At 71.7% G+C, this 43,596-nt stretch carries 39 protein-coding genes, 1 tRNA gene and 1 other RNA gene; 27 read left to right on the top strand and 14 right to left on the bottom strand.

Going from position 1 to position 43,596, the window contains the following annotated elements:
- The first annotated feature begins 104 nt into the window (after positions 1-104).
- Both BI06_RS08525 and BI06_RS08520 read left to right on the top strand, forming a co-directional pair.
- The gene (locus tag BI06_RS08525) at positions 105-908 is read left to right on the top strand and encodes a VOC family protein (RefSeq protein ID WP_043466815.1); all 804 of its coding nucleotides are present in this window, start codon (positions 105-107) and stop codon (positions 906-908) included.
- Positions 905-1,426 (top strand): DinB family protein, encoded by a 522-nt coding sequence (locus BI06_RS08520; RefSeq protein ID WP_030392585.1) that lies wholly within the window; start codon positions 905-907, stop codon positions 1,424-1,426. The genes BI06_RS08525 and BI06_RS08520 overlap by 4 nt, the downstream gene beginning before the upstream one ends.
- A gap of 46 nt (positions 1,427-1,472) precedes the next feature.
- On the opposite strand, the gene BI06_RS08515 is transcribed toward BI06_RS08520, so the two are convergent.
- The gene (locus BI06_RS08515; protein WP_043466812.1) at positions 1,473-2,243 is read right to left on the bottom strand and encodes a helix-turn-helix transcriptional regulator; all 771 of its coding nucleotides are present in this window, start codon (positions 2,241-2,243) and stop codon (positions 1,473-1,475) included.
- Between the two features lie 161 nt (positions 2,244-2,404).
- Here BI06_RS08515 and BI06_RS08510 point away from each other — a divergent pair, with 161 nt between their 5' ends.
- Positions 2,405-3,211, top strand: coding sequence for an isocitrate lyase/phosphoenolpyruvate mutase family protein (locus tag BI06_RS08510; RefSeq protein WP_043466809.1), 807 nt, complete (start codon positions 2,405-2,407; stop codon positions 3,209-3,211).
- Between the two features lie 41 nt (positions 3,212-3,252).
- Here the strand turns inward: BI06_RS08510 and BI06_RS08505 are convergent, their stop codons facing one another.
- The gene (locus BI06_RS08505; RefSeq protein WP_030392588.1) at positions 3,253-3,744 is read right to left on the bottom strand and encodes an Lrp/AsnC family transcriptional regulator; all 492 of its coding nucleotides are present in this window, start codon (positions 3,742-3,744) and stop codon (positions 3,253-3,255) included.
- 158 nt (positions 3,745-3,902) lie between these two features.
- On the opposite strand from BI06_RS08505, the gene BI06_RS08500 reads away from it, so the two are divergent.
- Both BI06_RS08500 and BI06_RS08495 read left to right on the top strand, forming a co-directional pair.
- Positions 3,903-5,486, top strand: coding sequence for a pyridoxal-dependent decarboxylase (locus BI06_RS08500; protein WP_051740509.1), 1,584 nt, complete (start codon positions 3,903-3,905; stop codon positions 5,484-5,486).
- Between the two features lie 355 nt (positions 5,487-5,841).
- Positions 5,842-6,867: a hypothetical protein gene (locus BI06_RS08495; RefSeq protein WP_043466806.1), complete on the top strand. Its 1,026-nt coding sequence runs from the start codon at positions 5,842-5,844 to the stop codon at positions 6,865-6,867.
- Positions 6,868-6,896: 29 nt separating this feature from the next.
- Here the strand turns inward: BI06_RS08495 and BI06_RS08490 are convergent, their stop codons facing one another.
- Positions 6,897-8,216 carry a hypothetical protein gene (locus tag BI06_RS08490; protein WP_233290069.1) on the bottom strand — a complete coding sequence of 440 codons (1,320 nt, stop codon included), beginning with the start codon at positions 8,214-8,216 and terminating at the stop codon, positions 6,897-6,899.
- On the bottom strand, positions 8,213-9,457 hold the full coding sequence (locus BI06_RS08485; RefSeq protein WP_233290068.1) for a hypothetical protein: 1,245 nt from the start codon (positions 9,455-9,457) through the stop codon (positions 8,213-8,215). The genes BI06_RS08490 and BI06_RS08485 overlap by 4 nt, the downstream gene beginning before the upstream one ends.
- 441 nt (positions 9,458-9,898) lie before the next feature.
- Between BI06_RS08485 and BI06_RS08480 the strand changes: the two genes are divergently transcribed.
- Positions 9,899-10,660 carry a hypothetical protein gene (locus BI06_RS08480; RefSeq protein ID WP_043467474.1) on the top strand — a complete coding sequence of 254 codons (762 nt, stop codon included), beginning with the start codon at positions 9,899-9,901 and terminating at the stop codon, positions 10,658-10,660.
- A gap of 93 nt (positions 10,661-10,753) precedes the next feature.
- Entirely contained in the window at positions 10,754-11,440 is a 687-nt protein-coding gene (locus tag BI06_RS08475; RefSeq protein ID WP_043466800.1) for a bifunctional 2-polyprenyl-6-hydroxyphenol methylase/3-demethylubiquinol 3-O-methyltransferase UbiG, read from the top strand.
- A 103-nt stretch (positions 11,441-11,543) separates the two neighbouring features.
- Here the strand turns inward: BI06_RS08475 and BI06_RS08470 are convergent, their stop codons facing one another.
- The 3 genes from BI06_RS08470 to BI06_RS08460 form a co-directional block, all read right to left on the bottom strand.
- Entirely contained in the window at positions 11,544-12,500 is a 957-nt protein-coding gene (locus BI06_RS08470) for a hypothetical protein (RefSeq protein ID WP_043466798.1), read from the bottom strand.
- A 288-nt stretch (positions 12,501-12,788) separates the two neighbouring features.
- Positions 12,789-13,499 (bottom strand): response regulator transcription factor, encoded by a 711-nt coding sequence (locus tag BI06_RS08465; protein ID WP_043466795.1) that lies wholly within the window; start codon positions 13,497-13,499, stop codon positions 12,789-12,791.
- Positions 13,496-14,767, bottom strand: a complete 1,272-nt coding sequence (locus BI06_RS08460) for a sensor histidine kinase (RefSeq protein ID WP_199523260.1) — start codon at positions 14,765-14,767, stop codon at positions 13,496-13,498. The genes BI06_RS08465 and BI06_RS08460 overlap by 4 nt, the downstream gene beginning before the upstream one ends.
- 234 nt (positions 14,768-15,001) lie before the next feature.
- Between BI06_RS08460 and BI06_RS08455 the strand changes: the two genes are divergently transcribed.
- Positions 15,002-17,233, top strand: coding sequence for an MMPL family transporter (locus BI06_RS08455; RefSeq protein WP_082558375.1), 2,232 nt, complete (start codon positions 15,002-15,004; stop codon positions 17,231-17,233).
- 104 nt (positions 17,234-17,337) lie between these two features.
- Here BI06_RS08455 and BI06_RS08450 read toward each other — a convergent pair whose 3' ends face one another.
- The gene (locus BI06_RS08450; protein ID WP_051740505.1) at positions 17,338-18,789 is read right to left on the bottom strand and encodes a PLP-dependent aminotransferase family protein; all 1,452 of its coding nucleotides are present in this window, start codon (positions 18,787-18,789) and stop codon (positions 17,338-17,340) included.
- A 269-nt stretch (positions 18,790-19,058) separates the two neighbouring features.
- Between BI06_RS08450 and BI06_RS08445 the strand changes: the two genes are divergently transcribed.
- The 8 genes from BI06_RS08445 (at position 19,059) to BI06_RS08410 (ending at position 27,072) form a co-directional block, all read left to right on the top strand.
- The gene (locus BI06_RS08445) at positions 19,059-19,889 is read left to right on the top strand and encodes a B3/4 domain-containing protein (protein WP_063794937.1); all 831 of its coding nucleotides are present in this window, start codon (positions 19,059-19,061) and stop codon (positions 19,887-19,889) included.
- Between the two features lie 55 nt (positions 19,890-19,944).
- A complete protein-coding gene (locus tag BI06_RS08440; protein WP_043466792.1) occupies positions 19,945-21,165 on the top strand; it encodes an ATP-grasp domain-containing protein in 1,221 nt (406 codons plus the stop codon).
- Positions 21,166-21,170: 5 nt separating this feature from the next.
- Positions 21,171-22,520 carry an MFS transporter gene (locus BI06_RS08435; RefSeq protein ID WP_082558374.1) on the top strand — a complete coding sequence of 450 codons (1,350 nt, stop codon included), beginning with the start codon at positions 21,171-21,173 and terminating at the stop codon, positions 22,518-22,520.
- A gap of 52 nt (positions 22,521-22,572) precedes the next feature.
- Positions 22,573-23,874, top strand: coding sequence for a TrpB-like pyridoxal phosphate-dependent enzyme (locus BI06_RS08430; protein ID WP_030392689.1), 1,302 nt, complete (start codon positions 22,573-22,575; stop codon positions 23,872-23,874).
- Between the two features lie 238 nt (positions 23,875-24,112).
- Positions 24,113-24,793 carry a flavodoxin family protein gene (locus tag BI06_RS08425; protein WP_233290067.1) on the top strand — a complete coding sequence of 227 codons (681 nt, stop codon included), beginning with the start codon at positions 24,113-24,115 and terminating at the stop codon, positions 24,791-24,793.
- Between the two features lie 49 nt (positions 24,794-24,842).
- Complete coding sequence (locus BI06_RS08420) at positions 24,843-25,226, top strand: AraC family ligand binding domain-containing protein (protein ID WP_051740503.1); 384 nt, start codon at positions 24,843-24,845, stop codon at positions 25,224-25,226.
- Entirely contained in the window at positions 25,223-25,603 is a 381-nt protein-coding gene (locus tag BI06_RS08415; RefSeq protein ID WP_051740502.1) for a chorismate mutase, read from the top strand. The genes BI06_RS08420 and BI06_RS08415 overlap by 4 nt, the downstream gene beginning before the upstream one ends.
- Entirely contained in the window at positions 25,600-27,072 is a 1,473-nt protein-coding gene (locus BI06_RS08410; RefSeq protein ID WP_043466789.1) for a UbiD family decarboxylase, read from the top strand. Before BI06_RS08415 ends, BI06_RS08410 begins: the two co-directional genes overlap by 4 nt.
- Here the strand turns inward: BI06_RS08410 and BI06_RS08405 are convergent.
- Positions 27,047-28,603, bottom strand: coding sequence for a PLP-dependent aminotransferase family protein (locus BI06_RS08405; protein WP_051740500.1), 1,557 nt, complete (start codon positions 28,601-28,603; stop codon positions 27,047-27,049). The two genes, BI06_RS08410 and BI06_RS08405, sit on opposite strands and share 26 nt — an antisense overlap.
- A 287-nt stretch (positions 28,604-28,890) precedes the next feature.
- On the opposite strand from BI06_RS08405, the gene BI06_RS08400 reads away from it, so the two are divergent.
- The 3 genes from BI06_RS08400 to BI06_RS08390 all read left to right on the top strand — a co-directional run bounded on the left by BI06_RS08400 (position 28,891) and on the right by BI06_RS08390 (position 30,940).
- Complete coding sequence (locus BI06_RS08400; RefSeq protein ID WP_030392601.1) at positions 28,891-30,099, top strand: PP2C family protein-serine/threonine phosphatase; 1,209 nt, start codon at positions 28,891-28,893, stop codon at positions 30,097-30,099.
- 229 nt (positions 30,100-30,328) lie between these two features.
- Positions 30,329-30,574 carry a hypothetical protein gene (locus BI06_RS08395; RefSeq protein WP_030392602.1) on the top strand — a complete coding sequence of 82 codons (246 nt, stop codon included), beginning with the start codon at positions 30,329-30,331 and terminating at the stop codon, positions 30,572-30,574.
- A 114-nt stretch (positions 30,575-30,688) separates the two neighbouring features.
- Positions 30,689-30,940 (top strand): hypothetical protein, encoded by a 252-nt coding sequence (locus tag BI06_RS08390; protein ID WP_043466786.1) that lies wholly within the window; start codon positions 30,689-30,691, stop codon positions 30,938-30,940.
- A gap of 81 nt (positions 30,941-31,021) precedes the next feature.
- Here the strand turns inward: BI06_RS08390 and BI06_RS08385 are convergent, their stop codons facing one another.
- On the bottom strand, positions 31,022-31,615 hold the full coding sequence (locus BI06_RS08385) for a DUF5994 family protein (RefSeq protein ID WP_051740498.1): 594 nt from the start codon (positions 31,613-31,615) through the stop codon (positions 31,022-31,024).
- Between the two features lie 206 nt (positions 31,616-31,821).
- Entirely contained in the window at positions 31,822-32,265 is a 444-nt protein-coding gene (locus BI06_RS08380) for a DUF5994 family protein (RefSeq protein ID WP_051740496.1), read from the bottom strand.
- A 291-nt stretch (positions 32,266-32,556) separates the two neighbouring features.
- On the opposite strand from BI06_RS08380, the gene BI06_RS08375 reads away from it, so the two are divergent.
- On the top strand, positions 32,557-33,000 hold the full coding sequence (locus BI06_RS08375) for a CBS domain-containing protein (RefSeq protein ID WP_149030313.1): 444 nt from the start codon (positions 32,557-32,559) through the stop codon (positions 32,998-33,000).
- A gap of 130 nt (positions 33,001-33,130) precedes the next feature.
- On the opposite strand, the gene BI06_RS08370 is transcribed toward BI06_RS08375, so the two are convergent.
- Both BI06_RS08370 and BI06_RS08365 read right to left on the bottom strand, forming a co-directional pair.
- Positions 33,131-35,461 (bottom strand): FtsX-like permease family protein, encoded by a 2,331-nt coding sequence (locus tag BI06_RS08370; protein WP_043466782.1) that lies wholly within the window; start codon positions 35,459-35,461, stop codon positions 33,131-33,133.
- Positions 35,458-36,207 carry an ABC transporter ATP-binding protein gene (locus BI06_RS08365; protein ID WP_051740489.1) on the bottom strand — a complete coding sequence of 250 codons (750 nt, stop codon included), beginning with the start codon at positions 36,205-36,207 and terminating at the stop codon, positions 35,458-35,460. Before BI06_RS08365 ends, BI06_RS08370 begins: the two co-directional genes overlap by 4 nt.
- A gap of 133 nt (positions 36,208-36,340) precedes the next feature.
- Here BI06_RS08365 and BI06_RS08360 point away from each other — a divergent pair, with 133 nt between their 5' ends.
- From BI06_RS08360 to BI06_RS08340, 5 genes are all read left to right on the top strand, one after another.
- Positions 36,341-37,546 (top strand): sensor histidine kinase, encoded by a 1,206-nt coding sequence (locus BI06_RS08360; protein ID WP_043466778.1) that lies wholly within the window; start codon positions 36,341-36,343, stop codon positions 37,544-37,546.
- Complete coding sequence (locus tag BI06_RS08355) at positions 37,546-38,208, top strand: response regulator transcription factor (RefSeq protein ID WP_030392611.1); 663 nt, start codon at positions 37,546-37,548, stop codon at positions 38,206-38,208. Before BI06_RS08360 ends, BI06_RS08355 begins: the two co-directional genes overlap by 1 nt.
- 479 nt (positions 38,209-38,687) lie before the next feature.
- Complete coding sequence (locus BI06_RS08350; protein ID WP_043466775.1) at positions 38,688-39,383, top strand: response regulator transcription factor; 696 nt, start codon at positions 38,688-38,690, stop codon at positions 39,381-39,383.
- The gene (locus tag BI06_RS08345) at positions 39,376-40,479 is read left to right on the top strand and encodes a HAMP domain-containing sensor histidine kinase (RefSeq protein WP_051740486.1); all 1,104 of its coding nucleotides are present in this window, start codon (positions 39,376-39,378) and stop codon (positions 40,477-40,479) included. The genes BI06_RS08350 and BI06_RS08345 overlap by 8 nt, the downstream gene beginning before the upstream one ends.
- Positions 40,480-40,774: 295 nt before the next feature.
- On the top strand, positions 40,775-42,010 hold the full coding sequence (locus BI06_RS08340; RefSeq protein ID WP_043467452.1) for a serine hydrolase: 1,236 nt from the start codon (positions 40,775-40,777) through the stop codon (positions 42,008-42,010).
- A 150-nt stretch (positions 42,011-42,160) separates the two neighbouring features.
- Here the strand turns inward: BI06_RS08340 and BI06_RS08335 are convergent.
- Positions 42,161-42,245 (bottom strand) — tRNA-Ser (locus BI06_RS08335).
- A 134-nt stretch (positions 42,246-42,379) separates the two neighbouring features.
- On the opposite strand from BI06_RS08335, the gene ffs reads away from it, so the two are divergent.
- Both ffs and BI06_RS08330 read left to right on the top strand, forming a co-directional pair.
- Positions 42,380-42,470: signal recognition particle sRNA small type (ffs, locus tag BI06_RS45425), an RNA gene on the top strand.
- A 77-nt stretch (positions 42,471-42,547) separates the two neighbouring features.
- Positions 42,548-43,596 (top strand): DNA polymerase III subunit gamma and tau (locus tag BI06_RS08330; RefSeq protein ID WP_149030334.1); only part of this gene is annotated, 1,049 nt, incomplete at its 3' end.

Here is a 43,596-nt window from a genome sequence, read left to right as displayed (position 1 = left end):
GGGACTGGTCCTCCCGGCGGGCCGCCGGCCTTTTGGCGCGCGCGGGGGCAGGGTACTGGCTAGGGTGGCGAACCGGGACAAAACGCCACACGAGAGGCTTTGCCATGCCCGTGCTACCCGAAGGAACGCCCTGCTGGGCCGACGCGATGTTCACCGACGTGGAGGGCGCCAAGGCCTTCTACGGCGACGTACTCGGCTGGACCTTCGGTGAGTCCTCCTCCGAGTACGGCAACTACACCCAGGCCTACTCCGACGGCAAGGCGGTCGCGGCGATCGTCCCGCCGATGCCCGGCCAGGACGGGACCGCGGTGTCCGCCTGGTGCCTCTACCTCGCCTCGCCCGACGCCGCCACCAGCGCCGAGAAGATCCGCGCCGCCGGGGGCGAGGTCCTGATGGGCCCGATGGCCGTCGGCGAGTTCGGCTCGATGGTGATCGCCAAGGACCCGGCCGGGGTCGTCTTCGGCGTCTGGCAGGCCGGGACCCACGAGGGCTTCGAGAAGCAGGGCGCGTCGGGCGCGTACACCTGGGCCGAGGTCATCACCCGCGACGAGGCCGCCGCCGACCGCTTCTTCCCCGCCGTCTTCCCCTACGCCGTGAAGCGGATGGACTCGGAGCAGGTGGACTACAAGATCTTCCACGTCCGGGAGCAGCCGGTGCTCGGCCGGATGCTGGCGGGACCGACCGATCTGCCGGCCGAGGCGCCGAACTACCTCAGCGTGTACTTCGCCGTGGACGACTGCGACGCCACCGTCGCCAAGGTCACCGACCGGGGCGGAAAGCTGTACTTCGGCCCGATGGACAGCCCGTTCGGCCGGTTCGCGGCGGTCGGCGACCCGCAGGGCGCGGCGTTCGGCGTGATCGACCTCGGCCGGACGGCCGGGGACATGCCGGTCATGGTCGCCGAGTGAGCGCGCCGCAGCCGGCGGGGGCTGCCGGGCTCGGCGGCGAGCGGGCGGACCTGCTGCAGACCCTCGACAAGCACCGGGGGTTCCTGCGCTACACGGTCCGCGACCTCACCGACGAGCAGGCCGCCCGGCGCACCACCGCCAGCGCGCTGTGCCTGGGCGGGCTGATCAAGCACGTGGCCGGGACGGAGGCGGGCTGGATGCGGTTCGTGGTCGGCGGCGCGGACGCGATGGTGTCCGACCCCGGCGACTGGGAGGCGCAGTTCAGCATGGCCGAGGGGGAGACCCTGGCCGGGCTGCTCGCCGGGTACGAGCAGGTGGCCGCCGCGACGGACGCGCTGGTGGCGAGTCTGCCGGACCTGGACCTGGGGCATCCGCTGCCCGCGGCGCCGTGGTTCGAGCCCGGCGCCGTCTGGTCGGCGCGGCGGGTGCTGCTGCACATCATCGCGGAGACGGCGCAGCACGCCGGGCACGCCGACATCATCCGGGAGTCGCTGGACGGGGCGAGGACGATGGGCTGAGGGGCGGCGGCGGGCGGCGACCGGGTGAGGGCGGAGCGGGGCCGGGTCAGGCGGGCAGGGGCTCCACGCCGAGCAGTTCGCGCAGGGCCCGCTCGCCGTCCGGGGTGACCCGCAGCGCGCGGCCGGAGCCGATCCGCTCCACCCAGTTCCGGTCCAGCGCCGTCCGGCAGAGCAGCGCGCCGAAGGCTCCGCCCAGGTGGTTGCGCCGTTCCGTCCAGTCCAGGCAGGTGCGGACCACCGGGCGGGCGCCGGGGCGTCCGGCCCGGGACGGCAGTTCGGCGCCCAGGTCGGTCAGCCAGGCCCGGCCGAGGGCGGTCAGGGCCGGGCCGTCCTCCTCCGTCACCAGGCCGCGGGCCAGCACGGCGTCGCCGACCGTCACGCCCAGCCGGCCGGCGAGGTGGTCGTAGCAGGTCCGGGCGCGGGCCTCGGCGCTCAGCCGGGTGCTCTCGCGCAGGGAGCGCGGGGCGGGGGAACCGGCGGCCGGCGTCCGGCCCGGAGTTCGGCCCGGAGTTCGGCCCGGAGTTCCGTCCGGCGTTTCACCCGGCGTTCCGCTCAGGGGTGTGAAGGCGGACAGGTCCTCGATCAGCGTGGCGACCTCCGGTCCGGCCAGCCGGACGTAGCGGTGCCGGCCCTGCCGCTCCTCGGCCAGCAGACCGCCGTCGATCAGCCGGGAGAGGTGCTCGCTGGCGGTGGACGGTGCCACGCCCGCGTGCCGGGCGAGTTCACCGGCGGTCCAGGCGCGGCCGTCGAGCAGGGCCGTGCAGAACGCGGCTCGGGTGGGATCGGCGAGCAGGGCGGCCAGTCGGGCGAGGGACATGGCTCCATGGTGCCCCCGGGACGGTTCGGCGGGCGCCGAAACGTCGCGGTCCTACCGTGGGGGCGGCGCCCGGGGCACCGCTTCCGACGCCCGAGCCGCCGGGGACCCGACCCGACCCGACCCGACCGACCCGATCCCCGTCCGTACGAGAGGACCGTCCGATGAGCACCGCCCCGCTGGACACCCCGTTCGCCGCCCTCCACCGCCGCCCGGGCGAGCCGCTGCTGCTCCCCAACGCCTGGGACCACGCCTCCGCCGCCGTCCTCGCCGAGCAGGGCTTCGCCGCGATCGGCACCACCAGCCTCGGCGTCGCGGCGGCGGCCGGGCTGCCCGACGGTGCCGCTGCCACCCGGGACGAGACGCTCCGGCTGGCCCGGCGCCTCGGCCGGTCCGGGCGCTACCTGCTCTCCGTCGACGTGGAGAACGGGTTCAGCGACGACCCGGCCGAAGTCGCCGACCTGGCCGTCGAGTTGGCGGAGTACGGGGTGGTCGGCGTCAATCTGGAGGACGGCCGCCCGGACGGCACACTCACCCCCGCGACCGTGCACACCGCCAAGATCTCCGCGATCAAGGCCGCGGTGCCGGCGCTGTTCGTCAACGCCCGCACCGACACCCACTGGCTCGCGGTGCCGGATCCCGCCGAGGAGACCGGCCGCCGACTCGCCGCCTACGAACAGGCGGGCGCGGACGGCCTGTTCGTGCCCGGGCTGACCGACCCGGCCGCCGTCGCGCGGATCCGCGGCACCGTCACCGCCCCGCTGAACATCCTCTGGTCCCCGACCGGCCCCACCCTGGCCGAACTCGCGGCGCTCGGGGTCGCCCGGGTCAGTCTCGGCTCGCTGCTCTACCGGACCGCCCTCGGGGCCGCCGTCTCGACCGCCCTCGCCGTCCGCGACGGCGCCCCGGCGGCCGCAGCCGGCACTCCCGGGTACGCCGCGGTGCAGTCCCTGTACGCCGACGGGCGGTGAGGGCGGGGCCCGGCCGGTGACGAGACGGCGGGGGCCGGACGTCAGCCGTCGTTCGTGAGGTACCGGCGGCCGGGGATCTGCTCGAAGATCAGGTTGGTCCGGGTCTGCGCCACCGCCGGGTGGGTGGTGAGGTGGTCCACCACGAAGTCGCGCAGCTCCTCCGGTCCGGCCACGCCCACATGCAGCAGGTAGTCGTCGGACCCGGCCATGTGGAACACCGCCAGGACGCCGGGCAGGTCGGGCGCGCTGCTGCGGAAGCTCTCGTTCTGCTCACGGGTGTGCGCCCGCAACCGGACCGAGATCATCGCCTGCAGCGGCAGTCCGATCGCCGCCGGGTCGATCTCGGTCCGGAAGGCGCGGATGATGCCGCGTTCGCGCAGGGTGCGCACCCGCGCCAGGCAGGTCGAGGGGGCGATGCCCACGGCCTCGGCGAGCGCGTTGTTCGGCGTGCGGGCGTTCTCGGCGAGGACGCGCAGAATCGCGCGGTCGATGTCGTCGACGGGCGCCCGGTGGGCCTGCGGAAAATTCGGCACGTCGCCCAGAGTCGCCGACCCGGCCGCACATTGGCAAGGCAAACATGATCGATTTCGAATCTTGTTCGGAAGGCTGTCGCCGGGGTGCGGAGAAGTTCCATTCTGGCGGGTGAGCGGCCCCGGCCGACCCCGCCCAGCGAACCCGGAGTGCCGCGCCCATGAGCCCCACCACCGTCCCCGCCCCACTGCTCCCGGCACAGGCCCCGGCCCCCGCTGCTCTCGACCTCGCCGGCACCGCCGACCTCGACGCGGAGCCGGAGCGCGGTGACTTCGCGATACCCGCCGAGGGCCTCACCGACGGCGAGCGGCTGCGCGCGCTCGACCGGATGGACGGCTACCTCACCCGCAAGCGCCGGCACCTGGTCGGCTACCAGGCCACCCAGGAGCTCGCGGGCAGCGCGCTCGACCTCGCCCGCTTCATGCTCAGTAACATCAACAACCTCGGCGACCCGTTCCAGAGCGGTGGCTACAAGCCCAACACCAAGGTCGTCGAGCGCGCGGTGCTCGACTACTACGCGCGGCTCTGGCACGCCGGGCCGTCGTACGACCCGGCCGACCCGGAGTCGTACTGGGGCTACATGCTGTCCATGGGCTCGACCGAGGGCAACATGTACGCGCTCTGGAACGCGCGCGACTACCTGACCCGGCCCGGCGCGCCCCGGCCGGTGGCCTTCTACTCCGAGGACACCCACTACTCCTTCGCCAAGGCCGTCCGGGTGCTCGGCGTCGACACCTTCGCCGCCGTGGGCGCGGCGGACTACCCCGGCGAGTGCCCGCTCGGCGGCGACTGGCCCGCCGAGGTGCCCTCGATGCCCGGCCCGTCCGGCCGCTCCTGGGACGGATCCGGGGCGGTGGACGCCGAAGCGCTCGCCGTCCTGGTGGAGTTCTTCGCGGCGAAGGGGCACCCGATCTTCGTCAACTTCAACCTCGGCAGCACCTTCAAGGGCGCCCACGACGACGTCCGGGGCGCGTGCGAGCTGCTGCTGCCGGTCTTCGAGCGGCACGGGCTGCTGCCCGGCGCCGGGGACGACGCCCGCCGGGGCTTCTGGATCCACGTGGACGGCGCGCTCGGCGCCGGCTACGCGCCGTTCCTGCGGATGGCCGCGGCGGACCCGGCGTTCGGCTGGACGCCGGAGGCCGAGCTGTCGGAGTTCGACTTCGGCCTCACCCTGCCGACCCGGGAGTCCGGGGAGGTCAGGGAGGTCGACATGGTCGCGTCGATCGCGATGAGCGGGCACAAGTGGGCCGGTGTGCCGTGGCCCTGCGGCGTCTTCATGACCAAGACCAAGTACCAGCTCGAACCGCCGACCCAGCCCGAGTACATCGGCGCCCCGGACAGCACCTTCGCCGGCTCCCGCAACGGGTTCTCGCCGCTGGTGCTGTGGGACCACCTGTCCCGGCTCTCCTACCGCGACCAGGTCGACCGGATCCGCCGCTCCCAGGAGCTGGCCGAGTACCTGGAAAGCGGGCTGCGCGAACTGGAGCGGGAGACCGGCGCCGAGCTCTGGCCCGCCCGCACCCCGGGCGCGATCACCGTGCGCTTCCGCAAGCCCAGCCCCGCGCTGGTGGCCAAGTGGTCGCTCTCCTCCGAGAACGTCCTGACCACCCCCGGCGACCCGGCCGGCCTGCGCGGCTACGTGCACGTCTTCCTGATGCCCTCGGTCGACCGCGCCAAGCTGGACGCCCTCCTCGCCGACCTCGCCCACGACCCGGTGATCCTCGGCACCCTCGGTACCGACTGAGTCGCTGCGGCGTGCTGGCGGACCCCGGGCACCGGATGCGTCGATCGGAGTCCCTCGGCAGGGTGCAGCCATCTCCGGGGAAGAGACCAGAGCTGCCCAGGACCTGGCGAGACCGGAGCCGATGAAGCAGGTGGGAGCCTTTGGGAGCTCGCTGCGACCCGGTTCGCGCGTCCTGATCACGTCGCCGTAGTTGTCCCGCAGGACGGGGGAGCCGGTTCATTGTGCGGTCATCTGTCCGAGCGTCACGCTTTGGCTCTGGCCGCGTTGAGTAGGTGTGACACAGATCCGTCCCGTCGTTCCGACGGCTTCCGGAGGCCCTGGTGTGCTGCTACGGCCTTTGCACGCAGCTCGATTGATGCGGTCTCTCGCAACTGACGTTGCGGCGCTGGAGCTGGCTCACCTCGCGGTCGGCACGGATTCTCCGAGACGCTTCAACAGCGTTCGCGGCTTTCTTCACGACGAGGCTCCTGCGCTCGCCCTGGTGGACCTCCTGCGGGAGCGGCCGGAAGACTTCGGTGCGATCGGGGCCGTCACCCTCGGAGCCGACACCGTCCGCCTCACCGGGGACCGCGGAAGGTTCGCGGAGTTCTTGTGGCTCGACGGGGTTGAGATCATCGACGGGTACCAGCGCCTCCGAACCATCGCTCTGGTTCTCGATGAACTCGGGCCGGACCACGTGAGCCGGGCGCTGCTCCGGGTCGAGGTGGTGTGCGGTGCGGAGCGAGAACGTGCGCGCCGGCTCCATGACCGGGCAGACGTATACCTGAGCATCCGTACCGCACAGGATCGCTTGGTACGTAGCCCCAACGTCGACCGATTGGTGAAGGCCGACTGGGAGCGGGGGGCGTTCGAGCCGCGCCGAGGGGTCGCGACAGGGCCTCGTGGGGAGCAGTGGTCGATGGCGGAGGTGACCCGGGCGCTCGCCTGCGTGTCCGGCCCGAGCCCGGAGATCGCCCATCTGGCCTCTACCGCCGAAGGACTGGCGCAACTCTGGGGGGAAATCGAGTCACCTGCGCATCGGCGGCTCTTTCACGCGCGCATGACGCCGGTTGGAGTCATGCGCGCAGTCGAGGTTTGGCGTGCGGCGAGGACAGCGCTGCACGCTGTCCCGAAGAACCGACAGCGCGGGCATGGTTTGCTCATCAAGTACGCACCGGACATTATCTGTTGGGCATCCTGCCGGTTCCTTCCGCGGGAGGAGTTGCATGATCCGAAGCTCCGGTTCGATTGGGAGGTCGTGGAGCGAGAGATCAACGACAGCGTCGGTGTGACAGCGCAACGATTGGTGGAGCGCTACGAGGAACTGGCCCCGGAGGAAAGGCAGTACCACCGTGGGGCGGTTGAACTCGCTCTCTGGGAAGACCTGGCCATGCGGGGTTGAGAACGGGGTTGCTGGTTCAGTGAGTTCGCTCAGCCCCGACTCCAATCGGGCATTCCGGTCGACTCAGTGAGCTCGATCTGACCCGGACCACGCTGGACCGGGACGTCCAGTGCCGCCTCCACGTCCTGCCCCGTGATTCGCGAAAGGTTCCGTTTGGCGGCGGCATCCAGTACGACGTGAGCTTTCCGGAGGACATCACGAGGCTTCCGCGCAGAACGCTCGAAAAGGCAGACAACCGCGTCGGCGGTGAACGGGAAGAGCTCGTCCTCGCGTTGGGCGTCCTCCTTGGTGGCCGCGGCGAGATAGGGCTTGAGGAGCTGAGCGGCCTGAATCGCATCGCGCAGGGGCGGAAGCTCCACCGTGCGAAGCCGGTTGGCCGGTGTGAGGTCGAAGCTGGGCAGGTCGGCGAGCGACCATGCGCTCCTCATCGTCATCGAAGCCCTTGGGTGCATGGTGGCGACCAGAGTCACCATGTCCGCCATAGGAAGGGTCTCCACGATGATGTCCCGGAATCGTTCGATCTCCAGATCCCGCTTGGCCTTTGTCGTGGTGGTGCTGGCCAGGTCCTCCAGCTGGTCGCAGCAGAGCAGAACGTGCTTGATCCCAGCGGCGGCCGCGAACAGCAGGAACGAGGCCATATGAAGGGCACCGTTTCGGGAGCGGGACACTGATGAGATCTTGGTCAGGTAGTCGGCGGCCGCGTTCGGGGCCTCGTCGCACAGCGCCACGATCAACTTGTCGTCCGGCGGGCCGAGCGTCCGTCCTCGCAGCGTGCGGTGGGTGTCCGCCACGGCCTTCGTGAGTTCCTTGACGTCGCTGTCTCCGACTCGTTCGGCCAGTCTCCGGCGCAGCTGACCAACCAGGGAGGGGCCGTCCCCGGTCCGGAACTTCACCGCGTACTCGACTGCGGCGAAGAGAGCCGCGCCGAGCGTCCTGACGTGTGCGGTGTCGAAGCCGGTGAACAGGCTGCAGATCGGGATCTCCCGCGCGTCGGCTTCGTCGAGGCCGGCCTGCTGGTAGACCGTACTGCCGAAGTCGGCATTGATCGCTCCGGCCAGATGCTGCATGAGCACGGACTTGCCGAAGCCGCGGGCGTCGGACTCTCCGGGAATGACGCCGGCAGACCACAGGTAGCCGAACTTGAGTCCGGAGAAGGACATCCCGAGTACGAACTTCTCGATGGATTCCTTGAGTTGATCGGCATGGACGTCGGGCTCGTACAACAGGCCGTTCTCTCTGGCGTCTGTACCACCGATCCTGGCCACCCCGGTGGCAGGGAAGGGGTTGTTACGCAGATGCCATTCCCGTCTGATCCAGACGACGCTGGGCACCGACTCGTTGGCGCTCATCCGGAAGCCACCTCCTCTGCGCGGCGTGCGCTGTACAGGCTCATGACGTGGAAGACCCGGTCCTGCCCGGTGCTGCTGGGCAGAACGAGCGGTCGGACCGAGCCGGGAGTACGAAGCTGGGAGGCCTCGTCGAGATGGATCCGGAACCCCGGATCGGGCAGTTCACCGTGGTAGGCCGCGGCAATAGCGGCATCGAACTCCTCGTCGGAGATCCGCAGTTCCCAGCAGACTGCGGCCCGAACGCGCCAGACCGGATGGTAGGTGGCGTCGTCCAGCAGGCCCTCCTCCGTGCTCCAGATCCGTGGCAGCGCAGCGAGTACGGATTGCCGGACCTGCGGTCCAACCGTGCGGCGGAAGGCCACCTGGTCCCCTGTGCCGGACACGGTGCCAGTGGCCCAGAGGCGCAGCGCATGCGGTCCGGGGGCGTAGTAGCTGAAGTTGGCGAGCCCCAGTGACCTGGTCCAGCGACGAAGCAGTTCATGGCTGATGTAGTCCATGGGGCAGCCGGCAGCGGTGAACGCAAGCCGGACGGTGGCTTCCTCGCACAGCATGACGAGTCGCTTTCGAGTGGTCGGCCGCTCCGGAGTCCGGTCCTCCTTGGCCGCACGCTGCTTGGCCCGGGCGGCCCACCGTTCCAGAGCCCGGTCCACGTAGGTGCGAAGCCTGTGCTCGATGATCTCCGGCTCTTCCGACCAACCCAGATCGCCTGTCCGTGCGGCTTCTACGACATGTCCGACGAAGGCCGTGAGGTATGCGCTGTCACCGAGTTCGGAGGATCCGTCGGTGCGCAGCAGGGGGACGGTGAGGTGGTCGGCCGTGCTGTCAGGCCTTGACCCGACCAGGCGGAGGAATCCCTCGAACTGCGGGTGGGCTTTCAGCAGGGCGCCGACCAGGGCGTTGTAGCCGGCGACCTGATCCTGCTTGACCAGATCGGTCCAGGCCAGTCCTGCCGGAGTCGTCTCGTAGGTCACGTGGGCGTGGGCGTAGGCGGATCGCGGAGTCGAGGGGAGTACGTGGCGCTCCACCCAGCCCAGACGCATCAGCTCCTTGAGGACATCGACGGTGTTGTGCACATAGCTCATCGGGTCCTGGCGTCGTTTCTCCCACTTCGACGAGTCGAACGTTCCGTCGTGGTCGCTGTTCCGTGCGATCCTCTCCGCCCGGTCGAGGACGGAGAGGCGGATTCGTTCGAAAGGTTCCCCGTTCGCCACTGCCACTGCCGCGGACTCGATATAGGTCAACTCCTGAAGGCGAGGGATCCCCATCCCGCCGACGCTCACCTGGTTGTCGCCAAGGAGGTGTCACTGAAAGGATCAATAGTATTTTCTGATGTCATTTTATTTTCGCTCTTTTGTAAGTCATAGGCCATGAGAGCCCAGTATGCGCCTTTTGCCGAGCCGGGGCGAATGGGTAGTGCCGGAATCAGTCGCCACGAGAGGAGCTGGGCTCTCATGGGGCATGTTCAAAAAGATTCATCGGAAGCCCGTAATGGCGAGACGGGAAACGTTGGACAACGTACAGTTCGTGCCGATCGCCGGGCGAGGCGATATGGCGAACTGACGTCCGGTGATCGAACGGAACCTCGACCATGGATTTCATGTATCGCTGGTTCTCATTTTCCACGAAAGGAAGAAATGATGATTAAATTTTCGACCTGTGAGGCCTGCGGCGAAGGGGACTCCATGGACCGGTCGGCGGTCGATTCCCGAGGTGATGTCATCTCCGTGACCTTCCCCACGGCGTTCCACCCCGGGTGGAGCCGACTGCCGGGTATCACGGTCGAAGGCAGGGTGGTCACGGTCGATCCGGCCGCGTACTTCTTCCGCTTCGAGTCGTGCAGCTGGTTCGTGGCGGACTGGGAGAAGGTGGTCTCCGAGCTGCTTCCCGTCCAGGAGACGACGTCGAGTTCGGTGGAGCAGCTGACCCTGGAGTTCATCAGGGCCCACGGTGAGTCCACCACTGACGCCGCGAGGGTGCTCAGGACGGCGTACGAGGTGTACGGCTACCTCTTCCGGGAGGAGCAGCTGGTTGGAGCAGCCACCCCGCAGGTCGGCGCCGAGCACCTGCGGATGTTGCACGAGGCGGCCACGCTCATGGCGCTGAACAAGGTGGAACTCGACGGGCACATTTCCAATGTTGGGCCGTGCTGGTTCTTCCCGGCCGCCACCGGTGTTGTGTTCGGTCTCGACGACGAGCAGGGCATGATGCTCGACGAGCTCTACCACGGTGGATGGTTCAACGAGCACCGTCGAGTGGAGTCGATCAAGGCCCACGCGGCCCTGGGGGGCCGATTGGTGCACGGCTGCCAGGCGGCTGCCGACATGACCGGTGGTGTGGTGGCACCCTACGGGGCCTCGCTGTCCGCCTTCCGTGAGGACCTGCAGGAGTTCAAGGCGGAATGGATCGCGCGGGTCCGCGCGTACCGGCCCTCGTTCGCCGGCTGAGGATGCGCGGAGGTCGGGGCAGCCGTGAGTTGCCCCGGCCCTCTCCGCGCATCTCCAGTGGTTCCCGCCCGACCCCGCTCTCGGGAGACCAGCATGATCGAGAAGAGCTCTCCATGGCATTCCTATGCTTTGCAGGACCGACCAAGCCGCAGCGGTTCGCTGCCACCGCCCGAGCGGTTCGAATGGGGCACGGCTCCAGGGATGGGGCCGGGCACCCCGGTACTCGGCCAGGAGCTCCGGCGGCGGCGGATCCTGGAGCTGGGATGCGGATACGGGCGGAATGCGGCGCACCTGGCGGGTCTTCACGGCGCCGAGGTCACCGCCGTCGATCTCGTCGACCTGCAGATCAAGCAGGCCAATGAGAGCTACGGCAGATTGGCCGGCCTGACGTTCGTGACCTTCGACGCCCTGGATTTTCTCAATCTGGGCCGGAGCGAGTTCGATGTTGTCTACTCGGTGTTCGGAGCTGTCGGTCTCGTGAGTCCGTCGCTCCTGCTCGCGGCAGTCGCCCGCCGACTGCGGAGGCAGGGAATCCTCGCATTCTCGGTACCCCATCCGAGCCGGGGCGGCATTCCGAGAGCGCGAGGGGCGCAACCCCGGCCGGACCTTCTCCCGCTGCCCGGAGGGCCGGGGCGACCGGTCGCTCGATGGGAACTCGACGAGCAGGGTTGGCGCAGTGCCTTGGGTACTGCGGGCATGCGGATCGTCCGGACCTTCGAGCTGGGTACCTCTCCTCGCGCGCAGCCGAACACGCTGATGATCGTCGCTCGGCGGAACTGAGGTCGTGCGGGCTGCGACCGGGGCTCCGGGGAATCGATCGACGACGCGCGGGCGCCCCGGTCGTGGTGCGACCGGGGCCGGTGGCGAGCGGCGCACGGGTGGGTCAGCTGAGGCCCGTGCTGTCGGTCCCGAGCCACTTGGCGCTCAGGTCGAGCGCAGGTGGGATGACATCCGGGTAGCGGTCGGCCAGGTACTCCTGTTGCACCTCCTCGCCGGTCCGCTTGTCCATCACGATCTTGACGCCGCTCATCTTCATCTTCTTGAGGGTGCCGATGGTCTCGCCCGAGACGAGCGCGTTGAAGGCTTTGATGGCCTGCGCGGACTGCTGCACGCTGTCCCGGCTGATGGCCCCGCGATTCACATTGATCAAGGTGTTGGTGTAGACGGCCCGCGGGTCGCGGCCGACGAACTCCCTACTGGCTTCGCCGATACCGTCGAAGAAGAGGTCTGCCACGTGGCTTGGCCAGCTCTCTGTGATGATCTTGTAGGCCACGACGAGCCCGGTCGCGCTGGCGTGGCACTGCTTGCCCTTGGCCACCATTCGGACGATTCGCTCCTCCTCGACCGGCCACCTGGATACCAAGTCCTGGAGTTGTTCGGCGGTGAGCCGGCCGCTGGTCCAGCGGGTCCAGTGATGGCAGGCGTCACGGTTGGCCAGGACTTTCAGTGCGGCTGCGTAGACGTTGGAGTTGCTCTGCTTCATCTCGGTGATCTGGGCGACGAAGTCACCGGCGGTCCGCACGCGTCCGCCGTCGATGGCGGCGAAGGTCTCGGGATCGAGGTTGTAGGTGACCTGGGCGGTCACAGTCATCCCGGTGTCGATGATCGCCGCGGCGCGGTGTTGCCCGTCAATGAGGCAGCCGTGCCAGTCGAGGGCGAATCCCTGATGGGTGGTGCGGAACTGGCCACTGCGAAGGATGGTCCTGAATTTGTCGATGTTCGACCGTTTCAGGGGGACGCGGTTGCATGTCCGCTTCTCCATCCAGTCCGAGCATTTTTCTGGCGTAACTTCTGTGACCTCGGTGTATACCGGCGGGGTATTGGAGATCTGCTCGGTCATGGTGCCGTCTCCTTCCAGTCGGATGCGGGCGCCTCGATACAACGAGGGTGAGGCCGCACCTGCATGGGCGCATAGGGCGACAGGCTAGGGGAGAAGTCTCGCGACCGTGTAATTCTGTCGTATCTTGGCGATGATTCAATAAATAATTGATCATTTTCGAAACATTAAAATCACAACTGGTCAATGACGCTCTGTGGCCTTGACTCGAGCATTGCGCGATCCCGGGGTGACCGACGACGGCAGTCCCGCCATCCTCGCCGCGTGCGCCGAGTGACGTCCGGACGGGCTCTAGGCCTGGGCCCCGGTCTGGTCGCCGCCGCCCGTGCGGGCGGTGATCAGGCCGGACTCGTAGGCGGCGATGACCGCCTGGGCGCGGTCGCGGACGTCCAGCTTGCCGAAGATGCTGGTGATGTGGTTCTTCACCGTGGAGTGACTGATGTCCATGGAGCGGGCGATCCCGGTGTTGTCGAGGCCGGTGGCCATCAGCCGCCAGACCTCCACCTCGCGCGGTGTGAGCTCGCCCGTCACGGCGGCGGCGGGCGGCGGCGGGGTGTCGAGGGGCGCCCGGACGTAGGTGGAGATCAGCCGGGAGAGCAGCCGCGGCGCGACCACCGCCTCTCCGGCGTGGACGGTGCGGATCGCCGCGCCGAGGTCCTCCGGCGAGACGTCCTTGGGGAGGAAGCCGTGGGCCCCGGCCCGCAGCGCGGCCACCACGTACTCGTCCATGTCGAAGGTGCTGAGCGCCAGGACCTTGCAGTCGGGCAGGGTGCGGGACAGCTCCTCGGTGGCGCCGACGCCGTCCAGGACGGGCATCCGGATGTCCATCACCACGACGTCGGGGCGCAGCCGGTGGGCCAGGGCGACGGCCTGTTCGCCGTCCTCGGCCTCGCCCACCACCTCGACGGTCGGGTCCGGCGAGAGGATCAGCGACAGCCCGCGCCGCACCAGCGGCTGGTCGTCCACGAGGAGGACCCGGATCGGGGGCGTCGTGGTGGTCATCGGGTCACCTTCCCGTGCTGGACGGCCGCCTCTGCGGTCTCGTCGGGGGCCAGCGGCAGTTCGGCCAGGACGGCGAAGCCGCCCTCCGGCCGTGGACCGGTTGTCAGTGCGCCGCCGTGCAGGGCGACCCGTTCGCGCATGCCGATCAGGCCGTAGCCGCCCCGCTCCCCGGCGGCCGGCCCGGTGTCCGGCGGGGCGAAGCCCGCGCCGTCGTCCAGCACCTCGACGGTGATCCCGTCCGACCGGTAGCCGATCCGGACGGACGCGCGGGCCGGTCCGGCGTACTTGCGGGCGTTGGTGAGGCCCTCCTGGACGATCCGGAACACCGTCAGGCCGACGGTCGGCGGCAGCGGCTGCGGGGCGCCGAGGACGCTGAGCTCGGTGGGCAGTCCGGCCCGGCGGGACTCCTCGACCAGCCGGTCGAGGTCCTCCACCCCGGGCTGGGGCGAGGGCGGGGCGGCGTCCGGTTCGTCGCCGGCCCGCAGGACGTTCAGCAGCTGGCGCATCTCGCGCAGGGCCAGCCGGCCGGAGGACTCCAGGGTGACCAGGGCGTCCCGGACCACCTCCGGGTTGGCGAGGTTGGCCCGGGCGCCGCCCGCCATCAGCTGCATGGTGGTGATGTGGTGGGCCACGATGTCGTGCAGCTCCCGTGCGATGCGGCGGCGTTCCTCGGCCACCGCGCGGTCGGCCAGCAACTGGCGGTTGGCCGCGACCTCGCGCTGCCAGCGCGAGATCGCGAGGCCGCCGGCGGCCACTAGCGCGGTGGAGGCGGTGGCGGCGATGGCTTCCGCCGAGCCCGGGACGCCGAAGCCGCTCTGGCTGATCATGGTCGCCAATGCCGTCGCCGCGCTCGCGGCGGCGGTGGCACGACCGCTGCAGTGCCGGGCGACCGAGTACACGGCCACCGTGAGGACGGCGCCGAAGTGAGCCCCCATCGGCGCGAGCACGTTGGCCAGGCTCCCCAGCACCAGGACGGCGGCGAGCGTCCCCAGCGGGCGGTGGCGCCGGGCGACCAGCGGCAGGCCCGACAGCAGCAGGACGAGGAAGCCCGGGACGCTGATGCTGCGGTCGCCCTCGACCTGGTCGAAGAGCAGGTAGGCCACCAGGTCGAGCAGGCCGGCGCCGACGGCCACCAGCCCGTCGGTGTGGCTCCACGGGGTGCCGTCCGCTGTGCCGGGCGGGCTTCCGGGCGGACCCCCGGCATCGGCCGTGCCCGCTGCGGGGCGCTGACGCCCGTCCATCTCGGTCCTCCCGGGCTGATCAGCCATGACGCCCCCATTCTGGCACCGGCCCGCCGGGCCGGGCGTGGTCCCCGCGGCCGAGAGCCGGAGGCCGGGCCCAGGACCACGGTCCCGGGTCCGGGCGGGCCGGGGGAGCAGGACCCCCGGTCCGGATCGTCCGTCGCCCCGACGCCGGACCCCCCTTCCACCTGATGGTCTTGGAACAGGCCGGGAACCCCCGGTTCCCAAGCCGACGTTCGCGTCCAGCCACCGGAGGGCAGCGTGATCCGCGCACTGACCCGTTTCTCGACCAGGAACGCGTGGAAGGTCATCGCCCTCTGGGCGGTCCTCGGCGTCGGGCTCACCCTGCTGAGCCCGATGCTGATGTCCCGCGTCACCCAGTCGCAGAGCGGCGACTTCCTGCCCGCGAGCTACGACTCGGCGGCGGCCCTGCGGATCGCCGAGGAGAACTTCGGGATCGACCCGGACGCCACCACGGTGACGGTGCTGGTGGCCAGGACCGACGGCAAGGCCCTCACCCCCGCCGACGAGAAGCGGATCGGGGCCGAGGCGGCGAAGCTCGGCCAGCGCCGGGTGGAGATGCCCCGGATGAAGGACGAGCCGAGCTTCCTGCTGCCGGACCGCTCCCAGACCCCCAAGGTCGCCCCCGCGATGGTCGCCCCCGACCGGAGCTTCGAGTTGCTGAGCGCCGAACTGACCGGCAACGCCGGGGACGACGGGGTCCAGAAGGTCTACCGCGCCTTCCGGGACGCCACCCGCGCTCAGTTCGCCGAGGCCGGGATGCGCACCGGGTTCACCGGTGGCCTGGCGGAGGCCGCCGACTCGGCCGACGACAACCGGACCGCCACCAAGGTCGGCGGAGCCCTGGTGATGGGCCTGATCGTGCTGCTCAACGTGCTGGTGTTCCGCAGCGTGCTGGCCGCCGTGCTGCCGCTGCTCGCCGTCGCCTTCATCGGTGGTGTGGCCGGCGGGGCCGTGGCCGGCGCGGCCTCCCTGACCGGGCTCAAGCTGGACGCCTCCACCCCGGGCCTGATCTCCGTGGTGCTGCTGGGCATCGGGATCGACTACCTGCTGTTCCTGCTCTTCCGGTTCCGCGAGCACCTGCGGTCCCGGCCCGAGCAGCCCGCCCGGGAGGCCGCCGCCGAGGTGGCCGGCCGGGTCGGTACGGCGATCACCTCCGCCGCGCTGACCATCGTGGCCGCCTTCGCGACCCTGGGTGTCGCCAGCTTCGGCCAGTTCCGCTCGCTCGGCCCGGCCATCGCGGTCGCCGTCCTGGTGATGCTGCTGGGCAGCCTCACCCTGATGCCCGCCCTGCTCGCCGCCTGCGGCCGCAAGATCTTCTGGCCGTCCAAGAGCCTGCGGCGGCAGCCGCGCGAGGGTGCCGCCGCCCGCTTCGGCGCGCTGGTCGCCCGTCGGCCCGCCGCGATGCTGCTGGCCTCCGTCGCGCTGCTCGGCGCCCTGGCCGCCGGGACGGTCGGCATCACGATGGACTACGGCCAGGGCGGCGGCTCCAAGACCGCTGCGGCGGCCACCGCCACCGAGATCTCCCGGGCGCTGCCGGCCGGCGTGTCCGACCCGACCAGCGTCTACGTCACCGCCGCCGGCGGCGGCCCCGTGGACCCGGGCAAGCTGGACGGCCTCTCCCGCGCCCTCGGCAAGGTCGAGGGGGTCGGCCAGGTCGGTGGCACGGTGCTGAGCCCGGACGCCCGCGCCGCCCGGATCGACCTCTACCTGACCGCCGACACCCAGAGCGCGAAGGCCCGCGAGCTGGCCTCCGGCCCGGTCCGCGCCGCCGTCGCGGCGAACACCCCGGCCGGTACCAGCGCCCATGTGGGCGGCACGGCGGCGATCTTCGCGGACATCTCGGTCGCCGTCGACCACGACCTGACCGTGGTCTTCCCGGTCGCGGCCGCCCTGATCGCCCTGATCCTTCTGCTGCTCCTGCGCAGCCTGCTGGCCCCGCTGGTGCTGATGCTCGCGGTCGGGCTCGGCTTCGCCGCCACCCTCGGCGCCTCGACCCTGGTGTTCCAGCACCTGCTGGACAAGCCCGGCGTCAGCTTCACCCTGCCGCTGGTGCTGTTCCTGTTCGTGGTGGCGCTGGGCACGGACTACAACATCCTCATCACCGACCGGATCCGGGAGGAGATGGAGCAGCCCGGCCCGGTCCGCGGCGCCGTGGCCCGCGCCGTCCGCCACACCACGCCCGCCATCGCCACCGCGGGCCTGGTCCTGGCCGGCTCCTTCGCCACCCTGGCCACCACCCCGGGCAGCGAGCAGGTCGCCTTCGCGCTGACGCTCGGCATCCTGCTCTCGGCGCTCGTGCTCTCCCTGGTCCTGGTGCCGGCCATGGCCGCGCTGCTCGGCCGCGGCCTCTGGTGGCCGCTGCGGACCGCTCCGCGCCACGCGTCCGCCGGGGCGCAGGCGGGGGCGCAGGCGGGGGCGCAGGCGGGGGCGCCGGACCGGGAGCCCGTCCCCGAGCGGCTGAACGCCTGAGCACCTGAGCACCTGGACGCCTGAGCACCTGAGCGTCCGACTGCTCGGAACCTCGTACCCCCCTCGGTACCCGGCCTGCCCCCGCAGGCCGGGTACCGAGGGGTTCACGTCGTTTCCCCGTCCTCCGCCCCCGGCAGCAACCGCCGGTAGGCGACGCCGAGTTCGGCGATCGCGCGGGCCAGCCCCTCGCACCCGACGGTGGCGTAGCTGAGGACCAGGGCCGGCGGCCGGCCGGTGTCGGTGAGGGTGTGGAAGCGCCCGCCGCGGATCAGCACCGAGCGGGCGCGGGCGGCACGGATCAGGGCGTCCTCGCCCACGGCGGGCGGCAGTTCGAGGTACGCCTGCAGGCCGCCGTCGCCGCCGAGCACCCGGGTGCCGGGCAACTGCCGGGCCACCTCCCGCCGGACGACCTCCCGGCGGCCGGCGAACTCCGCGCGCAGGCGCCGCTGGTGGCGGTCGAGTCCGCCGGTGTCGATGAAGCGGGCGAAGGCGAGCTGTTCCAGGCCCGAGCAGCCGATGTCCCAGCCCGCGCGGACGTGCTCCAGCGAGGCCATCAGCTCGGACGGCGCGGCGAGCCAGCCCAGCCGCAGCGCGGGGGCGAGGACCTTGCTGGCGCTGCCCGCGTAGACGACCCGGTCCGGTGCCAGGCTCTGCAGGGCCGACGGCTGGCCGGAGCGGCTCCGGTAGGCGTTGTCGTAGTCGTCCTCGATGACGTAGCCGTCGACCGCGCGCGCCCAGGCGATCAACTGCTCCCGGCGCTCCCGGCTCAGGCACGCGCCGGTGGGGAACTGGTGGCCGGGGGTGGTCAGGACGGCTCGGGCGCCGGACTGTTCGAGCAGGTCGACGCGGATGCCCTCGGCGTCGACCGGGATGCCGACCGGCCGGATCCGGGCGCTCGCGATGAACTCCCGTTCGCCGGGGTGCCCCGGGTCCTCCACGGCCAGGGTCCGGTGGCCCCGGTCGCCGAGGACGCGGCAGAGCAGGGCGAGTCCCTGGGCGAAGCCCGAGGTGATCATGAGGTCCTCGGAGCGGGTGCGCACCCCGCGGACCCGGCCGAGGTAGCCCGCCAGGATGTGACGGGTCAACGGAACTCCGGCGGGCGGGGAGTAGCTGAGCTCGCGGTGGCCGGCGGCGCCCAGTGCGACGGTGACGCAGCGGATCCACTCCTGGCGCGGGAAGGCGAGCAGGTTGGAGGTGCCGGTCCGCAGGTCCCAGGCGGCCTCTCCGCCGTCGCCGTCCGCCGGGGCGGAGACGGAGGTGGCGGCCGCGGCGGTGAGGGCGGAGGACACCGGGGCCAGGCCGCCGCCGTCCTCGGCGACCGAGGTGCCCGAGCCGCGCCGGGTCACCAGGTAGCCCTCGGCGGTGAGTTGTTCGTACGCCTCCACCACCACACTGCGCGAGACGCCCAGGTCGGTGGCGAGCTGGCGGCTGGAGGGTAATCGGGTTCCGGCGCGGAGGGTCCCGTCCTCGACCAGGCGACGTACCGCGTCCCGCACTTGTAGTGCCAGTGGGACGCGGGAGCCGCGATCGACGTCGAGAGCCAGATGCCAGGCCAAGTGGCCTCCTGTGCAGAGGGTGAAGTGGTATGGACCGAGCATTGTCACATTTGATGGACTCGTTCCGCACAGGCAACCGCCGCGCGGGAACGCGCGAGGGGCCCGGGGCCCGTCGCGGGGGCGGCAGGGCCGTCGCCGGGCGTCACCGGGTGGCCGAGTGGACGGAAGTGGCACCAACAGATGTCCGGGAATTGGCCGCAGTCGGACGCGGCCGGCTCCCTATCGTCGGTCAGGTCATCAACCCAGCTCGGACGCGAAGGACTCACCTCATGGACCGGACCAGCGCCCTGAAGGTCATCGTCGACGAAAGTCTTCTGGCGCGGGTGCCCGGCTACGTCCTCGGACTGATCGCCGTCCCGGTGGTCGACGTCGCGGCGGCCGCACCGGAGGTCGACGACCTCCTCACCGCCGCCGAGGACGCCCTCCACGGGCTCTCCCTGGGCAAGGCGGAGGTCTCCGCCCTGCCCCCGATCGCCGCCTGGCGGGACGCGTACCGCAGCGTCGACGTCAACCCCAACCGCTTCCCCTGCGCGGCGGAATCGGTGCTGCGGCGGGTGGCCAAGGGCGACCGGCTGCCGCGGATCAACGCCCTGGTGAACCTCTGCAACGCCGTCTCGCTGGACAGCCGGCTGCCGGTCGCCTCCTGCGACGTCGGCGACATCACCGGGGAGCTGGCCGTCCGGCTGGCCCACGGCGGCGAGACCTACCTGCCGCTGGGCGCGCCGGAGGCACCGGAGCACCCGGAGCCGGGCGAGGTCGTCTACGCGGACACCCAGGACCGGGCGCACTCGCGGCGGTGGAACTGGCGGCAGAGCGAGGTGATCAGGACCGACGTCGGCCGACGCCGGCTGCTGCTCACCGTCGAGGCGGTGCACGAGGGCGGGCGCGCGGACGTGGAGCGGGCGCTCGACCGCCTCGCTGCCGCGCTCGACGCGCTCGGGGCGGTGCGTCAGCGGCCCGTCGTGCTGGACGCCGCCGAGACCGGAGTCGAGTTGTTCGTGCCGGAGCAGGACGTGTCCGAGCAGTCCGTCCCGGAGCAGAACGTGCCGGAGCAGTCGGCAGCGGAGTCGGCGGCCGGGTCGTCCGTCGTCGCGGGTTGATCGTCGTGGGAGCCGGCCCCGGTGCCGGACCGACCGCTACCTCCAGGAGAACCCGATGAACCCCGCGATTCTGATCGTCTACCGCCCCGCCGCCGGCCGCTACCTCGCGCAGTTCCGCAGCGTGGTCGAGGTCGCCACCGAACTCGGCCACCACCCCGTCGTCCTGGTGCCCACCGGCGAGATCCCGCCCGAGGTCGAGGGCCTGACGGCGCGGGAGGCCGACCTGGACTCCACCCCGGCCTTCCGGGCCGCCGTGGACGGGATCGCCGCCGAGTACCGGCTGGTCCGGATCTTCCCGCTGTTCGAGGGCGACGTGCTGCCCGCCGCCCGGTCCCGCCGTGACCACGGCATCCCCGGACTGACGCCCGACCAGGCGCTCAACTTCCGCGACAAGAACGTGATGCACCGCCGCGCCGAGGAGCTGGGCGTCAAGGTCGCCCGCTCCTGCCGCCCCGACACCCTGGGCGCGGTCGAGGAGTTCGCCGCGCAGGCCGGCTACCCGCTGGTGATCAAGCCGTACGCGGGCTGGGCCTGCGGCAGCACCTACCGGGTCGACGGGCCGGAGCGGCTGGCCGAGGTGTGGGAGGAGATGGGCGACGACCGGCACGAGTACCGGGTCGAGGAGTTCGTCCGCGGCACCGAGTTCCATGTGGACGCGCTGCTCCAGGACGGCGAGGTCGTCTTCGAGCAACTGTCCCGCTACACCTACTCGGTGCTGGAGTACCGGGACGAGCCGGGCGGCACCATCTCCCGCAAGCACGACCTCAGCAAGCACGAGCAGCGGATCCTGGAGCTCAACGCCACGGTGCTGCGCGGCTTCGGCATGCGCACCGGCGTCGCGCACGTCGAGTTCTTCCTGGACGAGGACGGCGAGGCGGTGTTCGGCGAGGCGGGCGCCCGGGCCGGCGGCGGCTCGATCGTCCCGGCGATCCAGGCCGGTCGCGGCATCAACCTGGCCGGCGAGTGGGCCCGGCTCGAACTCGACCCGGAGCACCGCACCGCGGCCCGGCTCGGCCCGGAGATCGGCACCGAGTACCTGTCCTCGGGCGAGTACGGCCGGATCACCGGGATCAGCTCGCCCGCGGACCTCAACGCGCTCGACGGCGTCCTGGACGCGGACGTCTGGAAGGCCGTCGGCGACGTGCTGGCCCCGCCGGTCGCCTCCAACGACGTGCTCGGCTGGTACGTCTGCGAGGGCAGCGACTACGACGACGTGCTGGCGCGGTTCCGCACCGTCCGCCAGGCCTTCCGGGTCGAGACCGAGTCGGCGGTCTGACCGGGATGGCCACGAGTACCGGAGAAGGGGCCGCCGCCCCCAAGGCCTGGACGGCCAGGTTCAAGGAGTTACCGCTCCCGCTGCGGGTGCTGTTCGTGACGTCCTTCGTCAACCGCGCGGGCATGTTCGTCTTCCCGCTGCTCGCCGTCTACCTGGTGCGCAGCAAGGGCCTCGGCACGGCCGAGGCGGGCCTGCTGATCTCGGTCGGCTCGACCGGCCTGCTGGTGGGCTCGCTGCTCAGCGGGCCGGTGTGCGACCTGCGCGGCCGCCGGGACGCCCTGGTCGCCGCCCTGGTGCTCAACGCGGTCGGCTACCTCGGCCTGGGCACCCTGGACGGCGCGCCGTGGACGTACGCCCTGCTGCTGTTCGTCGCCCTGGTGGGGATGGGCATGTTCGGCCCGGCGGCCAACACCCTGATCGCCGACCTGGCGACCCCCGAGCAGCGGCCGTTCTCGTACACGGTCAGCTACATCGGCAACAACCTGGGCATGGGCATCGGCCCGCTGCTGGGCGGGGTCGCGGCCGCGTACTCGTACCACGTGATGTTCGCGGGCAACATCGTGGTCGGGCTGCTGTGCGCGGTCGTGATCCGGATCTGGGTGCCCCGGGACACCAAGTCCGGCACCGCCGCGCCCAAGGCGGCCGGTGGCGGCCGGCTCCGGCTCGGCGGCGTCCACGGCCATGTGCTGTGGATGGTGCTCGCCTCGTTCTTCTACGTGGCGCCGCTGATCGGTCTCGAGTACGCGCTGCCGCTGGCGGTGACCACCGAGCTGAACGCCTCGGCCGGGCTGGTCGGCGTGGTGTACACGGTGAACAGCGTCGTGGTGGTGGGCCTCGGGCTCCAGCTGGAGAAGCGGATCGCCAGCTACCCGATCCGCACCCTGCTGCTGGTGGCCGGGGTGCTGTGGGCGCTGGGCCTGGCCGTGCTCGACTTCGGCTTCTCGCTCGCGGCGGTGCTGGCGTCCACCGTGGTGTGGACGCTCGGCGAGATCATCGCCTCCGTGGTGGTGCCCACCTACATCGCGGACCACGTGGACGAGCACCGGGTCGGCCGCTTCATGGCGCTCAACGGCTTCGTGCTGGGCCTGGCCCGGCTGGTGGTGCCGTTCGGCCTCGGGCTGATCTGGCAGAACCACGGCGCGCGTCCGGTGCTGCACACCATGCTGGTCACGCCGCTGGTGGGTATCGCGGTGTTCGCGGTGCTCCGGATCCGGTCCTCGGCCGCGAGCGCGCCGGCTGCCCCTGCTGCCGGCCCCGGTCCCGCCGCCGCATCCTCCTCCTCAGCTTCTTCCTCAGCTTCCGCTTCCGTCGAACCCGGACCCGGACCGGCCGATGCCGTCCGCTCCGGTGCCTGAACCGTGTGACCGTCCGATCGACCGCCGTATCCATGCATTCCGGGAGGGCCCGATGATCACCAAGTTCTTGCTGCCCGAGGACCGAATCCCCACCACCTGGTACAACGTGCTGGCGGATCTGCCGAAGCCGGTGCCGCCGATGCTGCACCCCGGGACGAGGGAGCCGCTCACCCCGGCCGACCTGGCGCCGCTGTTCCCCGAGTCGCTGATCGCCCAGGAGTTCAGCACCGAGGCCGAGATCGACATCCCCGGCGCGGTGATCGACGTCTACCGCCAGTGGCGGCCCAGCCCGCTGGTCCGGGCCCACCGGCTGGAGCGCTCGCTCGACACCCCGGCGCGGATCTACTTCAAGTACGAGGGCGTCAGCCCGGCCGGCAGCCACAAGCCCAACACGGCCGTGCCGCAGGCGTACTACAACAAGCAGGCCGGTGTGGAGAAGCTCACCACCGAGACCGGCGCCGGCCAGTGGGGCAGCTCGCTCGCGATGGCCTCCGCCTACTTCGGCCTCGAGTGCGAGGTCTTCATGGTCAAGGTGAGCCACCAGCAGAAGCCCTACCGCCGGGCCCTGATGGAGACCTTCGGGGCGACGGTGCACGCCAGCCCCAGTGTGCTCACCGACGCCGGACGGGCCGCGCTCGCCGCCGACCCCGACGCCAGCGGCAGCCTGGGCCTGGCCATCTCGGAGGCCGTGGAGGCCGCGGTCAAGAGCGGCGGCCGGGCCAAGTACGCGCTCGGCTCGGTGCTCAACCACGTGCTGACGCACCAGACGGTGATCGGCCAGGAGGCGCTGCTCCAGATGGAGTTGGCGGAGGACTACCCGGACATCGTGATCGGCGCGGCGGGCGGCGGCTCCAACTTCGGCGGCCTGGTCCTGCCGTTCCTGCGCGAGCAGCTGCGCGGCGGCCGCTCGGTGCGGGCGCTCGCCGTCGAGCCGGCCTCGTGTCCGACCCTCACCCAGGGCCGCTACGAGTACGACTTCGGCGACACCGCGGGCCTCACCCCGCTCACCATGATGCACACCCTCGGCCACGACTTCGTGCCGCCGAGCATCCACGCGGGCGGGCTGCGCTACCACGGCATGGCGCCCATCATCAGCGCCCTGAAGGACCTCGACCTGCTGGAGGCCCGGGCCGTCCCGCAGACCGCCTGCTTCGAGGCCGGCGTCCTGTTCGCCCGCAACGAGGGCATCGTCCCGGCGCCGGAGTCCACCCACGCGGTGCGGGCGGCCATCGACGAGGCGCTGGCCTGCAAGGAGAGCGGCGAGGCCCGCACCATCCTGTTCACGCTGTCCGGCCACGGGCACTTCGACATGCAGGCCTACACGGACTACTTCGCCGGCAAGCTCAAGGACTGACGTCCGAGGACCGACGTCCGACGACCGACGACCGACGACCGACGACCGACGACCGACGTCCGAGGACCGACGTTCGAGGATCGGCGAGAAAGCTCAAGGACTGACGAGTACTGAGCGGTGACAGGCGGGCGAACAACCGGACGGGCCCTCGCACCACGGGGCCCGTCCGGCCGCCCGTCCCCGTAGGGGCAGACTACGAGGGGGGAACCACGTGCAAGGATCAACTCCGACTCCGATAGTGCTCGGGATCTGCGGCTCCGAGCGACCGGGCGGCAACACCGACCTCGCGTTGGAGTACGCCGGCCGCCTGGTCCGGGAACGGGGCGCCGAGTTCCGGACCGTCCACCTGCGCGAGCACCGGATCTCGCCGTGCAGCCCGTGCGGCGACTGCAACCAGCGGACCACACCCTGCGAACTCCGCGACGACATGCCCGCGATCGTCGAGCAGATGAAGCAGGCGGACGCCATCGTCTACGCGACCCCGGTGCACGGCTTCGGCCCCGCCCACCTGATGCAGATCTTCATCGAACGGGCCGGCGTCGGCTTCCTGCGCTTCGACCGCCCCCTCGCCAACAAAGTGGGCGGCATCATCGTCGTCTCGCGCCGGTACAGCGACGCCGCGGTGCACAGCCAGCTGGTCGACAACCTGCTGCTCAACCGCATGATCCTGGTCGGCAGCGGCTTTCCGGCGCTGCTGCGCAACACCTCTCCGCAGCCGCAGCTCCAGGACGCCGAGGGCCTGGAGGCACTGGAGCGGATGCTGCACCGCATGATCGACATGTCCCAGCTGCTCCGCCGCCACCAGACGGCCGACGGTCGGCCCGTGCTGCCGCTCGACGACCGCAACGAGCGGGTTTCCCGCGCCCCGCGCGTCGTCCTGCCGGGGCAGCGGACCTCCTCGGAGAAGCAGGCCAGCTGAACCGCCGATCCACCGATATCCCCTTTCCGACGTGTTGTTGAGGAGTGCCATGTCCACCGAGACCGAGACCGGCGACCAGCAGGGCGGCCAGACCGGGGACCCCGTCCTGGTCGGCGTCGACTTCGACCTGATCCCCTGGGAGAAGTGGCAGAAGCCGGGCGCCGAGGGCCGGGTGAAGATCGCCTACACCCAGGGCCTGCGGGTCCGGCTGATGGAGCTGCCCGCCGGCTTCGACGAGCACGAGTGGTGCCTCCGCGGCCACCAGGGCTACGTGCTGCAGGGCGAGTTCACCATCCACTTCGAGGACCGTTCGGTGCCGTGCCGCCCCGGCATGGGCTTTGTGATCCCGGACGACGAGAAGCACCGTTCGCAGGGCGCGCAGGGCGAGCCGACCGTCGTGTACGTCGTCGACAAGGTGGTGCCGACCGCATGAGCGCCGACCGTACGGGCGCCGACCCGTCGTCGCCCGCGATCGATCCCCGGATCGAGGAACTGCGGCTCTCCGTCGACGCGCTGGACCGGCGGATCGTCGCGCTGCTGGCGGAGCGCACCGCCGTGGTGCGGGAGCTGACCGGGTTCAAGCGGGACGAGGAGACGGTCCGCTCCCCGGGCCGGGTCGAGCAGGTCGTCGCCAAGGTCCGGGGCCTGGCGGACGAGCACGGCATGCCGCCGGGGATCGCCGAGGCCACCTACCGCACGCTGATCGACGAGCTGACCGGGATGCAGATGGTGCTCCTGGAGGAGCGCCGGGCGGCCGCTTCCGCCGCGGCCGGTTCCGCGGCCGGGGCCGCCGCCGGGGAAGGGCCATGAGCCGTCGGCACCCGGCCGACCTGCGGGCGGCGCTGGCCGCGCTGGACCTGATGCCAGGAGAACTGGTCCGGGTCCGGGAGGAGGTCCCGGCCCGGTTCGGGGTCTCCTCCCGCTACGCCCGGTGGGCCGGCGCCCCGGCGGCGCCGCCCACCGGCCCCGGCCCGGCCGTCCTGTTCGAGCAGGTCACGCCGTCGGGCGGCGCGGCCGAGGACGGCGAGGGTGGCGAGGGCGGCGAGGAGCACGATGCCAGTGCCGTGCTGATGGGCCTGTACGGGACCAGGCGCCGGGCGGCCGCCCTGCTCGGCGCCACCCCCGCCGAGCTGGCCCACCGGCTGCTGGACGCGGTGGCCGCACCGCTGCCGCCGGTGCCCGCCGCCGACCCCGACCGGTGGGCCCGCAGCGACCGGAAGCCGGACCTGACCACGCTGCCCGTCCCGGTGCTCACCGACGAGGACGCCGGCCCGTACCTCACCCTCGGCGCCGTCCTGGCCACCGACCCGGCCACCGGCGTGCGCAACCTGTCGATCCACCGGATGTGCGTCCAGGGCCCCGACCTGCTCACCATCTGGATGGTGCCGGGGCGCGACCTCGAACAGGCCCACCGCAACTCGCTCGCCGCCGGACGGCCGCTGCCGGTGGCGATCCACCTCGGCCTCGGCCCCGCCGTGCTGCTCGCCTCCTGCTGCCCCACCTCGCTCGTCCCGACCGGGACGGACGAACTGGCGGTCGCCGGGGCACTCGCGGGCGCGCCGGTGGAACTGCTGCCCTGCCGCACGGTGGACGCCGAGTACATCGCCCACGCCGAGTACGTGCTGGAGGGCGAACTGCTGCCGGACACCATGCCGGAGAACCCCAGGGGCACCGCCGCCACCCCGGAGTTCCTCGGCTACCAGGGCACCGCGCACCCGGCCCTGCCGACCGTCCGGATCACCGGGATCACCGCCCGGCGCGGCCCGATCCTCCAGGCGGTCTCCGGCCCGGGCCACGAACAGTCCGTCCTGCTCGGCTTCGGGATGGAGGCGGCCGTGCTGGCCGTGCTGCGCCGCCGCGGCGCCCCGGTCCGGGCGGTGCACTGCCACACCGCCGGCGGGGGACAGCTGATGGTCGTGCTCCAGTGGGAGGCCAAGCGCTCGGCCGAGGACGACGCGCTGGTCCGCGAGGCCTCGCAGGCCGTCCTGGAGGAGTTCCGGATGGCCAAGCTGGTGCTGTCCGTGGACGAGGACGTGGACCTGGAGTCGGACCAGGACCTGTGGTGGGCGATGGTCACCCGGTGGCAGGCGGACCGGGACCTGCTGGTCCTGCCGGACCGGGAGGGCTTCCCGCTCGACCCGACCCAGTCGGTCGCCTACTCGCCCGCCCTGTCGGCGGACGGCCGCACCGCCAAGGCGGTGTTCGACTGCACCGTCCCGTACGCGCAGCGGCGCCGCTTCCGCCGGGCCCGGTTCACCGACGTCCCCGGCTCCGGCTGACGGGCCCGGCGCCCGCGGCCTCCCGGACCGCCGTGGCCTCACGGACCGCTGTGGCCAGCAGCGCCGTGCCCTCGGCGATCCGGGCGCCGGGCAGGGCGGCGTAGCCCATCAGGAAGGTCGGCTCGGCCGGCGGCTCCCGCACGAAGTAGCCCGAGGCGGGGTAGACCCGCACCCCGAGCGCCGCGGCCCGGCGGACGATCTCGTCCTCGCCGACGCCGCGCGCCCCGGTCAGGGCGACCAGGACGTGCAGGCCGGCGGCCGCCCCGGAGATCCGCACCTCGGCGCCGAAGTGCGTGTAGAGGCCGTCCAGCAGCGAGCGGCGGCGCTCCCGGTACAGCCGGGTCATCCGGCTGACGTGCCGGGCGTAGGCGCCGGTGGCGACGAAGTGCGCCAGCGCCTCCTGGTCGACCGTCGGGGTCAGCCGGTCGGTGATCCACTTGATGCCGAGGAACGGCCGCACCAGGCGCTGCGGCACGATCGCGTAGCCGATCCGCAGCGCCGGGAAGAGCGTCTTGCTGAAGCTGCCGACGTAGACCACCGTGCCCTGGTGCCGGGCGGCGGCCAGGGCCGGCAGCCGCTCGGCGGCGAAGGTGAACTCGTTGTGGTAGTCGTCCTCCAGGACGGTCGCCCCGCGCCGCCCGGCCCAGGCCAGCAGGGCCCGCCGCCGGGCCTCGGACATGATGAACCCGGTCGGGAACTGGTGCGAGGGCGTCACATAGATCAGCCGCACCCGGTCCGGGTCCTGGCCGTGCGCCCGGACGTGGGCGTCGATGTCCGAGACCCGCAGCCCCTCCTCGTCCACCGGCACCGGCACCACGGTCCCGGCGGTGGAGCCGAAGACCTGGCGCAGCACGGTGTGGCTCGGGTCCTCGATCACCACCACGTCGCCCGGGCCGACCAGCAGCCGGGCCAGGATGTCCAGCGCCTGGGTGGCCCCGCTGGTCATCAGGATGCTGTCGGGCGAGGCGTCCAGCGCCCGGCTCTGCCGGACCAGCGTGGCGATCTCCGCCCGCAGCGCGGCGGAGCCCTCGGCCGGCCCGTACCCGAGCGCGGCGACGTCCGCCCGCGCGTACGCCTCGTGCACGGACTGCCGCCAGCGCGACACCGGGAAGTTGGCCAGCGCCGGGGTCCCGTGCCGGAAGTCCAGGGCCGCACCGGCCTGTTGCATCGGCGGCGGCTCCCACGGCTGCCACAGCGCGTCCCCGCCGTCGGTGGCGAGCGGCGGCTGCGGCGCGAGCGCCGTCCGGGCCGGACCCGGCACGGCCCCCTCCCCGGCGGCGCGCTCCGCCACCCTGGTCCCCGATCCCCGGCGGGCCGTCAACAGCCCGTTGGCGGTCAGCAGTTCGTACGCCCGCAGGATCACCGTGCGCGACACCCCGAGCTGCGCCGCCAGCTCCCGCGAGGCCGGCACCGCCTCCCCGGCCCGCAACCGCCCCGACCTGACCAGCCCGGCGATCCCGTCGCACACCTGCTGCTGCAGGGGCGTCGCACTGCCCCGGTCCAGCACGATCAGCAGCTCCGACGATCCCACGCCTCTCCCTCCGGCCCCGTTTTCCCGAAGTGTCGCATGCACGACACCTCGTGGGGCCGTCCGGCCACCGGCCCACCCGCCCGGCGTGCCGTTCCGGTCCTTCGATGGCCGAAGGGGGCGGGAGCGGGGTACCGGCCGGTCCTGCGGAGGGCGACCGGGGGCGGGATGCCCCGTTGTCGGGCGTAATGGAAGGACCCGCCCCCGCGCGCGCACCGCACCGGTCGGGCCGGTGTCGAGTGCCGCGACCGGAGGAGGACGGCGGTGCAGGAGGAAGGCGGTGAACAAGGATGAGCGACGAGCGGCAGTCCGGCCCGGCGGGCCGGGACCGGTGGTCGGAGGGGCGGGGCGAACGCCTGCTGGGGGAGCTGCTCGACCGGTCCCACGAGCTGCCGCCCCAGCTGATCGTCCCGTTGGTCGCCGCCGTGGTGCACGGGCTCGGCGGCCGTGACCCGCTGCTCCTGCTGCAGGACTACGGCCAGGTGGTGCTGGCGCCGCTGCCGGGGCGGGGCGCGGTCGCGGGGGAGCCGGTGCCGATCGACGGCACCCCCGCGGGTGCCGCCTTCCTGGGCGGTGCCCCGGTCGAGGAGCCGACGGCCGACGGGGTGCGGGTGTACCTGCCGCTGCTGGACGGCGGCGACGAGGTGGGGGTCCTGGCCCTCACGCTGGACGCCGTCGAGGAGGACGACCGGCCGCTGCTGCGGCGCCTCGCCGCCCTGGTCGCCGATCTGCTGGTCACCAAGAGCGGCTACAGCGACCGGATCTTCCAGGCCCGGCGGGTCGGAGCGATGAGCCTGGCCGCCGAGATCCAGTGGTCACTGCTGCCGCCGCTGTCGATGACCGTGCCCCGGGTCGCCGTGGCGGGCATCCTCGAACCCGCCTACCAGGTGGCCGGCGACAGCTTCGACTACGCGCTCAACGACGACGTTCTGCACGTGGCCACGATCGACGCGATGGGTCACGGGCTGGACGCCGCGACCATGGCGACCGTGGCCATCGGCGCGTACCGGCACGCCCGGCGTGCCGACATCGGACTGGCCGAGATCTACGCGTTCATGGACCGGGCCATCGCCGAGCAGTTCGGGCCGGACCACTTCGTCACCGCGCAGATGATGCGCCTGGACACCGGGACCGGCCACCTGCAGTGGGTCAACGCCGGGCATCCCCAGCCGTTGCTGATCCGCGGGCACGTGGTCGTCGAGCGGCTGGAGAGCGCCACCACCCTGCCGGTCGGCTTCGGCGGGGAGGAGCCGGTGATCAGCGAGCGGGTCCTGCGGCACGGCGACCGGGTCCTGTGCTTCACCGACGGCCTGGTCGAGGAGCGCGAGGCGGGCGGGGAGCAGTTCGGGGAGGAGCAGCTCATCGACTGGGTCAACCGGGTCGAGCGCTCGCAGAGCGGGGTGCGGGCCGTGGTGCGGGCGCTCTCCCACGTCCTGAAGGAGCGGCGGGGCGGTCGGACGAGCGACGACGCCACCCTCTTCCTGATCGAGTGGCGCTGAGGTCCCTGCTCCGGCTGGGGCCCGGGCCCGGCGCCGGCTGGGCCCGGGCCCCGGCTGCGGCCTCCGTCCCGGCTGCGGCCTCCGTCCCGGCGGGTCGGCTCGGCGCGGGCGGAGTACGGTGGGGATGTCGGAGCGGGCCGGCTTCCTCGGGCGGAGCCCGCTTCCCCGGGCTGAGCGCTTCACCCGACGTGACGCCTGCTCGGGCGAACAGGAAAGGCGGGGCGGAGAGATGTCCGTCTACGTGAAACTCTCGTCCGAGGCCCGGGCGCCGGCGGAGCCGTCGAAGGGGCCGCTGGACCTCCAGTACGAGGACGGCGCGGACGGCGTCACCTTCGAGTACGACCTGCATCCGAGCGGTGCGCTGCGCGTCCTGCGGGTCTACGAGGACACTCCGTACCGGATCGAGGTCTGCTTCGGCCCCGGGGCGTGGCTCCAGGTCGTGGGCAGCTACCTGCGGAGCGGCGCCGAGTACTGACGGCCCCGGCGGCGGGTGGCCGACTGCGCCGACTCCCTCGACTGCCCCGGTTGCTCGACTGCCCCGACTGCTCGACTGCCCGGCGATCCCCGGTGCGGGAGGCGGAGGTACACGATGCCCCACTACCGATGGGTCCTGGAGACGCAGGACGACGGCGGCCACTGGTCCCGGCAGCACGGGACCGCGCTGCCGGATCCACTGGACTACGACGGGCCTCCCCAGCGGGCGGCCAACCATCTGCGGGACGTGTTCGTACGCACGCTCTCCCGGCCCGCGCCCGGCCCCCGGGCGATCAGGATCCGGCTCTGGGACGGGGCCGAGCTCGCCGGCCCGCCCCAGGCCGAGGCCGAGTGGTCACGCGAGTGACACCCGGCCGCGGGCACTGTCCGGCTGCACGGGCACTGTCCGGTTGCACCGGCACCGGCACCGGCACCGGCACCGGTCCGGCTACGCGGCCACCGGCCAGGAGGCGGCCCGGCCGCGGGCGACGTCCGCCCGCCTGGCCGCCGCACCGTCGTTGTCGGAGGGAGCGAGGGCCGACGGCAGGAAGTCGGCACGGGATCCCGGCCCCCGGCCTCCGCCGCCCGTCCCCACGGCGAGCAGATCGCTCGCGCCCGTGGTGTTCGCGGAACCGGCGGCCTCGGCCATCAGCCGGGCGGCGTCGTCGGCGTCCGTCTCCGGCGGGACGACCAGCAGGTTCAGTCGGCGCGGGGCGTACGAGAACACCGCGATCGTGTGCTCGTCCTGTTCGGTGGTGAACCAGCCCGCGTGCACGGTGTGCCCGGCGACCGGGATCCGCCGGGGGATGACGGGCCACTGCGCGGGGTTCACGGTGATCCGGGTGATCCGGCCCCACCGCGCGTCGATGTCGGCGGCCAGGGCGGGGAGTTCGAGCAGAAGGTTGCGCGAGCGGGGCCACCAGGCCCCGTCCAGGCGGCCGGGACGCACGCCGCCCGGCCGCACGCCGTCGGGTGTGAGGGAGAGCCGTGCGGTGGGATCCGGGGTGGTGGGCGTCGTCGCACGATCGAGCGTCGTGGTCATGATCGAGAACCTGTCCCCGGGCCCGGCACACGAGGCCGGGTCCGGCGTTGCCGTGCGCCGGAGACGACGCCAGTGTCCGGTGCCAGCATGCGAAGTGCCTTCGGTGATACCCAGGTTACTCCCCGTCCGGTCCGAACCCGGCATGGTCGCGGCGGCCGGTTCCGGTGCCCGGCCCCGGAACCGGCCACCGTTCGGCCGACCGTCGTTCAGCCCAGCAGGAGTTCCGCCGCCGGGGTGTGGTTCCCGGTCGTCGAGGCGCCCGCCATCGCGGCGGCGGCCGTCGCCGCGCTGGTGCCGGGCGGAACCACCAGCAGGAGGAAGTGGTCCTGGAAGCCGCGGGTGACGCTGATCGTCGCGTCGCTGCCGGTGAACCAGTTGATCCTGATCGTCAGGCCGTTGGCGGCGACGGAGCGGGGCACGCCGTCCCAGGCGGAGCTGTCGAGGCCGACCCGGACGATCCGCCCGAAGTGGGCGCCGAGCGCGGTGATCAGGTCCGGCAGTTCGGCCGCGATGTGGTTGGTACGGGGCCACCAGGCACCGTCGAAGACCCCGTCCCGGGACATCGTCGGTTCCAGCAGCAGGCGGGGCAGCAGTGGCACACCGGGCACCACCCACGGCCCGACGGAGGCGGGGAGGGGGATCGGCATCATCGGAGGCCGCCCGTCCGGTCCACGAGGGACCCGTCATCACCCAGGGCGACGTCGACGCTGATGCCGGTGTGCGGAATGTCCTCGGTTGTCCTCCACGCTACTCCGCGGCGGTCCGCTCCGGCCGCTCCGGCCGTTCCGATCCGCTCACGGCGCCCCGGTCCGCCCGCCGTCGGAGTAGGGTCGTAGACATCCAGGGCATCACGCATTCCGGTACCTGTTCCGGCTTCGTTCTGGGTGAAGGACGATCCGGCGACCCCTGGCGGGCCACCGGAGACGGGAACGGTGAACACCGTGACCATCCACACCCCGCAGACGGAACGGCCCGGCCACGGCCTCACGGTCGCCGACGCCATGGACCTCTGCGACTACCAGATAGCCCACGACAGCACCGTCGACCAGGCCAACGACATCCTCCGCGGCGCCGGCGTCGAGTACCTGCTGGTCCGCGACCACGACGGCCGGTGCGAGGGGCTGGTCACCCGCACCGGGCTCCATCCGTTCCTGGCCCGCTCCTGGTACACCGAGCGCACCGCGATCGGCGCGACCGCCCACCAGCGCGGGCCGTTCGCCTGGCCGACGATGGGACTGTCCCTTGCCGCGATCGCGATGCGGGTCAAGCACCTGGCGCTCTGGCCCGTCGTCGACGAGGACGGCTACATCCTCGGCGTCCTCGACGCCGACCGCGCCAGCGGCCTCCTCACCACCGGTCTCCTCGCCACCGCGTCGACCCCGTGAGCGGCTTCGGCCGCGTCGTCCCATGAGGCGAAGGGCCCGGCGGAACGCCGAAGCCCCCGGCCGCGTGCGCGGTCGGGGCCTTCGTGCCGCCGGCGGTCCTCTCCCTCCGCCGTCCCGTCCGCAGCACCCGCTACTCCGTCCGCAGCACCTCCGCCACCGGCGCCTTCGCCGCGCCCCGGGACGGGAGGTATGCCCCCAGCGCGGCGATCACGGCGCCGGAGAGCGCCAGCAGCACCACCGTCGGCCAACTCCACACCTGCAGCAGCGAGTCCGGCAGATCGAGCCCGGTGCCGCGTCCGGTCAGCGGGACGACGATCCGGTGCGCGAGCATCCCGAGCGGCGCGCCGATGATCCCGCCGACGGCTCCGAGCGCCGCCACGGACGACACCGTCATCGCGATCACCTGGCGCGGCGTCATGCCGATGGACTTGAGCATCCCCAGATCCTTGCGCCGCTCACGGGTGTTGAGGAGCACCGTGTTGAACACGCCGAGGCCGGAGACGACGACCAGCATCAGGGTGAGCGTCGACACCACACTGATGATGACCTTCTCGACGGTGTCCGAGGCGCCGTTCACCGAGGCGTTCAGCCCCGGGTCCGTGCCGGCCGCCGCGGTGGCGTAGTCCTGCGCGTCGGTGCCCTCGGTGAGCTGGACGGAGAAGCTCTGGGCACGCTGGACCGGGCTGAGCGGGACGAACCGGTCCCAGTCGAGGGTGGTCACGTCCCAGCCCTCGGTGGTCTCGCCGACGACCTTCTGCGGCTGCGGCCCGTCGCTCGTGTCCAGCGTGATCGTGTCGCCGAGGGACACCTTGTGCCGGTGCCAGAACTCGGACGAGACCACCACCTCGTTCGGCCCCTCGATCCAGCGCCCCCGGACCAGGTCCGGGTGCATTGCGGCCGTGTCGCCGCTCTCTACGCCCACCCGGACGATGTCCGGCGAGCCGGCCGTCCGGGTCTCCACCACGCTCAGCGCGGACACGTGGGCGGTGCCGGGCAGCGCGCGCAGCAGCGCGAAGAGCTGCTCGTCGGAGTGGGCCGGGCCGGGCTGGTTCCACTTGGGGTTGTTGAGGTCGACCCGCACCTGGACCCGGTCGGTCCGGTCCCGCAGCTTCCCGAACTCGACGACCGAGGCGGAGATGCCGAGCGCCATCGTCACCGTCATGACGCCGAGCACGACGGTCGACAGGGTGAGGGCGGTGCGACCGGGCCGGGTGAACGGCCACCCCAGGCCCAGGCTCACCGGGCGCGGCAGCCGGGACCCGCCGAGCCTGCGCTGGACCGCCAGTCCGCGCCCGGTCCGCTGGACGCCGCCCGCGCCGATGGCGACGGCGGCGGGGAGGCGGCGGGCGCGCAGCGCCGGGACGAGCGCGGACACCGCGACGAGCACCGGCATCCCGAGCAGCACGACCGGGTGGACCCAGGTCGGGACGGCCGCCCGGTCGATGACGAGATCGTTGCCGAAGATGCCGAAGAACGCCTGGTGCACCAGCTTCTTGCCGACGAGGCCGCCGATCACCGAGCCGAGCGCGCTGCCGATCACCGCCGGAACGGTGACCATGACGAGGTAGACCGCCGTCACCTGGTTCGGCGTGAATCCGAGCGCCTTGAGGACTCCGATGTGCCGGAAGCCCGAGACGACCGCGCCGCTGACGACGTTGCCGACGATCAGGACCGAGACGATCAGGCCGAGGACGCCGAAGACCGTCAGGAACGGCACATAGGTGTTGGGCCCCTTGGCGAGCTCCGCCTTGATGGCCAGGTAGGAGCCGGTGCCGGTCAGGGCGTCCGACGGCAGGCCCGCGGTGGCGGCGGCCGTGCCGGCCTTGAGCGCCGAGTCGGACCCGGCGTCCTCGAAGCGGTACATCATCTGGAACGAGGCCGGGTTCAGGGCCCGGGCCTGGTCCGGTGTGACCCAGCCGCCCGCGGACCGGCTCGCCGAGGCGGCGTAGCCGACGACCTCGAGCCGCACGCCGTCCGGGGTGACGACCTGGTGCTCGGACCGGATCTCCGTCCGGCCGAGGGACGCGGGCGCGTTCAGGACGATCTCGCCGGGGCCGGAGGGCCAGCGGCCGGCGCTGAGTTCGAGGGTGTCCACCGGGGTGTCCGGCCGGTCGCGGCCGACGACGGTGAACGAGCCGGACATCCCGATCGGGTGGTCGCCGGTCTCCGAGGGCGAGTGGAGGACGGCCATGGGATACGGGCCGGCGACGGCCTCGACGCCGGGGGCCTTCGCGGCCCGGTCGATCTGCGCCGCGGTGACCTTGGAGCTGTCGAACTCGGCGACGACGTGCGCCCCGTTCGCGGCGTCGTAGGCCCGGCCGAAGGGGCCGGACACGGCCGCCAGCAGGCCCAGGGTGGCGATGGCCATGGCGCTGGAGACCATGACGACGACGCCGAGGACGAAGGTCTGGAACCTGCGCCGGTTCACGGCTGCCCGGGCGGCCCGCCGGACGGCGCTCATCGGGCGACCTCGGCGACCCCGGTGATTGCCGCGTCCGCCGCGCTGTTCGTGGCGCTGTCCCGGGCGATGCGCCCGTCCGCGACCTCGACGACCCGGCGCGCGCACCGCGCGGCGAGCCGCGGGTCGTGGGTGACGACCAGGAGCGTCTGGCCGAGCCGGTTCAGGTCCATGAGCAGTTGCATCACCTGGTCACCGGAGCGGCTGTCCAGGGCACCCGTCGGCTCGTCGGCCAGCAGCAGCGCCGGCCGGTTCATCAGGGCTCGCGCGGTGGCGACCCGTTGCCGCTCGCCGCCGGACAACGAGGCGGGATAGACGTTCCTCCGGTCGGCGATCCCGAGTTCGCCCATGAGCTCCAGGGCGCGCTTGCGGGCCACCGGGGCCTTCAGGCCGACCAGTTGTCCGGACAGGGCGATGTTGTCCAGGGCCGGCAGGTCGTCCAGCAGGTTGAAGAACTGGAAGATCATGCCGACCCGGCGGCGGCGGAACAGCGCCAGACCCTTCTCGTCCAGCCCGACCAGGTCCTCCCCGCCGACGACGACCGATCCGCCGGACGGCCGGTCCAGCCCGGACACCATGTTCAGCAGGGTCGACTTCCCGGAGCCCGAGGGCCCCATCACGGCGACCGACTCGCCCGCGCCGATCGTCAGCGAGACGCCGTCCAGGGCCGCGTAGTCGCCGAAGTCCTTGCGCACGTCCGTGAGTCGGACGACGACGTCCCGTTCCTCGTAACCGCCACTGTTGCTCATGGCGAGAACACTGCCGATCGCCCTGGTCGAGGGGCATCGGACCGCCGTCCACACCCCGGGGCCGGGATACCGACCCAGGGTGTACACCCTCGGTCCGATGCCCCCCGGACGATCACGCCGTTACGATCGCGCCATGCCCACGACCCCGCCCGCGACGCTGCTCCACCGTGTGACACCCGGCGCGTGGACGGCGCTCGTCTGGTGCGTGTCCACGCTGTACTCGTTCGTCGTCCAGATCCGTTGGCCGGGTGAACAACTGCAGCCCTGGGGCGAGAAGAGCCACCGCATCGAGCCGTTCGCGATGCGCCCCGGCGAGCAGGCGATGCTGCTGCTCGCCGCCGTCCTGCTGGTCGGTGCCTGCCTGCTGCTGACCCGCCGGGCGCTCGTCTCGACGACGCTGCTGGTGCTCAGCGCGCTGGTCCTGACCAACGGCCCGCTGCACACGACCAGCATCGCGCCCCAGCAGTACCTGCCGGTCTGCGTGGCCCTCTGCTTCGCCGCCGCCACCGAGACGCGGCGGACGTCGCTCTGCTGCGCGGGGCTGGCCCTGGCCGGGCTCCTCGGCTACGTCGGCACCCGCCTGGCGCTGGGATTCCGGGTGGGCACCTCGGTCGAGGCCGTGGTCCTGATGACGGTCGTGGTCGCCTGGGTGGTCGGGAACTCGCGACGTCAGGAACGCGAGCACACCGAGCAGATGCGCGCCCGGGTCGCGGAGCAGGCGGTGACGGCCGAACGGCTGCGGATCGCCCGCGAGCTGCACGACATGGTCGCGCACAGCATCGGCGTCGTCGCGATCCAGGCCGGGGCCGCCAAACGCGTCATCGACACCCAGCCGGAGGGCGCCCGCAGGGCCCTCGGCGTCATCGAGGACACCAGCCGGGAGACGCTCGCCGGGCTCCGGCGCATGCTCGGCGCCCTCCATGACGCCGAGTCGGGCGACGCCGGGAAGCCGCTCGCCGGGCTGGCGGACGTCGACCGGCTGGTGGAGAACGTCCGCGACGCCGGCATCCGGGTGGACGTCGAGTGGCGCGGGGAGCGGCGCCCGCTGCCGCCCGAGGTCGACCTGTCCGCGTTCCGCATCATCCAGGAGTCCGTCACCAACGTGGTGAAGCACTCCCGGACGCAGCAGTGCCGGGTCTCCGTGGTCTTCCGGCCGGGCGACCTGTCCGTGGTGGTCGTCGACAGCGGCACCGGAACCGGCCGGGGCGAGGGCACCGGCTACGGTATCGCCGGAATGCGAGACCGGGTGAAGCTGCTGAACGGCGACTTCACCGCCGGTCCGCGCCCCGAGGGCGGCTACCGCGTGACCGCCCGTCTTCCCGTCCCGATGGAGGTCTGATGCCGGTCCGCGTCGTGCTCGCCGACGACCAGCCGCTGATCCGCGCCGGCCTGGTCATGGTGATCACCGACATCCCGGACATCGAGGTCGTGGGCGAGGCCGGGAACGGCGCCGAGGCCGTGCGACTGGTCCGGGAACTGGCCCCCGACGTCGTCGTCATGGACATCCGCATGCCCGGCATGGACGGCATCGAGGCCACCCGGATGATCACGAAGGAGGCCGGCGCCCCGCACGTCCTCGTCCTGACGACCTTCGACGACGACGACAACGTCTACAACGCCCTGCGGGCCGGGGCCTCGGGGTTCCTCGTCAAGGACATGGCCCTGGACGACATCATCACCGCGGTCCGGGTCGTCGCCGCCGGGGACGCCCTGATCGCGCCGAAGGTGACCCGCCGCCTGATCGAGGAGTTCGCCGCCCGCCCCCAGCACCCCACCGCCCCGCGGCCCAAGGAGATCCAGGGCATCACCGACCGCGAACTCGAGGTGCTGACCCTGATCGGCCGAGGCCTGTCGAACGCCCGCATCGCCGAGACGATGTTCATCAGCGCCGCCACCGTCAAGGCCTACGTCACCCGCCTGCTCGCGAAACTCGACGCCCGCGACCGCGTCCACCTCGTCATCCTCGCCTACGAACACGGCCTGGTCTCCCCGACCGGCTGACCCCGCCACCATCGGCACTTCCCCCGGGCCCGGGAATCCCGCGACCGGGCGGGGCCGGTGGAACGACGAAGGCCCGCACCGCTGAGCGGTCCGGGCCTTCTGCCGGCGGAGGATACGAGATTCGAACTCGTGAGGGGTTGCCCCCAGCACGCTTTCCAAATCTCCCGAACGCCGTCCGCCGGGGTTCACACCCGTTCTGACCTGCAGCGGAGCAAGTCCGGAGCTACCGGCTGAACTTCAGTGGACGGTAGTGAATGAGACCAGAACCGAGACCACTCGCCACCGGCCTTTGCCCCATTCGGTGGTGTCGCCGTGGGGAGGCTTGCCGGGGAACGGTCACCGCCAGGAGACCGCCGCCGCCGAGGTGAAACCAGCCATGGCCGGGGTGTGGGACAGGCCGGCGGACGACGGCGGGGCTGAGCCCGAACCGGGTGAAGAAGCATATGCCGGCAATATGCCGTGCTGCTTAGGCTCCAGGTATGCGCGTGCTGATCGTGGAGGACGAGCCCTACCTGGCCGAAGCCGTCCGGGACGGTCTCCGGCTGGAAGCGATCGCCGCCGACATCGCCGGCGACGGCAACTCCGCTCTGGAACTGCTCGGCGTCAACTCCTACGACCTCGCGGTCCTCGACCGCGACGTCCCCGGCCCCTCCGGCGACGAGATCGCCCGACGAATCGTCGCCTCCGGCAGCGGCATCCCGATCCTCATGCTCACCGCTGCCGACCGGATCGACGACAAGGCGTCCGGGTTCGAGCTCGGCGCCGATGACTACCTCACCAAACCGTTCGAGCTCCGGGAGCTCGTCCTGCGGCTGCGGGCGCTGGACCGCAGACGCGCGCACGCCCGACCCCCGGTCAGCGAGATCGCGGGTCTGCGGCTGGACCCCTTCCGCCGGCAGGTCTTCCGCGACGGAGGCTACGTCGCGCTCACACGGAAACAGTTCGCCGTGCTCGAAGTCCTCGTCGCCGCCGAAGGCGGTGTCGTCAGCGCCGAAGAACTCTTGGAGCGGGCCTGGGACGCCAACGCCGACCCCTTCACCAACGCCGTCCGCATCACCGTCTCCGGCTTGCGCAAACGACTCGGCGAACCATGGCTCGTCGCCACGGTGCCCGGCGTCGGCTACCGAATCGACACCGGTATGGACCCCGCCCGCCCTGGCAGCACTCGTGAATAGGCACCCAGGGCTCAGCGCCCGCCTGAAACTCACCGTCAGCTACGCCGGATTCCTCCTCATCGCCGGCACTCTCCTGCTGGCCGTGGTGTGGGTGTTCCTGCTGCGCTACGTACCCGACAGCCCCCAGGGCCTTCTCGGAGTCGCACCCAACCGCTACCTCCTCGTGCGCATGTTCGCCCCCGCTGCGGCCACGGCACTGGCTTTCCTGCTGGCGTTCGGCCTCCTGGGAGGATGGATCCTCGCCGGCCGGATGCTCGCACCACTCACACGGATCGCAGCCGCGGCACGGGCGGCCGCGAACGGATCACTGTCCCACCGGGTCCGCATGCCAGGCCCCCAGGACGAATTCCGCGAACTCGCCGACGTGTTCGACCTCATGCTCGAACAACTCGAATCCCACGTCGCCGAACAGCAGCGCTTCGCCGCGAACGCCTCCCACGAACTGCGCACCCCGCTGGCGATCTCGAAGACACTCCTCGACGTCGCCCGCAACGACCCCACGCGGGACCAGGGCGAACTCATCGAACGCCTCCACACCGTCAACACGCGGGCGATCGAACTCACCGAGGCCCTCCTGCTGCTCAGCCGCGCCGACCGCAAGAGCTTCACCCGCGAGCCCGTCGACCTGTCCCTCATCGCCGAAGAAGCCACCGAAACCCTGCTTCCCCTCGCCGAAAAGCGCCGGATCACGCTCGACGTCACCGGCGAGAAGGCACAGACCCTCGGCTCCGCGGCGCTCATTCTGCGGATGGTGACCAACCTTGTCCAGAACGCCATCGTCCACAACCTCCCCTCCGGCGGCACCGTAACGGTCCACATCGAATCGCAGCACGACGCGAGCGTGCTGCGGGTCGAGAACACCGGCCCTCCGCTCCTGTCGGAACTGGTACCGACTCTCACCGAACCCTTCCGACGCGGAACGGAACGCACACGCACCGACGAACATGTCGGGGTCGGTCTCGGGCTGGCCATCGTGCACAGCATCGTCCGAGCACACGACGGGACCGTCGACCTCGAACCCCGCCCCACCGGCGGCCTCCTTGTCACGATCCGACTTCCCGGCACGCCGCAGGCATCGTCCCCGAGCAGCTCCTAGACCTTCCGGTGGATGCGCGTGCCGCTGCCTCGGTTCCTGGGCGTTCACGGCGGAGTCCAGGTGGGCGGCCATGACGGCGAACTCGTCCAGGACCATCGCACTGCCGGCATGCGCCAGTTCCTTGATGCCGGGGACTCGGCGTATCGCGGGCGTATGGAAGATCGCGTACGCCACCGCAACAGTCCTCCGTCTTCAGTGGAGGCACGAGGACCACATGGGTGGGTGATCGGTTGCCGATAGCGGTCGCCGGTAGACCTGCACCGGTCGATTTGTCGATCAGGAAAGGGCCGTGATCATGGACTTGGATTCCGTACGCGGTATCAATCGGCGGCGGCTGCTCGGGTGGGGCGGGTTGGCGGCCGCCGGCGTGGTGGCGGCCGGCGCGCCGCTGGTGGGCGCCCGACCTGGCCACGCCGACCCGGCCTCAACCGACCCCGAGATCCCGCCGGCCACCCGTCCTGGCGGAGCCTACGACCAGTACGTGGCGAAGCTGGCCGCCGAGGGGAGGTTCTCCGGCGTGGTGCTGTTGTCGCACCGGGGCCGGACGGTGCTGTCCCGCAGCTACGGCATGGCCGACAGGGAGAAGGGGATCCGCAATCACGAAGGCACCGCGTTCAGCCTCAGCTCGGCGGGCAAGCCGTTCGGCGCGGTGGCCATCCTGCAGCTGGCACAGCAGGGCAAGCTGAGCCTGTCGGACACGGTGGGCACCCACCTGAAGGGCTACGCCAGGGACATCGCCGAGCAGGTGACCATCCACCACCTGCTTTCCGGTACATCCGGGCTGAACACCCCGGATGAGGACGTGCAACGCATCTTCCAGAGCCGGGAGGAGGTGCACGAGTACTACGAGCAGTGGGTCCGGCAGTCCAAGCTGGTTGCTGCCCCCGGCACCCGCACCAGCCACTCCGGCGCCGATGTCGGCATCCCCGCGTTGATCGTGGAGGCCGTGAGCGGCAAGACGTACTGGGACTACGTGCAGGAGAATATCTTCGGGCGCTGCGGCATGACCGGCTCGGTGTTCTACGCCAGGCCGCAGTGGCTCACCAACGAGCACATCGCGCACCCGTACATGACGCTGGCCGACGGAAGCCAGGTGGACGCGGTCCGCAATCTGGACAAGGGCAGCCCGTACCCGGACGTACTCGGCAAGAACCCGGGCCGCAGCTTCATCGACACCCCCGGGGACGGCGGCTTCGCCACCGCGCCGGATCTGGTCCGGTTCGCGCGCGCGCTGGGCGACGGCACGGTGCTGCACCGGCCCTGGGCCGAGTTGCTCACCGGGGCCAAGATCCCCCACAGCGGTTCGTCGTTCGGGGCCTACGACATGCCGGTCCGTATCGTCAGCGGCCAGTGGGTGTTCGGGCGCGGCGGTGGCAACCCCGGTGTCAGCGCCAACTGGAACATCTACCCGTACACCGGCTGGGTCGGCGTGGTCCTCGGCAACTGCGACGGCCTGCCGCTGCAGGAGATCACCGGGCGGGAGATGCAGGCCATCACCGGGGCTTCGCCCGGCGACGGGGGTGGTGGCTGAGACGGTCCGGCGGCAGACACGAGAGAAGGAATCTCCCCCGGCCCGGTGTGCCGTGCCAAGGCCCAACGAGCCGACCGGGCACAGAATGAGACGCCGAAGGCCCCGACCGCTGGGCGGTCGGGGCCTTCGTGCTGCCATGGCTGGCAGAGGCGGAGGATACGAGATTCGAACTCGTGAGGGGTTGCCCCCAACACGCTTTCCAAGCGTGCGCCCTAGGCCTCTAGGCGAATCCTCCGTGGGAGAGCTTAGTACATGTTTTGGGGTGGTCGCGACCACGTATCTCGCAGGTAGGGGGGTGGGGGTGGCCTGCGGATGGTGGGACGGGGTGGTGGTGGAGGGGTGGGCCCGGGATCCGGTAGTGTTGGGGCCAGCCCCTCGTGTGGCGCTATCTCTCTGAACTCCCCCAGGGCCGGAAGGCAGCAAGGGTAGGAGGGCTCTGGTGGGTGCACGGGGGGTCTTTGCGTTCCCGGGGGCCGGTGGGGCGCGGGGGGTCGAGGGGCGACGCGTTTGTCGGTCCGTCCCGATATCGTCGGGGGTGTGTCCCTAGCCCTGTACCGCCGCTACCGCCCGGAGACCTTCGCGGAGGTCATCGGGCAGGATCACGTGACCGCTCCGCTCCAGCAGGCCCTGCGCAACAACAGGGTCAATCACGCGTACTTGTTCAGCGGCCCTCGCGGCTGCGGCAAGACGACGAGCGCTCGCATCCTGGCCCGCTGTCTGAACTGCGAGCAGGGGCCGACGCCCACGCCGTGCGGTGAGTGCCAGTCCTGCACGGACCTCGCCACGGGCGGGCCCGGGTCGATCGACGTGATCGAGATCGACGCGGCCTCGCACGGTGGTGTGGACGACGCGCGCGACCTCCGCGAGCGGGCGTTCTTCGCGCCGGTGCACAGCCGGTACAAGATCTTCATCCTGGACGAGGCGCACATGGTGACCTCGGCCGGCTTCAACGCGCTGCTCAAGGTGGTGGAGGAGCCGCCGGAGCACCTGAAGTTCATCTTCGCCACCACCGAGCCGGAGAAGGTGATCGGGACGATCCGGTCCCGGACCCACCACTACCCGTTCCGGCTGGTGCCGCCCGGCACGCTGCGCGACTACCTGGCGGAGGTGTGCGGCCGGGAGGGGATCCAGGTCGAGGACTCCGTGTTCCCGCTGGTGGTGCGGTCGGGCGCCGGTTCGGTGCGTGACTCGATGTCCGTGATGGACCAGCTGCTGGCCGGCGCCGCCGAGGGCGGTGTGACGTACGGGATGGCCACTTCGCTGCTCGGGTACACGGACTCGGCGCTGCTGGACGAGGTGGTGGACGCGTTCGCCGCGCACGACGGGGCGACGGTGTTCCAGGTGGTCGACCGGGTGGTCGAGGGCGGTCACGACCCGCGCCGGTTCGTCGCGGACCTGCTGGAGCGGCTGCGCGACCTGGTGATCCTCGCCACGGTGCCGGACGCGGGGGAGAAGGGGCTGATCGACGCCCCGGCCGACCGGATCGCGGTGATGCAGGCGCAGGCGGACGCGTTCGGGGCGGCGGAGCTGAGCCGGGCGGCGGACCTCGTCAACACCGGGTTGACGGAGATGCGCGGCAACGCGGC

It is taken from the genome of Kitasatospora sp. MBT66 (assembly GCF_000710405.2).
In the GTDB taxonomy this organism is placed as follows: domain Bacteria; phylum Actinomycetota; class Actinomycetes; order Streptomycetales; family Streptomycetaceae; genus Kitasatospora; species Kitasatospora purpeofusca.
This window is presented reverse-complemented; position numbering and strand designations above follow the sequence as displayed.

Excerpts from the sequence above, each read along its gene's own strand:
- BI06_RS08525 (WP_043466815.1), top strand. The coding sequence starts at position 105 with ATGCCCGTGCTACCCGAAGGAACGCCCTGCTGGGCCGACGCGATGTTC.
- BI06_RS08515 (WP_043466812.1), bottom strand. The coding sequence starts at position 2,243 with ATGTCCCTCGCCCGACTGGCCGCCCTGCTCGCCGATCCCACCCGAGCC.
- BI06_RS08510 (WP_043466809.1), top strand. The coding sequence starts at position 2,405 with ATGAGCACCGCCCCGCTGGACACCCCGTTCGCCGCCCTCCACCGCCGC.
- BI06_RS08500 (WP_051740509.1), top strand. The coding sequence starts at position 3,903 with ATGAGCCCCACCACCGTCCCCGCCCCACTGCTCCCGGCACAGGCCCCG.
- BI06_RS08495 (WP_043466806.1), top strand. The coding sequence starts at position 5,842 with ATGCGGTCTCTCGCAACTGACGTTGCGGCGCTGGAGCTGGCTCACCTC.
- BI06_RS08490 (WP_233290069.1), bottom strand. The coding sequence starts at position 8,216 with ATGAGCGCCAACGAGTCGGTGCCCAGCGTCGTCTGGATCAGACGGGAA.
- BI06_RS08480 (WP_043467474.1), top strand. The coding sequence starts at position 9,899 with ATGGACCGGTCGGCGGTCGATTCCCGAGGTGATGTCATCTCCGTGACC.
- BI06_RS08475 (WP_043466800.1), top strand. The coding sequence starts at position 10,754 with ATGATCGAGAAGAGCTCTCCATGGCATTCCTATGCTTTGCAGGACCGA.
- BI06_RS08470 (WP_043466798.1), bottom strand. The coding sequence starts at position 12,500 with ATGACCGAGCAGATCTCCAATACCCCGCCGGTATACACCGAGGTCACA.
- BI06_RS08465 (WP_043466795.1), bottom strand. The coding sequence starts at position 13,499 with ATGACCACCACGACGCCCCCGATCCGGGTCCTCCTCGTGGACGACCAG.
- BI06_RS08460 (WP_199523260.1), bottom strand. The coding sequence starts at position 14,767 with ATGGCTGATCAGCCCGGGAGGACCGAGATGGACGGGCGTCAGCGCCCC.
- BI06_RS08445 (WP_063794937.1), top strand. The coding sequence starts at position 19,059 with ATGGACCGGACCAGCGCCCTGAAGGTCATCGTCGACGAAAGTCTTCTG.
- BI06_RS08440 (WP_043466792.1), top strand. The coding sequence starts at position 19,945 with ATGAACCCCGCGATTCTGATCGTCTACCGCCCCGCCGCCGGCCGCTAC.
- BI06_RS08435 (WP_082558374.1), top strand. The coding sequence starts at position 21,171 with ATGGCCACGAGTACCGGAGAAGGGGCCGCCGCCCCCAAGGCCTGGACG.
- BI06_RS08430 (WP_030392689.1), top strand. The coding sequence starts at position 22,573 with ATGATCACCAAGTTCTTGCTGCCCGAGGACCGAATCCCCACCACCTGG.
- BI06_RS08420 (WP_051740503.1), top strand. The coding sequence starts at position 24,843 with ATGTCCACCGAGACCGAGACCGGCGACCAGCAGGGCGGCCAGACCGGG.
- BI06_RS08415 (WP_051740502.1), top strand. The coding sequence starts at position 25,223 with ATGAGCGCCGACCGTACGGGCGCCGACCCGTCGTCGCCCGCGATCGAT.
- BI06_RS08410 (WP_043466789.1), top strand. The coding sequence starts at position 25,600 with ATGAGCCGTCGGCACCCGGCCGACCTGCGGGCGGCGCTGGCCGCGCTG.
- BI06_RS08400 (WP_030392601.1), top strand. The coding sequence starts at position 28,891 with ATGAGCGACGAGCGGCAGTCCGGCCCGGCGGGCCGGGACCGGTGGTCG.
- BI06_RS08395 (WP_030392602.1), top strand. The coding sequence starts at position 30,329 with ATGTCCGTCTACGTGAAACTCTCGTCCGAGGCCCGGGCGCCGGCGGAG.
- BI06_RS08390 (WP_043466786.1), top strand. The coding sequence starts at position 30,689 with ATGCCCCACTACCGATGGGTCCTGGAGACGCAGGACGACGGCGGCCAC.
- BI06_RS08385 (WP_051740498.1), bottom strand. The coding sequence starts at position 31,615 with ATGACCACGACGCTCGATCGTGCGACGACGCCCACCACCCCGGATCCC.
- BI06_RS08380 (WP_051740496.1), bottom strand. The coding sequence starts at position 32,265 with ATGATGCCGATCCCCCTCCCCGCCTCCGTCGGGCCGTGGGTGGTGCCC.
- BI06_RS08370 (WP_043466782.1), bottom strand. The coding sequence starts at position 35,461 with ATGAGCGCCGTCCGGCGGGCCGCCCGGGCAGCCGTGAACCGGCGCAGG.
- BI06_RS08365 (WP_051740489.1), bottom strand. The coding sequence starts at position 36,207 with ATGAGCAACAGTGGCGGTTACGAGGAACGGGACGTCGTCGTCCGACTC.
- BI06_RS08360 (WP_043466778.1), top strand. The coding sequence starts at position 36,341 with ATGCCCACGACCCCGCCCGCGACGCTGCTCCACCGTGTGACACCCGGC.
- BI06_RS08355 (WP_030392611.1), top strand. The coding sequence starts at position 37,546 with ATGCCGGTCCGCGTCGTGCTCGCCGACGACCAGCCGCTGATCCGCGCC.
- BI06_RS08350 (WP_043466775.1), top strand. The coding sequence starts at position 38,688 with ATGCGCGTGCTGATCGTGGAGGACGAGCCCTACCTGGCCGAAGCCGTC.
- BI06_RS08340 (WP_043467452.1), top strand. The coding sequence starts at position 40,775 with ATGGACTTGGATTCCGTACGCGGTATCAATCGGCGGCGGCTGCTCGGG.